The organism is Terrabacter aerolatus, assembly GCF_007991735.1.
GTDB lineage: Bacteria > Actinomycetota > Actinomycetes > Actinomycetales > Dermatophilaceae > Terrabacter > Terrabacter aerolatus.
The window spans coordinates 57,672-113,564 of the sequence record NZ_BJYX01000002.1 but is presented as its reverse complement, the minus strand read 5'-3'; the positions used below and the strand labels follow the sequence as shown (position 1 = coordinate 113,564).

The following is a 55,893-nucleotide window of genomic DNA, read 5'->3' as shown; positions in this document are numbered from 1 at the left end:
GAAGCCGACGCTCTGCAGGATGTGGTTGACCGAGAGCGGCACGAGGATGTCGAGGTCGGCGTTCGGGGTGATGACGTGCTCGGCGCTCACGACGAGGCTCTCCTGGACGAGCGAGAGCTTGACGATGTTGAGCTGCATCGTCAGGTCGTTGCAGCGGGCGAGGCGCTCGTTGCGCTCGGGCGACACGGGGTCGGCGAGCTGCCACTGTCCGAAGAAGCGCACGAGGGCCAGGTCGCCCTCGGCCACCCGGGCGAAGAGGGTCGTGCTCGTGCCCTGGTCGTCGACGATGGCGAACTCGAGGTCGCCGTCCCCGTCGATGCTCGCCTCGATGCCGAGGCCCTTCAGCACCTCGAGGATGCGGTCGCGCACCGGGGCGTCGCTCGCGGCAGCGCCGTTGGGGGTGGGGCCGGCATCGGGCGTGCTCGGCATGAAGTTGGGCAGCGAAGTCGGATCGGTCATGCGTCCAACCGTAACGAGCCCACGCGGCGAGGTCGATCCGGCCCGGGAGTGGGGTCGGCCACCCCCTACGCTCTGACACATGTGCCCGCCTCCGCCCGCGACGCCCGACCTGCCTCCGGAGCTCGGGGTCCGGCTGACAGCCGACGGGGCCCAGTTCTGCGTCTACGCCGGACACGCGCGCTCGGTGGACGTCTGCCTCTTCGACGAGGCCGCCGACGGGACGACGACCGAGCGCCGGGTCAGGCTCCGGCACCGGGCCCACGGCACGTGGTTCGACACCGTTCCCGGCGTCGCGGCGGGCCAGCGCTACGCCTTCCGCGTCGACGGTGACTGGGACCCCGACCGGTCCCTGCTGCACAACCCCGCCAAGCTGCTCCTCGACCCGTACGCCCGGGCCATCGAGGGCGGGGTGCGCCTCGATCCCGCCGTCTACGGGCACCGCGTCGGGCCCGACCTGCGCGGAGACCTCTGGGTCCGCGACGACCGCGACTCGGCTCCCCACATGCCGCGCTGCGTCATCGTCGAGGACGAGTTCGACTGGGATTCGGACGACTTCCCCCGACGCTCGCTCACCGAGTCGCTCATCTACGAGGTCCACGTCAAGAACGCGACGAAGCTGCACCCCGGCGTTCCCGAGCACCTCCGGGGGACGTATGCCGGCCTGGCCCACCCGGCGTTCGTCGAGCACCTGCTGGGGCTCGGTGTCACGGCGGTCGAGCTGCTGCCGGTCCACACCTTCACCCACGAGCCCGACCTCGTGCTGCGTGGGCTGACCAACCACTGGGGCTACAACACCCTCGGGTTCTTCGCGCCCCACGCGGCGTACGCGTCGACGAGCGACCCGCAGGGTGCCCTCGACGAGTTCAAGACGATGGTCAAGGACCTCCACGCCGCCGGCATCGAGGTGCTGCTCGACGTCGTCTACAACCACACCGCGGAGAACTCCCGCGACGGCATGACCCTCTCGTGGCGCGGCCTCGACCAGCGCGCCTACTACCGCGTCGACGGCCGCGGGCGGGACATCGACGTCACCGGGTGCGGCAACACCCTGGACCTGACGCATCCCGTCGTCGCCCGGATGGTCCTCGACTCGCTGCGCTACTGGGTGCAGGAGTGCCACGTCGACGGCTTCCGCTTCGACCTGGCCGTCGCCCTCGGCCGGGGCAAGGACGACGGCTACGACCGCGACCACCCGTTCCTCGTCGCGCTGCGTACCGACCCGGCGCTCTCCCGCGCCAAGCTCGTCGCCGAGCCGTGGGACCTCGGCCTGCACGGCTGGCGCACGGGCCAGTTCCCACCCCCCTTCTCGGAGTGGAACGACCGCTACCGCGACGCGACACGCACCTTCTGGCTGCGCGACCTCGCCGCCTCGGCGGCGGGTGGGATCGGCCACGGCGTGCGTGAGCTCGCCACCCGGCTCGCGGGCTCGCAGGACCTCTTCGACCGGCACGACCGCGGGACCATCGCGTCGGTCAACTTCGTCACCGCGCACGACGGCTTCACCCTCGCGGACCTCACGGCATACGACACCAAGCACAACGGGGCCAACGGTCACAGCGGGACCGACGGCTCCAACGACAACCGGTCGTGGAACCACGGGGTCGAGGGACGCACCACCGACCCTGACGTCGCCGCGGCCCGACGACGGTCGATGCGCAACCTGCTCGGCACGTTGCTGCTCTCGACCGGTGTCCCGATGCTCAACGCCGGCGACGAGCTCGGGCGCAGCCAGCGGGGCAACAACAACCCGTACTCGCAGGACAACGAGATCAGCTGGGCCTCGTGGGAGCTCGAGCCCTGGCAGGAGGACCTGCTCGAGACGACTCGGCACCTCGTGCGTCTGCGGCACGAGCACCCGGTGCTGCGGCAGCGGGCCTTCTTCTCCGGCAGGAGCATCCACGCCGACGGCTCGACCGACCTGGCCTGGTTCGGAGCCGACGGTGAGCCGATGGGCGAGCGCTGGGACGGACCCGCGGTCGCCGTGCTGCAGGGGCTCTACAACGGCGCGGCGATCTCGGAGCGGTCGGTGCTCATCGTCGTCAACGGCTCGGCCGGCGGCGCCGACGTCACGCTGCCCTCGGCACCCGGCGCCACGGCCTACGAGCTGCTCTGGGACAGCACGCACGAGCGGCCAGCGCCTCCGTCCGGCTCCGTCCCGGCAGGGCACTTCGTCGCGATGGGCCCGTCGTCGATGCAGCTCTGGCGCTCGGTGGCGACCCACCGCCCCTGACCGCTGCGCCGGCGCTCACGGCAGACGGAGAGCCCGGACCCGTGCGGGTCCGGGCTCTCCGGCGTCGTCGACGGTCAGGCGTTGCGGGCCAGACCGAGCTCGGCCGGTCCGGCGAGACCGGTGTGCTTCGGCACGACCCGGACGCTGTAGCCGAACGAGCCGGTGCGACGCAGCGGCTGCGACCCGGCGAACTGGTGCCGTCCGTCCTCGTAGGACTCGACGAGCGCGAGCGGTGCGACCTCCATGCCCCACAGCTCGTCGACATCGTTGACGTGACCGTGCACGAGCTGCACCTCGACGTCGTCGGGCGTCAGGCCGTCGAGGGCGACGTAGGCGCGCAGGTCGAGGACGTCGCCGATCTGCGGCGAGTCCGACAGGCCCGAGGGCTCGACGTGCTCGACGCGGACCTTCGGCCAGGCCGCACGGATCCTGGACTTGTAGGCCGCCAGGTCCTTGGCCCCGGCGAAGTCCGACCCCCCGACCGAGCGCCCCGCCCCGGCAGCCGGGCTGTAGAGCTGCTCGGTGTAGTCCTGCACCATGCGGCTGGCCAGCACCTTCGGGCCGAGCGTCTTGAGGGTGTGGGTCATCATGTCGATCCAGCCCTGCGGCAGGCCGGCGGCGTCACGGTCGTAGAACTTGGCGGCGACGTCGTTCTCGATGAGGTCGTAGAGCGCCGAGGCCTCGATGTCGTCACGCCGGTCGGCGTCCTCGACACCGTCGGCCGTCGGGATGGCCCAGCCGTTGCGACCGTCGAACCACTCGTCCCACCAGCCGTCGAGGATCGAGAGGTTGAGGCCGCCGTTGAGGGCCGCCTTCATGCCTGACGTGCCGCACGCCTCGAACGGGCGCAGCGGGTTGTTGAGCCAGACGTCGCAGCCCGGGTAGAGGTGCTGGGCCATCGCGATGTCGTAGTTGGGCAGGAAGACGATGCGGTGACGCACCTCGGGGTCGTCGGCGAAGCGGACCATCTCCTGGATGAGGCGCTTGCCGGTCTCGTCGGCGGGGTGCGACTTGCCGGCGATGACGAGCTGGACGGGGCGCTCCGGGTGCAGCAGGAGGCGCTTGAGCCGCTCGGGGTCGCGCAGCATCAGGGTGAGGCGCTTGTAGGTCGGCACGCGCCGGGCGAAGCCGATGGTCAGCACGTCGGGGTCGAGGATGTCCTCGACCCAGCCGAGCTCGGCGTCGCTCGCCCCGCGCTTCTGCCACGAGGAGCGCACGCGGCGGCGCACGTCGGCGACGAGCTTCTCGCGCATCTCGCGCTTCGTCGACCAGACGGCCTCGGCGGGCACCTCGTCGATGCGGCCCCAGGCGTCCTCGCCGGCGATGTCGGCCGTTCCGAGGTACGTGCGGGCCACGTCGTAGACGGCGCGGTCGACCCACGTCGGGGCGTGGACACCGTTGGTGATGCTGGAGATCGGGACCTCGACGTCGTCGAAGCCCGGCCACAGCCCGTCGAACATCTCACGGCTGACGACGCCGTGCAGCTGGGAGACGCCGTTGGCGCGCTGGGCGAGCCGCAGCCCCATGACGGCCATGTTGAAGATGCCCGGCTGGCCACCGTCGTAGTCCTCGGCACCGAGGGCGAGCAGCCGCTCGACCGGCACACCGGGGATGGCGTTGGCGCCACCGAAGAAGAGGTTGATCTTCGCGGCGTCGAAGCGGTCGATGCCGGCGGGGACGGGCGTGTGGGTCGTGAAGACGGTCGCCGCCCGGACGGCCTCGAGGGCGTCGTCGAAGGTCAGGCCGTGGTCGCGGACGAGCTCGGTGATGCGCTCGACGCCGAGGAAGCCGGCGTGGCCCTCGTTGGTGTGGTACACCTCCGGCGTCGGGGCGCCGGAGAGGCGCGACCACAGGCGCAGGGCGCGCACACCACCGATGCCGAGGAGCAGCTCCTGCTCCAGGCGGGTGTCGCCGCCGCCGCCGTAGAGCGACTCGGTGACCTTGCGGGTCTGCTCGTCGTTGCCGGCGACGTCGGAGTCGAGGAGCAGCAGGGGCACGCGGCCGACCTGCGCCTTCCAGACGTGCGCGTGCAGCTCGCGACCGGCGGGCAGGCTGACGGTGACGACGGCGGGCGTGCCGTCCTCCTCGCGCAGCAGCGACAGCGGCAGTCCGTCGGGGTCGAGCACGGGGTAGGTCTCGACCTGCCAGCCGTCGCGGTTCAGGGACTGCTTGAAGTAGCCGGTCTTGTAGAAGAGGCCGACGCCGACGATCGGCACGCCGAGGTCGGACGCCGACTTGAGGTGGTCACCGGCGAGGATGCCGAGGCCACCGGAGTACTGGGGCAGCACCGAGGTGATGCCGAACTCGGGGCTGAAGTAGGCGACGGCCGCGGGGGCAGCCTTGCCGGCGGCCTCCTGCTCACGGCTCCACGACTGGTACCACCGCTCGTCGGTGAGGTAGTGGTGCAGGTCCTCGTTGGCGGCCACGACGCGCCCGACGAAGTCGTCGTCGGCGGCGAGCGACGCGAGCTCGTCGGCCGACAGGCGCGAGAGGAGCTTGACGGGGTCCTCCCCCGCCTGGGCCCACTTGCGGGGGCTGATGCTCTCGAACAGGTCGCGGGTCGGCGGGTGCCAGGACCAACGCAGGTTGCTCGCGAGGACGCCGAGGCCCTCGATGCGGCTCGGCAGGACGGTGCGGACGCTGAAGCGACGGATGGCCTTCACAAGGGGACAGCATAGGGGGCGCGATGACGGGTTCTTGCAACCCTTGCAGCGGGGTTTCACCCACCGGACGGACCCGCTCCGCCTCATGGGCCAAACGCTGCAACTTCGATACGGTCGATCCCGTGACTGGCTCAGCGAAGAAGCATCGTTCCAGCAAGCCGACCCGCGTGCGCAGCGCCGCACCCCAAGCACCACGACGCGCTGACGCCACCCCGACCGCAGACACCGCCTTCGTCGACGACACCGCGGCGGGAGCCGTCCACCTCGCGCCCGACCACCCCGTCAGCACGCCGCCGACCGTCGAAGGTATGCCGGGTGCCGCGCTCCCGATGGGCCGCATCCCCGTGAGCGACGTCCGTCCCCTCGTCGACGGTGGGACCCGTCCCGCGAAGTCGGTCGTCGGTGAGGAGTTCACCGTCCGGGCCAAGGTCTTCCGCGAGGGCCACGACGCCGTCAACGCGACCGCGGTCCTGACCGACCCGGACGGCACCGACCACTACTTCGCGATGCACAGCGACAACCCGGGCCTGTCCGAGTGGTCCACCTCGGTCGTCGCCGACCGCGAGGGCTGGTGGACCTACCGCGTCGAGGGCTGGTCCGACCCCTACGCGACGTGGGTGCACGACGCCGGCATCAAGATCGCCGCGGGGGTCGACGAGGACCTCATGTGCGCCGAGGGCGTGCGCGTGCTCGAGCGCTTCGCCGAGTCGGTGCGCGGCCTCGGGGTCGACGCGTCCGAGATCGACAAGGGCGTGCTGGCGCTCGGGGACACCCGCTCCCCCGCCGCCCACCGCTTCGGTGCCGCGACCTCGCCCGAGATCACGGGCCTCGCCGCGCTCGTGCCGCTGCGCGAGTTCGTGTCGGCCTCACCGGCATACTCCCTGCTCGTCGAGCGCGAGCGCGCGCTCTTCGGCGCGTGGTACGAGATCTTCCCCCGGTCCGAGGGCGCGCACCGTGACGAGACGACCGGCGAGTGGGTCTCGGGCACCTTCCGCTCCGCGGCCGAGCGCCTGCCCGCCATCGCCGCCATGGGCTTCGACGTCGTCTACCTCACGCCGATCCACCCCATCGGCACGACGGCGCGCAAGGGCCGCAACAACTCGCTGAGCGCCGAGCCGGGCGACCCCGGATCCCCCTACGCCATCGGCTCGCCCGACGGCGGCCACGACGCGATCCACCCCGACCTCGGCACCTTCGAGGACTTCGACCACTTCGTCGCAGAGGCGAAGAGCGCCGGGCTCGAGGTCGCCCTCGACATCGCCCTCCAGGCCTCCCCGGACCACCCGTGGGTCCAGACGCACCCGTCGCTGTTCACGACGCGCGCCGACGGAACCATCGCCTACGCCGAGAACCCGCCCAAGAAGTACCAGGACATCTTCCCGCTCAACTTCGACAACGACCCGGCCGAGGCCTACGCCGAGGTGCGCCGCGTCATCCAGGTGTGGCTCGACCACGGCGTGCGCATCTTCCGAGTCGACAACCCCCACACGAAGCCGGTCGCCTTCTGGCAGTGGCTGATCGCCGACGTCGCCCTGACCCACCCCGACACGATCTGGCTGTCCGAGGCGTTCACGAAGCCGGCGATGATGCACCACCTCGCCAAGGCCGGCTTCCAGCAGAGCTACACGTACTACGCGTGGCGCAACGCGAAGTGGGAGCTCGAGGAGTACGGCCGCGAGCTCGCCGGGGACGACACCGGCGCCGCCTACATGCGCCCGTCGTTCTGGCCCACCACCCACGACATCCTCACCCCCTACATGCAGTACGGCGGGCCCACGGCGTGGAAGCTGCGCGCCGCCGTCGCGGCGACGATGTCACCGACCTACGGCATCTACGCCGGCTACGAGCTCATGGAGCACCTGGCCCGCCCCGGCGCCGAGGAGCAGCTCGACAACGAGAAGTACGAGTACAAGGACCGCCAGTGGTACCTCTACGAGCCGGGCGGCCCGCTCGAGAGCCGCTCGCTCGCCTGGTACCTCAAGCGGCTCAACGACATCCGCGGCTGGCACCCGGCGCTGCGCTGGCTGCGCAACCTGCGCTTCCACGCGGCCGACGACGAGAACGTCCTCGTCTTCAGCAAGTCCCGCGTCGTCGACCCGGCCACGGGTGAGCGCGACACCGTCCTCGTCATCGCCAACCTCGACCCGCACGCGACGCGTGAGACGTGGGTGCACCTCGACATGGAGGCTCTGGGTATGGCCACGTGGTCGACCTTCGAGGCGCACGACCACATCACGAACCAGACGTGGGAGTGGCGCCAGGACAACTTCGTCCGACTGGGGCCCGACTCCGAGCCCGTCCACATCATCCACGTTAGGAGCCACTGACAGATGCAGGGCCTCAACCTGTCCCAGCCCGGCCTGAAGCACGACCCCCAGTGGTTCAAGAAGGCGGTCTTCTACGAGGTGCTCGTCCGCGCCTTCGCCGACTCCAAGGGCTCCGGCGCCGGTGACTTCACCGGCCTCATCAACCGGCTCGACTACCTCCAGTGGCTCGGGGTCGACTGCCTCTGGCTGCCGCCCTTCTACGCCTCGCCGCTGCGCGACGGTGGCTACGACATCGCGGACTACAAGGCGGTGCTGCCCGAGTTCGGCACGCTGCCCGAGTTCACCGAGCTCGTCTCGCAGGCCCACGCGCGCGGCATCCGCATCGTCACCGACTTCGTCATGAACCACACGAGCGACCAGCACCCGTGGTTCCAGGCGAGCCGCGCCGAGCCGGACGGGCCCTACGGCGACTTCTACGTCTGGTCCGACACCGACGACGGCTACGACGACGCGCGCATCATCTTCGTCGACACCGAGGTGTCCAACTGGACCTTCGACCCGGTGCGCCGGCAGTTCTTCTGGCACCGCTTCTTCAGCCACCAGCCCGACCTCAACTTCGAGAACGAGGCCGTGCAGGAGGCGATGTTCGACATCGTGCGCTTCTGGATGGACCTCGGCATCGACGGCTTCCGCCTCGACGCGGTCCCCTACCTCTTCGAGGAGGAGGGAACCAACTGCGAGAACCTGCCGAGGACCCACGAGTTCCTCGCCAAGCTGCGCGCCATGGTCGACACGGAGTACCCCGGCCGGATCCTGCTCGCCGAGGCCAACCAGCCGCCGGCCGAGGTCGTCGACTACTTCGGCACCGAGGAGGCGCCGGAGTGCCAGATGTGCTTCCACTTCCCCGTCATGCCGCGCCTCTACTACTCGCTCCGCGAGGAGAAGGCCGCGCCGATCATCGACGTGCTCGCCGACACCCCGGCCATCCCGAACGGCACCCAGTGGGGCACCTTCCTGCGCAACCACGACGAGCTGACCCTCGAGATGGTCACGCCCGAGGAGCGCGCCGCGATGTACGGCTGGTATGCGCCCGACCCGCGCATGCGCGCCAACGTCGGCATCCGCCGCCGGCTGGCTCCCCTGCTCGACAACTCACGGCCCGAGATCGAGCTCATCCACGCGCTCATCCTGTCGCTGCCGGGGTCACCGTGCCTCTACTACGGCGACGAGATCGGGATGGGCGACAACATCTGGCTCACCGACCGCGACGCGGTGCGCACGCCGATGCAGTGGACGCCCGACCGCAACGCCGGCTTCTCGAGCGTCGACCCGGGCAAGCTCTACCTGCCCGTCATCAGCAGCCTCGTCTACCACTACAACAACATCAACGTCGAGGCGCAGATGGCCTCGTCGGCCTCGCTCCTGCACTGGGTGCGCGGCATGCTCCAGGTCCGCGGTCGCCACCCCGTCTTCGGGCTCGGTGACTTCACGGTCGTCGAGGCCGACAACGAGGCGATCCTCGCGTTCACGCGCACGATGGAGCCGGACGGCAACGAGCCCGGCGAGGCGGTGCTCTGCGTCAACAACCTCTCGAGCCGTCCCCAGGCCGCGACGATCCAGCTGCCCGAGCACCTCGCGGGACGTGAGCTCATCGACCTGTTCGGCGGTAGCGGCTTCCCGTGGGTCGCCGACGACGGCCGGGTCACCCTGACGCTCGGCTCGCGCGACTTCTTCTGGCTCCGCGTGCGGGGCGGGGATGACCGCTGATGGCGATCGTGCACAAGGGCGCGTCCATCGTGCCGACCAAGACGGAGATGGTGACCGAGTGGATGCCGCGCCAGCGCTGGTACCACGGCAAGGGACACGTCCCGGTGCTGCGCCGCGTCGGCGGCTTCCGCTTCGAGGACCCCGAGGGTGAGGTCGGCTGCGAGACGCTGCTGCTCGCCGACGAGGCCGTGAGCCCCGCGGTCGTCTACCAGGTCCCGCTCACGTACCGCGCCGCGCCGCTGGAGGGTGCCGAGCACGCCCTGCTCGGCACCATGGAGCACAGCGTCCTCGGCACGCGCTGGGTCTACGACGGCCCGCACGACCCCGTCTACGTCGACCAGCTCGTGGCGACGATCCTCGGCGCCGGCGTGTCCGACGAGGCGCAGGCCTCCGTCGGCAGCAACGCGCTCGCCACCGGGTCGTCCACGGGCCACGCGGACGGCTCGGTCTCGTCGTCGTCGGTGCTCAGCGGCGAGCAGTCCAACACCTCGATCATCTGCCGCACGACCGCGCCGGAGGGCGGCCCCGGCGAGCCGCTCATCGTCAAGGTCTTCCGCACCCTCCAGGACGGCGACAACCCCGACGTCGTCGTCCAGTCGGCCCTGACGGCCGAGGGCTCCGACCGCGTCCCGATGGCGATCGGCCACCTCTCCGGCGCCTGGGACGCACCCGAGGGTGGCCCACCGATGCACGGTCACCTCGCCTTCGCGCAGGAGTTCATCCCCGGCGTCGAGGACGCCTGGCGGGTGGCCCTCGTCGCTGCCGCGTCGGGCACGGACTTCACGTCCAGGGCCCGCGACCTCGGCGTCGTCACCGCGCAGATCCACGGCGCGCTCGCGCACTCCCTCGGCACCCACGAGGTCACGCCCGAGGCCCGCGAGGCCGTCGTCACCTCGATGCGGCAGAGGTACGCCGCAGCCGTGGCCCTCGTGCCCGACCTCGCCTCCCGCTCGGCCGCGGTCGAGCGCGTCGTCGCGTCGGTGCGTGACGTGCACTGGCCCCCGCTGCAACGCATCCACGGTGACTACCACCTGGGCCAGGTGCTCGACGTTCCCGAGCGGGGCTGGGTGGCGCTCGACTTCGAGGGCGAGCCGCTGCGCCCGCTCGCCGAACGCGTGCGCCCGGACCTCACGGCCCGTGACGTCGCGGGCATGCTCCGGTCGTTCGACTACGCCGCGGGCTCCGTGGCGCTCGCCGAGGTGCCGGTCGACGCCACCGCCTGGGCCGCGAGCTGCCGGGCCGCCTTCCTCGACGGGTACGCCTCCGTCGCCGGCACGCCCGATGCGGACGCGCAGGTCCTCACCCGTGCGCTCGAGCTCGACAAGGCGCTCTACGAGGTGGTCTACGAGGCGCGCAACCGGCCCACGTGGCTGCCGATCCCGCTCGGCGCCGTCGAGCGGCTCACCACCCCGGAAGGCACGCCATGACCCCCGAGACCACCCATGGTCCCTCCCTCGACGACGCCGCCATCACGGCCTTCCTCCAGGGCCGCAACGGCCAGCCGCACGACCTGCTCGGCCACCACGTCGGCCCGGGCGGCCTGACGATCACGGCCTACCGCCCGTTCGCGACGCGCGTCGGCGCCCGCCTCGACTCGGGCGAACGCGTCGAGCTGCAGCACGTGCGCGACGGCATCTGGTCGATGACCTCGCCGGACTTCGGCACGACGCACGACTACCGCCTGCTCGTCGAGTACGGCGACGGCGTCGAGCACGAGCAGGACGACCCCTACCGCTTCGCCCCGACGCTCGGCGAGATCGACCGGCACCTCATCAACGAGGGCCGTCACGAGCAGCTGTGGACCGTCCTCGGTGCGCACGTGCGCCACTACCCCGGTCCCCTCGGCGACGTGTGGGGCGTGTCGTTCGCCGTCTGGGCCCCGCGGGCCAAGGCCGTGCACGTCATCGGCGACTTCAACGACTGGGACCGCCGTTCGCACCCGATGCGGGCCCTCGGCGAGAGCGGCATCTGGGAGCTGTTCCTGCCCGGCGCCCAGGAGGGCATGAACTACCAGTTCGCCGTCCGCGGGCCCGACGAGCTCGTCCGGCTCAAGAGCGACCCCATGGCGCGCATGACCGAGGTCGCCCCCAAGCAGGCCGCGATCGTCACCGAGACGCACTACGACTGGCGCGACGACGACTGGATGGAGCGTCGCCGCACGAGCAACGCCCACCAGGGCCCGATGAGCATCTACGAGGTCCACCTCGGCTCGTGGCGCCAGGAGCTCGGCTACCGCGGCCTCGCCGAGCACCTCGTCAACTACGTCCGTGACCTCGGCTTCACCCACGTGGAGTTCCTGCCCGTCATGGAGCACCCCTACGTGCCGTCGTGGGGCTACCACGTCACCGGCTACTACGCCCCGAGCTCGCGGTGGGGCCGGCCCGACGACTTCCGCTTCCTCGTCGACGAGCTGCACCGGGCCGGCATCGGGGTGCTGCTCGACTGGGTGCCCGGTCACTTCGCCACCGACGAGTGGGCCCTGGCCCGGTTCGACGGGCTGCCCCTCTACGAGCACCCGGACCCCCGAAAGGGGTGGCACCCCGAGTGGGGCTCCAACATCTTCGACTACGGCCGTCCCGAGGTGCGCAACTTCCTCGTCGCCAACGCGATCTACTGGCTCGAGGAGTTCCACCTCGACGGCCTGCGGGTCGACGGCGTCGCCTCGATGCTCTACCTCGACTACGCCCGTGACCCGGGCGCCTGGGTGCCCAACAAGGACGGCGGCCGCGAGAACCTCGAGGCGGTCGAGCTGCTGAAGGAGACCAACGGCACCGCCTACAAGCGCGTCGGCGGCATCGTCACGATCGCCGAGGAGTCGACGACGTGGCCGGGCGTCACCAAGCCGACCAACGAGGGCGGTCTGGGCTTCGGCTTCAAGTGGAACATGGGCTGGATGAACGACTCGCTCAAGTACCTCGGCGAGGAGCCCATCTACCGCAAGTACCACCACGGCAAGCTGACCTTCTCGCTCATGTACGCGTTCGACGAGAACTTCGTGCTGCCGATCAGTCACGACGAGGTCGTCCACGGCAAGGGCTCCCTGCTGCGCAAGTCGCGCGGCTCGCGCGAGGAGCAGGTGGCGACGCTGCGCGCGTTCCTCGCCTACCTCTGGTGCCACCCCGGCAAGCAGCTGCTCTTCATGGGCTGCGAGTTCGGCCAGGAGTCCGAGTGGTCCGAGGGTCGCAGCCTCGACTGGTGGCTGCTGGAGCAGCCGCTGCACTACCGCGTGCACAACCTCGTCAAGGACCTCAACGGCATCTACCGCAGCCGCCGCGCCCTGTGGGAGCTGGACGCCGACCGCTCGGGCTTCGAGTGGCTCGAGGCCGACGACGCCGCCCACAACACCTTCTCGTGGCTGCGCTTCGGCACGGGTGACCGCGCGACCGACGCCCCGGTCGTCGCCTGCGTCATGAACTTCAGCGGCGAGACCCAGCAGTCGTACCGGATCGGGCTGCCGAGGGGCGGCCGGTGGACCGTCGTCCTCGACACCGCCGGCTACCACCCCGACGCCCCGAGCAGCACCGGGCTCGTCGTCGAGGCCCGCCCGGAGCCCTGGCACGACCAGCCGTATGCCGTCGACCTCACCGTGCCGCGCCTGTCGACCGTCTGGCTCGTGCCCGTCGACGAGCCCGGGGCTCCCGCTGTCGCGGCCACGGCCCACGCCTCGGCCGCCGGCGCCACCGTGCCGGGCACCGCCGTCGACTCCGCACCCGCCACGACCACGAACGGAGACCCCTCATGACCCACCCGCGCGCCGGTCAGCCCGCCCAGCCCGAGGACCTCGTCGACGTCGACGCCCTCGTCGGCGCCTACTACGACCGGCACCCCGACGTCGACGACCCCGACCAGCAGGTCGCGTTCGGCACGTCCGGCCACCGCGGGTCGAGCCTGCGCACCGCCTTCAACGAGCACCACATCCTCGCCACGACCCAGGCGATCGTCGACTACCGCACCTCGCAGGGCTTCGACGGCCCGCTCTTCATCGGCCGCGACACCCACGGGCTCTCCGAGCCGGCCTGGCGCTCCGCGCTGGAGGTCCTCGTCGCGAACGGTGTGCAGGTCCTCGTCGACGACCGCGACGGGTTCACCCCGACACCGGCCGTCTCGCACGCGATCCTGCGCGCCAACCACGGGAAGCACTCCGGCTCCAGCGGTCTCGCCGACGGCATCGTCGTCACGCCCTCCCACAACCCACCCGCCGACGGCGGCTTCAAGTACAACCCGCCGCACGGCGGCCCGGCCGACACCGACGCGACGTCCGTCATCGCCCGGCGAGCCAACGACCTCATCCGGGGCGGGCTCAAGGACGTCCGGCGCGTGCCGTTCGAGCAGGCCCGCGGCGAGGCCGGCTCCTACGACTTCATGGGCACCTACATCGACGACCTGCCCAACGTCCTCGACCTGGCCAGGATCCGCGATGCCGGGGTGCGCATCGGGGCCGACCCGCTCGGTGGCGCCTCGGTGGCCTACTGGGGCGAGATCGGCGAGCGTCACGGGCTCGACCTCACGGTGGTCAACCCGCGCGTCGACCCGCAGTGGGCCTTCATGACGCTCGACTGGGACGGCAAGATCCGCATGGACTGCAGCTCCCCGTCGGCGATGGCCTCGCTCATCCACGCCAAGGACGCCTACGACATCTCGACCGGCAACGACGCCGACGCCGACCGGCACGGCATCGTCACCCCGGACGCCGGGCTGATGAACCCCAACCACTACCTCGCCGTCGCGATCCAGTACCTCTACGGCGGCGCCCGCCCCGACTGGCCGGCGACGACCGCCATCGGCAAGACGCTCGTCTCCTCCTCGATGATCGACCGCGTGGCGGGCGATCTCGGGCGAACGCTCCTCGAGGTGCCCGTCGGCTTCAAGTGGTTCGTGCCGGGCCTGCTCGACGGCTCGGTCGGGTTCGGGGGCGAGGAGTCCGCCGGCGCGAGCTTCCTGCGCACGGACGGCACCGTCTGGTCCACCGACAAGGACGGCATCCTGCTGGCCCTGCTCGCCTCCGAGATCCTCGCGGCCACCGGCCGGACACCCAGCCAGCACTACGCCGAGCTGACCGCCCGACACGGCGACCCGGCATACGCCCGCATCGACGCAGCGGCGTCCCGGGAGGAGAAGGCCAAGCTGGGCGCCCTCTCCCCCGAGGACGTGACGGCCGAGACGCTGGCCGGGGAGCCGATCACCGGCAAGCTCACGGAGGCTCCCGGCAACGGCGCCAAGATCGGGGGGCTCAAGGTGACGACGGAGAGCGCCTGGTTCGCGGCCCGCCCCTCGGGCACCGAAGACGTCTACAAGATCTACGCCGAGTCCTTCCAGGGCGCGGACCACCTCGCCCGCGTGCAGGCCGAGGCCAAGGACGTCGTGTCGGCGGCCCTCGGCGGATGAGCGCGACGGACGAGTCCGGCCCGCGAGGTCGGCTCCTGCTCGTGACGGCCGCCCGGGCTCCGGTCCGGGCGGCCCTCGCCGCGGCGGTGGCCGGCCGCCTCGACCGCGCGGTCCTCGTCGACGGGGCCGCGCTCGAGCAGGCCCTCTGCTCAGGAGCGGCGCCGGGCTGGGACGACCCGCCGACGTCGGAGCAGCTGAGGCTGCGGCTGCTGCGCTGGTCGGCCGCGTTGGCCGTCGCCGAGACCTACCAGCTCGAGGGTTTCGACGCGATCGTCTCCGAGGACGCCCTCGGAGACCGACTCGAGGACTTCCTCGACCTCGTCGAGCCGGAGCCGGTGCACGTCGTCGTCGTGCGCGACGACGCGGACCCGGCGACCCCGCACTGGGGTCTGTGGGTCGGCACGGACGGTACCGACGACGCAGCAGACACCGACGCCACCGCCGACGACGTGGTGGAGCGCCTCGCGGACGCCCTCGTGCTGACCGCGGAGACCGACTGACGGCGCACGGTCGGCACCCGAACCACCCTGTGCGCAGCGAGCCACCCTGTCGGTGGCGAGGTCGCACGACAGCGCCGAGCCACCCGCACGCGGGTGGCTCGGCGCTGCGAGCGTGGCTCGGACTCTAGAAGAGGGCGCTCATGAGGGACTTGCGCGCCCTGGCGACGCGCTCGTCCGTGACACCGATGACCTCGAAGAGCTCCACGAGGTGCTCGCGCGCCTTGTTGCGGTCGGCGTCGGCCGTGACCCGCACGGTGTCGATGAGGCGCATGAACGCGTCCTCGACGTGACCGCCGAGCAGGTCGAGGTCGGCGACGAGGATCTGGGCGTCGACGTCCGTCGGCGCTGCCGCGGCGGCGGCCCGCGCGGCCTGGAGGTCCGCGCCCTGCGTGCGCTGCATGAGCCCGACCTGGGCGAGGCCCAGCTTGGCATCCGTGTCGGCGGGGCTCTGCGCGAGCGCCTCACGGTAGGCAGCGGCAGCACCGTCGAGGTCACCCGACTCGATGGCGTCGAACGCCTTCTGGTGCAGCGGCGGGAGGGGCTGCTCCTGCTCCGCCTCACCTGCCGCGGGGGCGGCGTCTCCCGCCGGAACGGTACCGGTGACCCCGTGCTGCGCGGCGAGCTGGAGCACCTGGTCGATGACCGCGGTGATCTGGGCCTCGGGCTGCACCCCCTCGAAGAGCGGCACGGGCTGGCTCTGCACGAACGCGAAGCTCACCGGGACGGCCTGCACCTGGAAGGCCTGCAGGATCGTGGGGTTGGCGTCGACGTCGACGCTGACCAGCTGGAAGCGGCCGCCGTAGCGCCGGGCGACCGAGCCGAACGTCGTCACGAAGTCGGCGGACTCCTGCAGACGCGCGGACCACAGCACCATGACGACCGGGTGCCGGTCGGATGCCGCGATGACGTCACGGATCGTGGCGTCAGTGCCCTCGATGACGAGGCCAGCACCGTCCCCGAAGGTGGAGACCGCGCCGGAGGCGGGGCCAGCCGGCTGGGCCGGACGCTTGAGCGATGACAGGTCGACGGCACCGCGAAGTGCTGCTGCGGTGAATGGCTGGTGACTCATAGATCAATCCTGCCTCACCGACCCGAGCCGGCGACGAGCTGGTCGGATGCGGCGACGATGCGCGCCTGTCCCGACGCAGGGATGACGATGGCGATGATCTCGTTGGAGGTCAGGTTGGCCTCCGTGGTGATCTGCTTGATGCCGGTCAGGAGCGTCAGGTCCTTGGCCGGGGTGAGCTTGACCGGGGTCCGCATCGCGATGGCGTCGTTGCGCACGAGGTGGGCGAAGACGATGGCGCCCTTGCCGTCCTTGAGACGCAGGCCGCCGATGACGCCCTTGGGCTGGTGCTCCTGGGTGAACGCGCCCTGGTTGTTGAGCGCCTTGGACTGGGCGATCGCGGACTGGCGCAGCTGCTCCGACAGCGGGTCGTCCGCGAGCACCTTCGTGCTCGTCGGGTCCGGGTACTTCACCGAGGCGGCGAACGCGGCGACGACGTCGTCGGGCTTGGCGCTGAGGCCTGAGCCGTCGCCGAGGGCGGCTGACCCGTCGGACGTGGGGTCGAGCGCGTCGAGCTTGGCGTCGGGAAGCATCGGCGTGACCGCGGCGGCCTTGAACGAGGCGCCGTCCTGTCCTCCGACGAGGAGCACGAGGACCGCGGCCCCGGTCTTCTTCAGCGTCGTCTGCGCCAGCACCTGCTGCGGGTTGTCGCCGCCGCGCGAGATCGCGAGGACCTTGACGCCAGTGGTGGCGAGCTCCGCGTCGGCCTTCTCGGCCGTGGTGCGGCCCGGCAGGCTCTTGGCGTAGGCGTTGGCCGACTGCAGGGCGGCACCGACGAAGGCCTTGTCACGGGCAGCGGCGCCGCCGGCCGAGGCGTCGAGGGACGACGTCGCGGCGGCGCTCACCGCCGAGGTGGCCGTCGTCTGCGCGGCGTCCGGGGCGACGGCGGGGGTCCCGGGGGCACCGCTGTCGTCCGAGTTGCCGGTGCAGGCGGAGAGCATGGCAGCACAGGCGAGCGCGGCGGCAAGAGCACGTCGACGGGTCGCGGTGCGGGGCATGGAAAAGCCTTTCGGTGACGCAGGAGGACAGGCCGAGCACGCTCGACCGCGACCCACGATACGCACGGACCGTGCTGGTTCCCCAATCCGCGGGAGCGGCTCGCCGAGGACATTTCCGGACGGTCCGGGCGCACTTCGTGCAGCAGGGGCTCGTCGATGTCAGACGGGTCACGCTGGAGCATCGAGACGGATGCCCGTTATGCGCAGTTCGTCCCGCTCTGTTCAAGCGCGTCGGATCATCCGCATCTCTGGTGTCCCCGTCGCCGGGTGCACGTCCCGACCACCCTCGTCGACGAAACCCCGACGCCGGTAGAACGCCTGCGCGCGGGCATTGCCCTCGACGACCCACAGGGTCGCCGCCCGGGCGCCGACGAGGTCGTCGAACAGGCGGTCCGCGACACCCGTGCCACGGACGCGCGACGTGAGGTTGACGGCATACAGCTCCCACGCCGTGGGGGCGTCCTCGTCGCGGCTCGGGCCGGCACTGCCGAAGCCGGCGAGGTCGCCCTCCCCGTCGACGACGACGAGGGTTCGGGCACCGCCGGACCCCGTCACGTCGCGCCGCGCGACGACCTCACGCCAGGTGTCTGCGCACCGCTCGTCGCTGAGGCCGGCCAGGTAGTCCGCAGGCATGAGGCCGGCGTACGTCTCGCGCCACACGGCCATGTGGACGCGCCCCAGCTCGTCACAGTCCTCGGCCGCGAGCGGCCTGAGGTGCCAAGCGTGCTCAGTCATCCTGCTGACGGCCCAAGGCGTCCTCGAGTCGCTCGAGCTTGCCGTCGAGCTCACCGGTCCACCCGGGGCGGATGTCCGCCTTGAGCACGAGGCCGACCCGCGGCGAGGTCTGGGCCAGGACGTCGCAGCACTGCTTGACGACGGCCATGCACTCGTCCCACTCCCCCTCGATGGTCGTGAACATCGCGTCGGTGCGGTGCGGCAGACCGGAGTCACGCACGACGCGGATGGCTCGGGCGACGGCGTCGGACACCGATCCGGTGTCGTCGGCCGCGACGGTGGGAGCGACGGAGAAGGCGATCAGCATGCCCTCACCGTATGCCGCCCCGGCACCCGTCGCGAGACCGCCCTCGCCGACCGCGCCGACCCGGCTCCGCGGGTCACGGAGCTACACGGCCTTGCGCATCGTCAGGGCCTCCTCGATGATCTCGAAGCCCAGGTCGACGTTGATCCGGACCATCCACGGGTTCTGCTCGTCGTTCATCGTGCGCACCGAGCGCCTCTGTGGCGCAAGGCGACCCAGCCCCTCGAGGTTGGCGACCTTGACCGCCATGCCGAGGCGGTGGCCACGGTGCTCCGGCAGGACGAGCGTGCCCCACTGGAACACGACGTCGGGCTCCGTCGAGGGCACGCAGAGGTCCGAGTAGGCGGCGACGACACCGCTCGCGTGGTGCACGGCCACGGCCGTGACGAGGGTTCGTCCCGTGTCGCGCTGGTGGTCGAGCATCGTCTGGTAGTCCTCGACGGTCAGCGACTCGGGCTCGAACTCGACCTCGCCGGTCGGGGCGTCGAGGATGAGCCGGTTCGACGCGTCGCAGACACCCTGGCGCAACTCGTCGGGGACACCGTCGACGTGGACGCTGATGTCGTACGCACCCGCCGTGGCCTCACCCGTCCGGGCGCACTGTCGCGCCATGACGTCGGCGGCGACGGGCAGCCGCAGCGAGCGCACGATCTCGACGCTCGACACGGAATACCCTCGCTTCAGGGCGAACTCGCGGTCGGAGTGCGACTCGCGGCTGCCGACCGGGACGAAGACCTCGCTGAGCAGCAGGTCTCGCCCGGCGTCCCTCGCCTGCTGCTCCGTCCAGTCGAGCAGGGCCGTCCCGACACCGGCCCGCCGGTGCTCGGGGTCGACCTGCAGCTCGAACCAGCACTTGTCGAGGTTGTCGCGCTCCGGGAAGGACAGGCGGCTCCAGCCGGCCGGTGACCCGTCGACGAGTGCGACAGCTCCCTGGTCACGCTCGCCCGGGAACGTGAAACGCACCGTCTTGACGAACTCCTCCTCGGTGCGTCGGATCGGCTGGACGCGTGAGACCGCCTCACTGCGCGTGACCACGCCGTGGAGCGCCTTGAGCATGACGTCGTCGTCATGGTCGAGCGGGATGATCTCCATCTGTCGACGGTGGCACCGAGGGCCGCCACCGCGCCAACGAATTACGGATGCCGTGTGCCTCCGACGCGCGCCCCGCCGGTCCGTCGTGACACAGCAGGTACCGGCGCTCGGTCGCACGAGCTTCACCGCTGCCGACCTCCGGTGTCCCGGTCGCCACTCAACCGGCGGCGGCGGGCTCAGGTACCGAGCTGCTCCACGAGACGGTCGGCGGCGGCATACGGGTCGGTGCGACCGGCGATGACGTCGCGGGCCAGGGCGGTGACGCCGTCATGCCCCCCGAGGTGACCGAGCCGGGCCCGCAGCGCCGCGAGGGCGATGGTCTCGATCTCGTCGACGACGCGACGCTCGCGACGCTGGACGAGATCGCCGTTCTCCTCGATGTGGGCGCGGTGCTTGTCGAGCGCCTCCATGACCTCGTCGATGCCGACCTTCTGTGCCGCAACGGTCTTCACGACCGGCGGTCTCCAGAGGCCGGGCTCGGTGCGGTCGCCGAGGGAGATCATGTGGCGCAGGTCGCGGACCGTGGCGTCGGCGCCGTCACGGTCGGCCTTGTTGACGACGAAGACGTCGCCGATCTCGAGGATGCCGGCCTTGGCGGCCTGGATGCCGTCGCCCATCCCCGGCGCGAGGAGCACGACCGAGGTGTCGGCCAGGCCTGCGATCTCGACCTCCGACTGCCCCACACCGACCGTCTCGACGAGCACGACGTCGCACCCTGCTGCGTCGAGCACGCGGATGGCCTGCGGCGTCGTGAAGGACAGTCCGCCGAGGTGCCCGCGGGAGGCCATGGACCGGATGTAGACCTCCGGGTCGAGCGCGTGGTCCTGCATGCGGATGCGGTCCCCGAGCAGCGCGCCGCCGGAGAAGGGCGAGCTGGGGTCGACCGCGAGCACGCCGACCCGCAGGCCCCGCTCACGGAAGGCGCCGACGAGGGCGGTGGTCGTCGTCGACTTGCCGACCCCGGGCGAGCCGGTGATCCCGATGACCCAGGCGTTGCCGGCATGGGGCGCGAGGGCCGCCATGACCTGACGGAGGGACTCGTGCCCGTCCTCGACGAGGGAGATGAGGCGTGCGACGGCGCGCGGCGAACCCGCCCCGGCCGACTCGACCAGGGCGGGGACGTCGACGGATCGCCGTGCCACGTGGGGGAACTCGCTCGTCAGGCGCTCTTGGGCACGCGGACGACGAGGGCGTCGCCCTGCCCGCCACCACCGCAGAGGGCCGCGGCCCCAACGCCACCGCCGCGGCGCTTGAGCTCGAGGGCCAGGTGCAGCGCGATGCGGGCACCCGACATGCCGATGGGGTGGCCGAGGGCGATGGCGCCGCCGTTGACGTTGACCTTGTCGACGTCGATGCCGAGCTCCTTGGCGGAGGCGAGGCCGACCGCGGCGAAGGCCTCGTTGATCTCGACGAGGTCGAGGTCGGCGGGCGTGATGCCCTCCTTCTCGCAGGCCCGGGCGATGGCACGCGCCGGCTGCTGCTGCAGCGTCGAGTCGGGCCCGGCGACCATGCCGTGCGCGCCGATCTCGGCGAGCCACGTGATGCCCAGCTCCTCGGCCTTGGCCTTGCTCATGACGACGACCGCGGCGGCGCCGTCGGAGATCTGCGAGGCCGAGCCGGCCGTGATGGTGCCGTCCTTGCTGAAGGCGGGACGCAGGCCACCGAGCGAGGCGGTCGTCGTGTCGGCACGGATGCCCTCGTCGCTCTTGAAGACGACCGGGTCGCCCTTGCGCTGCGGAATGCTCACGGGGACGACCTCGTCGTCGAAGAGCCCGTCCTTCCACGCCTTGGCGGCCAGCTGGTGGCTGCGGGCGGAGAACTCGTCCTGCTCCTCACGGGTGAACGCCTGCTCGCCGGTGTTGGCCTGCTCGGTGAGCAGCCCCATGGCCTGGTCGGTGAAGGCGTCCCACAGGCCGTCGAAGGCCATGTGGTCGCGCATCGTCACGTCGCCGTACTTGTAGCCCTCACGCGACTTCGTCATGAGGTGCGGCGCGTTGGTCATGGACTCCTGGCCGCCCGCCACGACGACGTCGACCTCGCCGGCACGGATCAGCTGGTCGGCCATCGCGATGGCGTTGATGCCGGAGAGGCAGACCTTGTTGATCGTCAGGGCGGGCACCGTCATGGGGATGCCCGCGGCGTGCGCGGCCTGGCGGGCCGGGATCTGTCCGGCACCGGCCTGCAGGACCTGGCCCATGATGACGTACTCGACCTGCTCCGGGGCCACGCCCGCCTTCTCGAGAGCGCCCTTGATGGCGACGCCACCGAGGTCCGAACCGGAGAAGTCCTTGAGCGAGCCGAGCAGGCGACCCATGGGGGTCCGGGCACCGGCGACGATCACGGAGGTGGGACGGTCAGCAGTCATGGGTGAAGCCTCTTCCGACGTCATGGGGGATGTCGCCGTCAACTCTAGTCGCGGGCGTCCGGGAGCCCCCTCCGAGCATGACCAAGCGCACACGGCATACGCGGGTCGTATGCCGTCACGCCCCCTACGTTGGGAGCATGAGTGCGACTCCCGACCCCCTCTTCACCCACATCGACCACGTCGGCATCGCCGTGCCGGACCTCGACGCGGCGATCGCGTTCTACGAGGAGAAGTACGGCATGACGATGCTGCACGAGGAGACGAACGCCGAGCAGGGCGTGCGTGAGGCGATGATGGGCGTCGGGGAGTCCGGCTCGTGCATCCAGCTGCTCGCGCCGCTGTCCCCCGAGTCGACGATCGCGAAGTTCCTCGACCGCAGCGGGCCGGGCATCCAGCAGCTCGCCTACCGGGTCGGTGACATCGACGCCGTGTGCGCCACCCTGCGCGAGCGCGGGCTGCGCCTGCTCTACGACACCCCCAAGCGCGGTACGAGCGACAGCCGCGTCAACTTCATCCACCCCAAGGACGCCGGCGGAGTCCTCGTCGAGCTCGTCGAGCCGGCGGCCTCAGCCGCTCACTGACGACGCGAGCGGCCCGGCGACGCCGGACCGGTGCGACGCGAGCTCGCTCTCGGTCAGCACGACGAGGGCCGCGGTCCAGGCGAGGGGTGCCGGGCCGGCGGGGCTCCCGTCCGGGAGGACCTTCTCGGGAAGGCTGCCCCAGGTGGTGCAGTGGTGGCTCAGCCACGTCATCCAGTGCTCGGCGACGAGAGGGTGCCCGGACGCGGCGGCGGAGTAGGCGACCATCGCCGTCTCGGGGGTCCAGGACACGCCGTCGCTCTTCCAGGCCACCCCCGGCGCCAGGCCGCCCGCGCTGCGCAGGGCCAGGACGGGGTACCGGGCCCAGGCCCGCTCGGCCGCGACGTCGTCGGTCTCGGCGAAGGGCGGCATGAGCATGGCCACGGCCGCGTCGAGGCCTCCGGAGTGACCGTGCCGCTCGTAGTCCGGCCCGAACTGGGTGCGGATCAGGGCCCGGAGGCGGTGAGCGGCCCGCGCCACGTGCTCGGCCCGGCGGCTGTCGCCCTCCGCGGCATACGTCCTGGACGCGCCCTCGAGTCCGGCGGCGAGGGGCGCTGCGGTGCCGAGGGTGACCCGGCGTTCGGACACCTCCCAGTAGTCGGGCGAGGCCTCGGGCAGGCGCGCGCCACCGTCCGTCTGTGCCAGGGCGAAGCCGACGGCGCGGTCGCGCAGGCCGCGCAGCGCCGGAGACAGGACCCGGTCCGGACTCGCGGCCCGGACCCGGTCGAGCGACCACAGGACCCAACCGGCGCCGTCCGTCTGGCGGGGACGGCCGTCGGGCGGCCCCGAACCGTCGAGCCGGTAGCGGGCCTCGAACCCGCCGTCCGGCAGCTGCACCCTGCCCATGAAGCCCAGCACCCGCCGGGCGTCCGCGAGGTGTCCGGTCTCGGCGAACGCGACGGCGACGAAGGCGGAGTCCCTCGGCCAGGCGTACGCCCACGGCCCGTCGGGCCCGGCTGCCACCGCACCGTTCGCGAGGGTGAGCGCATGGAGGTCGCGGAGCGCCTGGGCTGCGACGCGGGAGCGGGCGCCGGCCGCCGGCACCGTCCCGTCGGCGAGCCAGACCCCCTCGACCACCGGGCCGACCAACCGGTCGCCGAGGGACGTCGGAGCCAGGAGCGACCCCGACCGCCAGCCGGCGTCGTTGCGCAGGACCGGGAGCGGGTCGTTGCCCATGAGCTGAGGGACCAGCACCCAGCCGGCCACGACGACGGAGGCCACGGCAGCCAGCACGAACCGACGCACGCGCACCTCCTCGACCTCGCGGCGACCTGCCCCTCGACCTGCCCCTGGACCTGCCTGGACCTGCCCCTGGGCCCTGCCCCTCGACGCGCCCTGACCCTGCCCGTCGACCGGGGCCAGTGTGGCACGACCCCGGACCTCCCGACCGGGGATCGGGACCACCGCCCCGTAGCATCGGCTGCCATGGAGGTGACACGCCGTCAGGCCCTGACAGCGGCAGCGGGCGCAGCCGTCGGCGCGGCCGGGGCGGTCGGTGGCGTCCGCCTCAAGGAGCACCTCGACGAGTCGACGCCGCTGCCCTTCTACGGCAGCCCCGTGAGCGCGGTGCGGCCGGACCGCACGCCGCCGTCCGCAGCGAGCGCGTCGGTCGTCTGGGGTGGCGCGGGTGGCGCGGGTGGCGCGGGTGGCGCGGGTGGCGCGGGTGGCGCGGGTGGCGGCGCCGACCAGCGGCGGGTGGCGTTGACCTTCGACGACGGCCCCCACCCGGACTGGACCCCGCGCGTGCTCGCGGCGCTCGCGGCGCAGGACGTGCCGGCCACCTTCTTCTGCCTCGGCCGCAACGTGCGTGACCACGGCGGGCTGCATCGTGAGAGCGTCGGACGCCACGAGCTGGCCAACCACACCTTCGAGCACCCCGATCTCGGCCGGCTCGACTGGTCGCAGTGCCGCGACGAGATCGCACGCACGACGCGGCTCATGGAGGACACCTACGGCGCCACCCCGACGCTGTTCCGTCCGCCGTACGGCCACCTCGGCGGGGCGTCGCTCCTCGCGGCCGCCGAGGCGGGCCTCACCACGGTGCTGTGGTCTGCCCAAGCCCGCGAGGACCTCGTGTCCGGGCGCCCGGACGGCATCGTCGACGACATCGCCTCGCAGGTCCGGCCGGGCTCGATCGTGCTCATGCACGACACGGGCTCGCAGGACCGGCTCGTCACCATCGACCGCCTGCCCGCGATCATCCGCCGGCTTCGCGACGACGGCTACGGCTTCGTCACCGTCTCGGACCTGCTGGCCGGTACGAGGGCCAGCGCGACCACCCCGAGCCACGGGTAGGCGGGCCAGAGGGCCAGTCGCTCGAGGCCGCCGACCCAGCTCACGGCCCCGAGCCGCAGCGCGAAGGCCGCAGCAGCCAGGAGCGTGAGCACACCGACCACGAGGCCGGACCGGGCGACAGTTCGAGACACGGCGCCGGAGCGCCGCAGCGCCTCGGCGGTGACGAGCACGGCGAGCGGCTGGAGCACGAAGACCGGCAGCGCCGCTACGACGTGCCACGAGGGCTGCTGGTCGACGGGCACGAGCCCGACGGCCGCGGCCGCGATCGCCGAGACGACCCAGAGCGCCACGGCGGCCCCACCCCAGGCGCCGGCACCGAACCGTGGCCGGAGGAGCACGGCGCCGGCCGCTCGGAGCACGCCGAAGACGATGAAGGCGGCGTCCATCCCGACGTGCCACGGCGAGCAGATGTCGACGGGCGAGCCGCCGTGCCCCGGGCCGCACGTCAGCATCCCGAGGGCGCTGATCGTGTCGTCCCGGAGGGAGTAGGTCGTCGACGCGCCGGCCGCCACGAGCAGCTCGACGAGCAGGTAGCCGGGCTGCGCGAGCCAGCAGCCGCGTCCCAGCGTCATCCGTCGCACGCGCCGACCGTACCCGCTCGGAGGCGTGGCCCCGCGCGACGTCACCTCTCCCGTCCCCGTGACCCAGGTCACCTGTGGTGGCCGTCTCAGATGGAGCTACCGGCGGGTCACGTCTCGCTACGTTCGGGGGCACACCGCACGGGTTCGACACCGTCTGGACCCACCAATGACGCTGCGACGTAAGGACCTTCAATGCAGGCCATCCGCGACGCCATCCTCTCCGGCGACCGCACCCAGGAGACCTACGCGAACATCGAGATCCCCGCGACCTACCGCGGGGCGACCGTCCACAAGGACGAGGTCGGCATGTTCGAGGGACTCGCCACGCGCGACAAGGACCCGCGCAAGTCGTTGCACATCGACGAGGTCCCCGTGCCCGAGCTCGCGCCCGGTGAGGCGCTCGTGGCCGTCATGGCCAGCGCGATCAACTACAACACCGTGTGGACCTCGATCTTCGAGCCCGTCTCGACGTTCGGCTTCCTCGAGCGCTACGGCCGCATGTCGGAGTTCTCCAAGCGTCACGACCTGCCCTACCACGTCGTCGGGTCCGACCTCGCCGGCGTCATCCTGCGCACCGGGCCCGGCGTGACCAAGTGGAAGCCGGGCACCGAGGTCGTCGCGCACTGCCTGTCCGTCGAGCTCGAGGACGCCGAGGGCCACGACGACACGATGCTCGACCCGCAGCAGCGCATCTGGGGCTTCGAGACGAACTTCGGCGGCCTCGCCGAGCTCGCGATCGTCAAGGCGAACCAGCTGATGCCCAAGCCCGGTCACCTCACCTGGGAGGAGGCGGCCTCCCCCGGCCTCGTCAACAGCACCGCCTACCGACAGCTGGTCTCCAAGAACGGCGCCGCCATGAAGCTCGGCGACCGCGTGCTCATCTGGGGCGCGTCAGGTGGCCTCGGCTCCTACGCCACGCAGATGGCCCTCGCCGGCGGCGCGACCCCGATCTGCGTCGTCTCCTCCCCCGAGAAGGCCGACATCTGCCGCGCCATGGGTGCCGATCTCATCATCGACCGCAACGCGGAGGGCTACCGCTTCTGGAACGAGGAAGGCACGGTGCAGGACCCCCGCGAGTGGCAGCGGCTCGGCAAGAAGATCCGTGAGCTGACCGGAGGCCACGACGTCGACATCGTCTTCGAGCACCCCGGCCGGGAGACCTTCGGCGCGAGCGTCTACGTGGCGCGCAAGGGCGGCACCATCGTCACGTGCGCGTCGACGTCGGGCTACATGCACGAGTACGACAACCGCTACCTCTGGATGAACCTCAAGCGCATCGTCAGCTCGCACTTCGCCAACTACCGCGAGGCGTGGGAGGCCAACGAGCTGATCAACCGGGGTCTGATCCACCCGACGTTGAGCAAGACGTACACGCTCGACGAGGTCGGCCAGGCGGCGCTCGACGTCCACCAGAACGCGCACCAGGGCAAGGTCGGCGTGCTGACGCTCTCCCCCGAGCCGGGCCTCGGGGTGACCGACCCGGACAAGCGCGCCGGGTTCGCGTCGGCGATCAACCGTTTCGCCGACCAGTAGTCCCCCGCGTCACGCGCCGTGAGCACGAGGGCCGGCCCACCACCACGGTGGGCCGGCCCTCGTCGTGGCGGGTCAGCGGGACTCGAGCACCCTCGTCAGCTGCTCCTCGGTGTCGTCGGCGAGCTTCTCGAAGACGAGCTTCATCGCCGGCGCGGCGAGGTTGGCGAGGCCGTGCAGGCCGAGGTCGGCGTGGTAGGTGATCTCGCTGCCGTCGCCCGACGGCAGGACGGTGATCGTGTCGGTCGACGTCGCGCTGTCGTTGCGCCCGACGAGGACGATCCGGCTGTCGGTGAGCTCGACCAGCTCGTAGTCGAGCTCGGTCGTCACACCGGCGATCTTGGAGACGTTGTGCCAGTGCGCCCCGACGGCGACCGGGCCCTCTCCGACCCGCGTGCACGACTCGGTGCCGGGGTCCCACTCCTCGGCGTTGGCGAAGTCCTTGAGGTAGTCGATGACGGCGGCCGGGGCGGGGCGGACGGTGAAGCTGCGGGTGACGCTGGGCACGGGTGCTCCTCGTGGTGGTCGGGTGGGTGACGGTGCCGTCGGCGGCGCCGTCATGTCGTCGTTCCCCGTGGTCGTACCCGTATGCCGTCAGGCGTGGCCCCGAGGCCTGCCGTAGGCTCGCGACCGTGAGCATCTGGGGACGCTGGACGCGGTACCGACGCGCCCAGCGAGCCCGGATGGACGGCTTCCGGGCCCGCGACCTCGGCTTCGACGTCGAGGCCTCGCAGGCGGCCTGGGGCAGGTCCTCGCGGCCCTCCGGCGGCCCACCCGATGCACCCGACGCGCCCGACTCGCCGGCGACGCCGCAGCCGGCGGGCGCGCCCGGCCCGGGTCCCCTCGCCGACGCCCTGCCCCTCGAGCTCGCCGACGTCGACTCAGGCGCGGGGGACGACCGGGAGCCACCGTCACCACCCCGGTCCGGCGCCCCCCGGCCCTCGGCCGGCAGCAGGCCCGGCAAGGAGGGACGGAAGGACTTCGGGCAGAGCGGCACGCCCTTCAACAAGCAGTCGCCGTTCTACATCGGTTTCGTGGGCGCGCTCGGCGTGCTCACGGCATACGCCGTCGTGCAGGCCGTCGGGCGGCTCGGCACCGTCATCACGCTGCTCGTCATCTCGTTCTTCCTCACGTTGGCCCTCAACCCGCTCGTCGAGGCGCTGACCCGGCGCACCGTGCGACGAGGCTGGGCCGTGACGATCGTCTTCCTCGGCGTCATCGCGGTCTTCACCCTCGTCGGCTGGGTCGTCATCCCCCCGGTGGCACAGCAGGGCACCGACCTCGCCACGAACGTGCCACGGATGTTCGACAACCTCCTGGCCAACCCGTGGGTGCAGGACGTCGACCATCGCTACCAGCTCGTCCAGCGCGTCCAGGAGGAGGTCAACAAGCGCGTCGCCGACGGCAACCTGTGGGCGGGCGTCTTCGGCGGCGTCCTCGACGCGGGCAGGCTCATCGCGACGGGCGTCTTCAGCGGCCTCACGGTGCTCGTGCTCACCCTCTACTTCCTCGCGTCGCTCCCGGCGGTCAAGCAGGCGGCCTATGCCCTCGTCCCGGCCAGCCGCCGGCCGCGAGCCGTCTCCCTCGCCGAGGAGGTCATGCGCCGCGTGGGCTCGTATGCCATCGGCCAGGTCGCCGTCGCCGCCATCAACGCGTTCTTCGCCTGGATCATGATGAGCCTCCTCGGGCTGCAGTTCGCCGCGGTGCTGGCGGTGCTCGTGGGCTTCCTCGGGCTCGTGCCGATGGTCGGTGCGACCCTCGGCGCGTCCGTCGTCGCCGTCGTCGCCTTCTTCGACGAGCCCCGGAAGGCGCTCATCGTCATCATCTACTTCATCGTCTACCAGCAGATCGAGAACTACGCCGTCATGCCGCGCGTCATGCAGCGGACGGTGGCCGTCCCCGGCGCCGTGACGGTCGTCGCGGCGCTCGCGGGTGGCGCGCTGCTCGGCATCCTCGGCGCGCTCCTGGCGATCCCCTTCGCGGCGGGGGCGCTGCTGCTCTACGAGGAGGTCCTCGTCCCGAGGCAGCGCCGGCACTAGCCGGGGCCCCGGGTGGACCGGTCGGTCGCCGTCGTCAGTCAGCGTCGCCCGCACGGGCGACGTCTGGCAGGCTCAGCCCCATGTCGCACCCTCCACGGTCAGCCGAGGACGTCATCGCCGAGCCCGCGCGCGTGCAGCTCGAGGTCTTCGTCGACGAGCACCGGGCCGCCCTGACGGCCGTCCTCGACGGTCTGACGGAGGCCGAGGCCCGGCGGTCGCTCGTGCCCTCTGCCACGACGCTGCTCGGCCTCGTCAAGCACGTGACGTTCGTCGAGAAGGTGTGGTTCGACGAGGCGGTCACCGGACGGTCGCGGGTCGCGATCGGCATCCCGGCCACGCCGGACGAGTCGTTCGCGCTCGACGACGCCGACACGGTGGCCTCGGTGCGGCAGGCGCACCGGGAGGCCTGCGAGGCCTCACGCGCGGCGACGGCCGGGCTCGGGCTCGACGACCTGCTGCCGGGCAACCGCCGCGGTCCGTTGCCGCTCCGCTGGGTCTACCTCCACGTGCTGCGCGAGCTCGCCCAGCACTGCGGCCATGCCGACATCCTCCGCGAGCAAGTGCTCGCGGCCCGGACGCCGGCATAGGCCGTCTGGCACCGGTCAGCAGCGCGCGGCTGCGCGCCGGGTCGCCGTCCCGATGCCGTCCCGCCGCTCGAGGGCGGTGACCACGGCGGCCATGTCGAGGGCCCCGGAGCCGAGGTCCTCCGTCTCGCGGAAGAGCTCACGGGTCACGTCCAGCAGGGGGCTCACCGCGCCGACCGCCCGGGCCGCGTGGGCGACGAGCCGGGTGTTGCGGTGGACGTCGCGGATCGCCGCCTGCGTCTCGAAGTCCCGCTCGACGAGCATGGCGAGCTTCAGGGTCGAGACGGCGCTCGCCATCGGGCCGGCGTCCAGGGCCCGCTGGAAGGCGCCCGGATCGAGGCCGAGCGCGATGGCGAGATGGTAGGCCTCCGCGAGGCCGGCGACCATGGTGCAGAGGTAGAGGTTGACGGCGAGCTTGGTCCCGGTCCCGGACGGGACGGCGCCGCACCGCAGGACCTCCCGGCAGAAGGGGGCGAGCAGCGGCTCGACGCGGTCGAGGACCGCCGGCCGTCCTGCCGTCAGCGCGACGAGCTCCCCGCGCTCCGCCGGGACACGCGAGCCCGAGACCGGCGCTTCGACGTAGTCGCCACCCGCTGCCTCGACGTCGCCACCGAGCGCCGCCGAGTAGTCCGGTGAGGTCGTCCCGAGGTGCACGACGGTCCGGCCCGACACCATGTCGGCGAACTGCGCGGTCCCGCGCTGGAGGACCTCGTCGATCGCGGACTCGTGGGCCAGCATGAGGAGGACGACGTCACTGACCCCGAAGACGTCGGCGGGCGAGTCCGCGACGGTGGCACCGAGCGCCTGAAGCGCCCCGCTCGCACCGGCGGACCGGTTCCACACGGACAGAGGCACGCCCGACCGCAGCAGGTGCGATGCCATGGGCCGGCCCATGATGCCCAGACCGATGAACCCGACCCGTGTCTCCATGGCGACCTCCAACCGCGCCGGCAGGCTATGACGCTTGTCATAGTAGCCACACGTCATGACAGATGTCATAGTCAAGACCACCACTCGAGGACCGGAGGCGACATGCAGGAGGGCTCACGCGGGCACCGCGAGCGCATCGTCTACGAGGCCGCCCAGCACCTGCGCAGGGCGGGGGTCGGTGGCACGGGCCTGCGACAGGTCGTGGCCGACGCCGCCGCTCCGAGGGGCTCGCTCCAGCACTACTTCCCCGGCGGCAAGGACCAGCTCGTGACCGAGGCCCTCGACTGGGCCGGAACGTGGGCCGCCGAGCGTGTCGCCCAGCACGTCTCAGGCATGCGCCGGCCCTCCCCCGGCCGGCTCTTCACGGCCATGCTCGACGACTGGGCGGCGGAGCTGCAGGCCCGCGACTTCGAGCGCGGCTGCCCGGTCGCCGGCGCCGTCGTCGACTGCGCCGACACCAACCCGGCGATCCGACAGGCGGCCTCGGCCGCCCTGGACACGTGGCGCCGGCCGATCACCGAGGCACTCGTGACGATGGGCCGGAGTCGACGGCGCGCCGAGACCCTCTCGACCCTCATGCTGTGCACGCTCGAAGGAGCCCTCGTCCTCGCCAGGGCGCAGCGCGACACCGCTCCCCTGCGGCTCGTGGCCCGCGAGCTCGCTCCGCTCCTCGACGCCTGACCACCCGTTCGATGTGTCCCCGCGGCTCGGGACCGCGCAGACACGTCTCGGACCGAGGAGGCAGCGTCCGGGTCAGCGGTAGGAGTTGCCGCTCGGGCGGGCGTCCCTCCTCTGCCAGCACCCCGTGTGCCAGTGTCGCCGGTCGCCGAGACCACCCACGCCCTCGGCCGGCCACACGACGACGTGGGGCACCCCGGGCGGGATGTCCTGCTGGCAGCCCGGGCACAGGTAGTCACGGGTGGCGGTCGCACCGCTCACGGAGCGCACCGTCCAGCGCGTGCCGGCATACGACTCCTCACGGGTGGCGCCACCCTGGATCCGCGTCACGTCAAGGGGCACGTGCTCCCGCGCGTGCTTGCTGGGACGACGACGCGAGGGCATGGTCCCAGCGTAGGTGTCAGGCGTAGGTGCGGAAGCCGCGCCCGGTCTTGCGCCCGAGGTAGCCGGCCGTGACGAGGTGCTCGAGCAGCGGGGCCGGAGCGTAGCCGCGCTCGCGGAACTCGAGGTAGAGCTCGCGCTCGATGGCCAGCGAGACGTCGAGGCCGACGACGTCGAGCAGCTCGAACGGGCCCATCGGAAGGCCGCAGCCCGTCTTCATCGCGGTGTCGATGTCGTCGGCCGTCGAGTAGTTGGCCTCGAGCATCTTCACGGCGTCGTTGAGGTAGGGGAAGAGCAGGGCGTTGACGATGAAGCCGGCACGGTCGCCGCACGTCACGGGGTGCTTGCCCACCGCCACGCAGAGCGCCTGCACGGTGGCGACGACATCGGCGGCGGTCGAGACGGTGTGCACGACCTCGACGAGCCTCATGACCTGGGCCGGGTTGAAGAAGTGCATGCCGATGACGTCCTGGGGGCGCTTCGTCGCGGCCGCGCACTCGACGACCGGCAGCGAGCTCGTCGTCGTCGCGAGGATGGCGCCCGGTCGGCAGATCTCGTCGAGGTTCTCGAACAGGGCGCGCTTGACGGTGAGGTCCTCGACGACGGCCTCGACGACGAGGTCGACCTGCGCGAGGTCCTCAAGACGCACCGAGCCGCGGACGAGCCCCAGGGCCGAGTCGCGCTCGTCCTCGGTCAGCTTGCCGCGCTGGACACCCTTCTCGAGGCTGCGCTCGACCGCCGCGCGGACGGCCTCGACCTTGGCCTCGGACCGGGCCACGAAGGTGACGTCGAGGCCGGCCTTGGCGAAGACCTCGACCATGCCCGTAGCCATGGTGCCCGAGCCGACCACGCCGACCGTCCGGATCGGCCGCGTGCCCGACGTGGTGGCGTCCGCGCCCTTCGGCGTCAGGGCGTCGTCGACGACCGCCGAGCTGCCCGGCGCCGCATACGTGTAGAACCCGCGGCCGCTCTTGCGACCCTTGAGACCGGCGCTGACCATCTGCTTGATGATGGGGCTCGGCGCGTGGAGCCGGTCACGCCCCTGCTTGTACATCGTGTCGAGGATCTCGTAGGCCGTGTCGAGACCGATGAGGTCCATGAGCGCGAGCGGGCCCATGGGATAGCCACAGCCGAGCTTCATGGCCGCGTCGATGTCCTCGCGGGTCGCGTACCTGCTCTCGTACATCGCCACGGCGTGGTTGAGGTAGCCGAAGAGCAGGGCGTTGGCGATGAACCCGGCCTTGTCGCCGACGATGACGGGCTTCTTGCCCAGCCGCTCGGCGAGGGCCTTGACCTCCTCGAAGATCTCGTCGCTCGTGATGACGGTCTTGATGACCTCGACGAACTGCAGGACCGGCGCGGGGTTGAAGAAGTGCATGCCCACGACACGCTTGGGGTTGATCGTGGCGACGGCGATCTCGGTGACGGGCAGCGAGCTCGTGTTGGTCGCGAGGATCGCGTCGTCGGCGACGATCGCGTCGAGCCTGGCGAAGATCTCCTTCTTGAGGTCGAGGTGCTCGGGCACGGCCTCGACGACGAGCTGGCACTCCTTGAGGTCGGCCATGTCGCTCGTGAACTGCACCCGGGAGTGGAGCGCGGCCTGGTCCTCGGTGGTGAGCTTGCCGCGGGTGACGGCGCGGTCGGTCGAGTGCTGGAGCACCCCCTTGCCCTTCTCGACGGCCTCCTCGGTGACCTCGACCGCGACGACGTCGATGCCGTTGCGGGCGAAGACCTCCACGATGCCGGCACCCATGGTGCCGAGTCCGATGACGCCGACCTTGGTGAACTCACGAGACATGGGCGAAAGTCTCGCAGAGCGGCCGCGCCGACCACACCCGCCGCGGGCGTGACGCTCCCCACGCGACCTCCTCTAGGGTGGTCCGGTGCGTCTCGTCATAGCCCGGTGCAGCGTCGACTACGACGGTCGTCTCACCGCCCACCTCCCACTCGCGACCCGGCTGCTCGTCGTCAAGGCCGACGGCTCGGTCCTCGTCCACAGCGACGGGGGCTCGTACAAGCCGCTCAACTGGATGTCACCGCCGTGCACCATGGCCGAGGTCGACCCCGACGAGAGCCAGACGGACGAGGGCGTCGTCGCCGTCTGGCGCGTGCAGCACGCCAAGAGCGAGGACCGCCTGACCGTGCTCATCCACGAGGTCCTGCACGACTCGGACCACGAGCTCGGCATCGACCCCGGCCTCGTCAAGGACGGCGTCGAGGCCCACCTCCAGCGGCTGCTCGCCGAGCACATCCACACGCTCGGGCACGGCTGGTCGCTCGTGCGCCGCGAGTACATGACGGCCATCGGACCGGTCGACATCCTGGCCAGGGACTCGTCGGGCACGAGCGTCGCGGTCGAGATCAAGCGCCGTGGCGAGATCGACGGCGTCGAGCAGCTGACCCGCTACCTCGAGCTGATGAACCGCGACCCGCACCTCGCGCCCGTCACGGGCGTCTTCGCGGCCCAGCAGATCAAGCCGCAGGCCCGCACCCTCGCCGAGGACCGCGGCATCCGTTGCGTCGTGCTCGACTACGACGCCCTCAAGGGCATCGACGACGCGGAGTCGCGCCTCTTCTGAGGTTCAGCGTCCGACCCATCGCGCTCGCAGCTCCGGCGGCAGCTTCTCGACGGCCAGGCGGACGGCGGGCCGCGGCAGGTCGGAGGCGTGCTCCTCCAGGAAGCCCACGAGCCGGTCCTGGTCACGGCTGCCGGCATGCTTGAGGAAGATGCCGACCGGCTTGTGCACCAGTGGGTCCCGGTCGGTGGCGAGCTGCGCGGCAAGCTCCCAGCCGACCTCGACGTCGGGGGTGTCGAGCAGGCCCAGTGGTGCCGTCATGGCGGTCCGTCGGCGGAGCGGGTCGGGCGACCCCGCGAGGTCCCGCAGGACCTGCTTGTCGCGACCCACGAGCCACAGCCCGATCACACGGGGCGCGGCACGATCGACCATGTCCCACGTCGTGATCCGGTCGTGATGGCCCAGGTAGGTCCGAGCGAGCGTGCCGCGGCCGTGGCCGTCGATGCGCTTGCGCCGCGCCTTGAAGTCGAGGACGCACAGGGCGGCGAGCCGCGGCTCGTAGGCCGGGTGGGCGAGGAGTCGCTCGACCTCCGTCAGCGGAAGTCCCGTGTGGCGCTTGGCGATGGCGAAGAGCGTGCCCATCCGCACGCCGAGGGCCTCCTCGTCCGGGTCCAGGCGCCGGCGCACCGAGGCGAGGGCCTCGTCGCTGTGCTCCGCCTCCAGCTCGGCGAGCACCGTGTCGGCGGAGGCCGCGGGACTCAGGACAGGCCCTCGAGCGACCGACGCGTCGTGCCGTCGGCGTCGACGAGCAGCAGCACCGGCTCGGCGGAGTCGCCGCCACGCACGACGACGACGCTCTCACCCCGGTGCCGGTCGACGAGCTCCTCCAGCCCGGACGACCCGTCGTGCAGGTCACCGTGACCGAGGTGGGAGGGGACCCCGAGGTCGTCGGCCAGGGACTCGACCGGCCCGGTGTCCGGGACGTCGTCGGCGGCATACACCGCCTGGATCTTCTCGAGGTGGATGGCCGACGCGAGCCACGCGACGTCCGCGAGTCCCGGCGGGTTGACGACGATGATGCGCGCGGCACACTGCAGGTCGCTCATACCCGCGACGCTACGCCTGCTCAGGCCGGGGCGGACTCGAGCGGCGCGAGCCCGCGTGCGGCCCGGATCACACCGACCATCTCGCCCATGATGTCGTTGAGCCCGAAGTCCTTCGGCGTGAAGACCATGGCGACCCCGGCCGCCCGCAGGGCCGCGGCGTCGGACTCGGGGATGATGCCACCGACGATGACCGGCACGTCACCCGCGCCTGCCTCGCGCAGCCCGCGGAGCACCTCGGGCACGAGCTCCATGTGCGAGCCGCTGAGGATCGAGATCCCGACGAGGTGGACGTCCTCGGCCACGGCTGCGGCGACGATCTGCTCCGGCGTCAGGCGGATGCCCTGGTAGACGACCTCGAAGCCGGCGTCGCGAGCCCGCACGGCCACCTGCTCGGCGCCGTTGCTGTGCCCGTCGAGGCCGGGCTTGCCGACGAGGATGCGCAGCTTCTCACCCAGCTCCTCACCGGTACCGGCGACCAGCTCGCGCACCCGCGACAGGGCGTCACCCGGCTCGCTCGAGGCCACCCCCACCGAGCCGGACACGCCTGTGGGAGCGCGGTACTCGCCGAACTGCTCACGCAGGGCGGCGGTCCACTCCCCCGTCGTCACGCCCGCGCGGGCGCACTCGAGCGACGCGGCCATGAGGTTGGCGCCCGACGCGGCGTCGGAACGGAGGCGCTCCGTCGCGGCTCGCGCCCGCTCGCGGCGCTCGGGGTCGGCGTCACGCGCCTGGCGCCATCCGCGTACGGACTCGGAGGCGTGCCGCTCGACGTCGGCGTCGACGGCCTGGATCGCCGTGTCGAGGTCGGCGGTCAGCGGGTTGGGCTCGGTCGTCTCGAACCGGTTGAGACCCACGACGACGGCCTCGCCGGCCTCGATGCGGCGGCGACGTTCCGCGTGCGAGGCGACGAGTGCGGACTTCATGTAGCCCGACTCGACCGCCGCGACCGCCCCACCCAGCTCCTCGATGCGCGCCATCTCGGCCCGGGCGCCCGCGACGAGCTCGGCGACCTTGGCCTCGACGACGACCGACCCGGTGAACAGGTCGTCGTACTCGAGCAGGTCGGACTCGTAGGCGAGCACCTGCTGCATGCGCAGGCTCCACTGCTGGTCCCACGGTCGCGGGAGGCCGAGGGCCTCGTTCCAGGCCGGCAGCTGGACCGCGCGCGCCCTCGCGTCCTTGGACAGCGTCACGCCGAGCATCTCGAGGACGATGCGCTGGACGTTGTTCTCGGGCTGGGCCTCGGTCAGGCCGAGGCTGTTGACCTGGACGCCGTAGCGGAAGCGTCGGGCCTTGGCGTCCGTGACGCCGTAGCGCTCGCGGGTCAGCTCGTCCCACAGCTGCACGAAGGCGCGCATCTTGCACATCTCCTCGACGAAGCGGACGCCGGCGTTGACGAAGAAGGAGATCCGGGCCACCACGCTCGAGAACTCCTCGGCCGGAACCTGCCCCGAGTCGCGCACCGCGTCGAGCACCGCGACGGCCGTCGACATGGCGTAGGCGATCTCCTGCACGGGCGTGGCGCCGGCCTCCTGCAGGTGGTAGCTGCAGATGTTGACGGGGTTCCACTTCGGGATCTCGCGCACCGTGTAGGCGACGAGGTCGGTGATGAGCCGCAGCGACGGACCGGGCGGGAAGACGTAGGTCCCCCGCGAGAGGTACTCCTTGATGATGTCGTTCTGCGTCGTCCCCGCGAGGGCGTGCACCCAGTCCGCCGGGTCGTCTCCGGCCGCCTCGGCCTGCTGCTCGGCGGCGACCTGGTAGAGGGCGAGCAGCCACATGGCCGTCGCGTTGATCGTCATCGATGTGTTCATCTCGCGCAGCGGGATGTCGGCGAAGAGTGCGGCCATGTCACCGATGTGGCTGATCGGGACGCCGACCTTGCCGACCTCGCCGCGCGAGAGCACGTGGTCGGGGTCATAGCCGGTCTGGGTCGGCAGGTCGAAGGCGACCGACAGGCCGGTCTGCCCCTTGTCGAGGTTCCGACGGTAGAGCGCGTTGCTCGCGGCGGCACTCGAGTGGCCGGCATACGTGCGCATGACCCAGGGCCGGTCGGGCGTCACCCGGGCAGCCGCGGGCGGTGTGCTCTCCGTCGAAGACATGGCTCGACGGTAGCGGCGGCGTCTCGCCGTGGGCAGGCGCTCAGGCGGTGAGAGGCGCCACAGTCACGCCGTCGGACACCGGGTGCCGTGGCGCGAGGATGCGTTCGAGCCGGCAGCCACGCAGCAGCCGCGTCGTGCGGTCGCTCGCGTCGACGAGCAGCAGGCGACGCTCCGCCCGGGTGGCACGCCGGTGGAGGTGGACGATGACCCCGAGACCCGTGGCGTCGCCGATCTCGGCGTCCCCGAGGTGCAGGCGCAGCTCGCCCGGCCCCTCGTTGATGACCGCGTGGATCGCGTCGCGGATGTCCGGCACCGTGTGGACGTCGAGACGACCCTCGATGATGACATCGTGGCCGTCGGGCGCGTCGAGCACTCGGACCGGACCCCTGCGGTGGGTGTTCAGCGTCATGCAGACCCCTCTCAACGCTGTGCCGTCACCATGATGACGCCTCAGCCGACGAAAACGTTGCCCCTCGGAGTCAAGAAGTGGTCAAGAAATACGACCTTCGCGCGAACAACGTGACGCGGCACCATGACCCGATCGGAGCACATCCGGCAAAGGTGGACGATCCGTCCCCCGACCTGCCGCCGACCTGCCGCCGACCCGCTGCCGACCGACCAGGACGGGCTAGGCGAACGGCGGCTCGTCGTCGGGCTCGCGGGTGACCTCGGCCCCCATCGCCCGCAGCGCCTCCTCGAAACGCGGGTAGCCGCGGTCGATGTGGTGGACGCCGCTGACCAGGGTCTCGCCCTCCGCCACGAGTCCGGCGATGACGAGCGCCGCGCCCGAGCGGATGTCGCTGCTCTCGACCGGGGCACCGGACAGGATCGGCACGCCGTGCGTCATGACGTGGTGACCGTCGACCTGCGCGTCGGCGCCGAGGCGGGCCAGCTCCTGGACGGTGCGGAACCGCGCCTCGAACAGGTTCTCGGTGACCATCGCCGACCCGTCGGCGACGGCGTTGTAGGACAGGGCGAAGGGCTGCAGGTCGGTCGGGAAGCCCGGGTAGGGCAGGGTCGCGACGTCGAAGGCGCGGGGACGCCGGTCGACGGCGGACACCCGGAACCCACGGTCGGTGACCTCGACGTGGCAGCCGGCCGACTCGAGGGCCCCCAGAGGGGCTCGGAGGTGGTCGGCCACACCACCGACGATCTCGATGTCGCCGCGGGTCGTCGCTGCCGCGAACGCCCAGGTACCGGCCGCGATGCGGTCCGAGACGACGGCGTGCTCCGTCGGGGCCAGCGCCTCGACCCCGTGGACGGTGATGCGGGACGTGCCGGCGCCCTCGACGCGGGCGCCCATCGAGATGAGCATCTGCGCAATGTCGACGATCTCGGGCTCCTTGGCGACGTTGTCGATCGTCGTCGTGCCGCGGGCCAGGACCGCGGCCGTCAGGATGTTCTCGGTCGCCCCCACGCTCGGGAAGTCCAGGCGGATCTCGGCGCCCGTCAGCCCACGCGGCGCCGTGGCGACGAGGTAGCCGTGGGTCACGTGGACCTCGGCCCCCAGCGCCTCGAGCCCTGCCGCGTGCAGGTCGAGACCACGCGAGCCGATGGCGTCCCCGCCGGGCACGGCGACGTCCGCCTCCCCCACGCGGGCCACGAGCGGGCCGAGCACCGAGATCGAGGCCCGCAGCGCCCGGACGAGCTCATAGTCGGCGCGGTGGCCGATGCGCTCGGGCACGTCGAGGACCACGACGCCGGCCGCAGCGTCGTAGTCGACGCCGACCCCGAGCCGCCGCAGGAGCTCGGCCATGATCGTCACGTCGGCGATGGCCGGGACGTTGGTCAAGGTCGTGCGACCCACGGCCAGCAGGGCCACGGCCATCAGCTTGAGCGCACTGTTCTTGGCGCCCACCACGCGCACCTCGCCCACGAGGTGTGCCCCACCGACGACCCGGAATCGCTCTCTCACCCACCGAACCCTAGCGGGGACGTGGGCGGCCACCGGACCGGCCGACGCGGGTGAGAGAGTGGGCCCATGGTCAACCTGACGCGGATCTACACGCGCACCGGCGACGACGGCACGACGAGCCTCGGCGACTTCTCGCGGGTCAGCAAGAACGACGCGCGGCTGCACGCCTACGCCGACTCCAACGAGGCCAACGCCGCGATCGGCATCGCCGTCGCGTGCGGCGGCCTCACCGACGAGGTCACGGCGACGCTGCAGCGGGTGCAGAACGAGCTCTTCGACGTCGGCGCCGACCTGTCGACGCCGCTGCGCGAGCGCTACGACTACCCCCCGCTGCGCGTCGAGCAGCCCTGGGTCGACGACCTCGAGAAGGACTGCGACCACTACCTCGAGCAGGTCGAGAAGCTGCGGTCGTTCATCCTTCCCGGTGGCACCCCCGGGTCGGCCCACCTGCACCTCGCGACGACCATCGTGCGACGGGCCGAGCGGTCCGCCTGGGCCGCCGTCGACGAGCACGGTACCGAGCCGGCTCCCGAGGGCACGGACGCCCGCGGGGTCGGTGGCGTCAACGTCCTCACGGCGAAGTACCTCAACCGCCTCTCGGACCTGCTCTTCATCCTGGCCCGTATCGCCAACAAGCCGATCGGCGGCGACGTGCTGTGGCAGCCCGGCGGTGGACGCGTCGAGAAGCCTGAGCGATCCACGAAAGCCTGACCCGGCCACCCGGCATACGCCCGGCGAAGCCCGTGGGGGCCTCCCGTCAGGCGACGTTGACGTTGTAGCCGGGAGGCGCGGCCTCCTGCCACGACCGCAGCGCGGTGTAGGCGGGTCCTTGCAGGGCCAGCTCGAAGTCGCGGTCGCCGTCGCTGCACGGCACCCGGCTCGCTCCGGGCAGGAGCGGGAGCGACTCGCTCCCGCTGAGCGGCTCGGGCACGTCGAGCAGCAGGCGCTGGCGCAGCCAACGGTGCCGCGGCCGGACGGAGACGCCCCCGAGGGTGTACCACTCGAGGGCGTTGTCGCCGAACCTGATGAGGCCCAGGCGCCAGCGGTCGGACGGGGACCGGCGCAGGCCGCACAGCGTCAGCGGGAGCCCCTTGGCGATGTAGCGGCGACGCAGGAAGGTCGTCGCGAGGACGACCACCGCGACCACCAGCAGGGTGCCGATCACGATCTCGGTCGAGACGAGAACGGTCGGCACGCGCGACCTCAGTTCGTCTGCAGTGACGAGGCGTCGACGTGCTCGGCGACGATGGTCACCACGTCGGAGTCGACGGAGAGGAACCCACCGTCGACCGTCACGGTGCGACGCTCGCCCTCGAGGGACTCGATGGACACCTCGCCCTCGACGAGGACACCGAGCAACGGTGCGTGGCCCGGCAGGATGCCCAGCTCGCCCGAGATGGACCGAGCGCGTACGAACTTGGCCTCGCCCTCCCAGACCTTCCGGTCGGCGGCAACCATCTCTACCTTGAGCGAACTCACGTTTCCTCCGGATCGTGGGGGTGTCCTCAGCAGTTTAGTGCCTCTGCAAGGATGCTCCGTACGCGAGGTGGCGCAGGCCGCCCGCTCCGATCCCCGACCCTCTACAGGAGTCTTCCCCATGAGCACCGCCGTGTCCGACGCCCTCCTCGAGCCCACCCGCAGGCCCGTCGCCGTCGCCACCCTCACCGACGTCATCGACGCCGAGGTCTCCGAGAAGTCCGGTCTCGGCGGCGCCGCCGTCAAGGCCGGCTACGCCGCCGCGAAGAAGCTCGGCGGGAACTTCGTCACGAGTGCCACCGACCGCCTGCTCCCCCAGTTCGCCAGTGCCCTCGACCCGTTCTGGGCCACCAAGGGTGAGCAGCCCTTCGGCGCCCACCTCGCGGCCCAGCCCGAGGCGGCCGCGGACGCCCTGCTCGCCGTGACGGACGCCAAGGCGGCCAACACGTCGCACGGCTCGGCGGCCAAGGTCTACGGCTCGCTGCGCGGCAAGGCCAAGGATCACGTCGTCGCGGCGCTGCCCCGCCTCGGCGCAGCCGTGGAGCGCCTCGTCCCCTGAGGCGCCACCACCGACCACGTATGCCGCCGGGCCGGCTCCCTGAGGGAGCCGGCCCGGTCGTGTGCCTGGATGGTGGCGGTCGAGCGTCACTCGATCCGCGAGGCGTCCGACTCCTGCTCGGCTCGCGTCGCGGGCGCACCATCCGTTGCTGCTGATGCCGGTTCGGCCGGTTCTGACGGCGCGGCCGCGTGCGACCGGTCCCCGGCGACGCGTGGCAGCTCCGGGCTGAACTCGGAGCCGAGGTCGGAGATGGCCTGCCTCGCGAAGACCTGCTGCTCGGTCACCACCCGCTCGGAGCGGCCACGACCGATGAAGGTGACGACCCAGTGCAGGAGCGTCGTGAGCCGGCTCTTGAAGCCGATGATGTAGACGAGGTGGACGGCGAGCCACAGCACCCAGGCGAAGAAACCGCTGAACTGCGCCTTGCCCACCGACGCGACCGCGGAGAACCGGGAGATCGTGGCCATCGACCCCTTGTCGAAGTACGAGAACGGGCCCTTGGGCTCTCGTCCCTCGAGCCGGCGGGTGATCTGCTCCGCCGCGTAGCGACCGCCCTGGATCGCCACCTGGGCCACCCCGGGCAGCCCCCCGAGGGCCATCATGTCGCCGACGACGAAGACCTCCGGGTGTCCGGGCAGGGTCAGGTCGTCGTTGACCTCGATGCGCCCGGCCCGGTCGAGACCGGCCCCGGACTGCTCGGCGAGCCGCCGCCCGAGCGGGGAGGCGCTGACGCCCGCGGCCCAGACCTTGCACACCGACTCGATGCGCTCGCGGCTGCCGTCGCCGTGCTCGACCTCGATGCCGGTGGAGTCGACGTCGACGACCTTGGCGCCGAGCCGCACCTCGACGCCCATCTCGGTGAGGCGCTTGACGGCGCGGTCACCGAGCTTCTCGCCGAACGAGCCGAGGACCGCGGGAGCGGCGTCGAGCAGGATGACCCGCGCCTTGGTCGGGTCGATGCGCCGGAAGTCGCGCTTGAGCGTGCGGCGGGCCAGCTCGGAGATCTGGCCGGCCATCTCCACGCCCGTCGGACCCGCACCGACGACGACGAACGTCATGAGGCGGTCGACCTCGGCCTGGGTCGTGGCGAGCTCGGCGAGCTCGAAGGACCCGAAGATGCGCCCGCGCAGCTCGAGGGCGTCGTCGATCGACTTCATGCCGGGGGCGTGCCGCGCGAACTGGTCGTTGCCGAACCAGGACTGGCCCGCACCGGCGGCCACGATGAGCGAGTCGTAGGGGGTGACCGTCTCACGGCCCACCGCCGAGTGGGTCACCGTGCGCGCCGCGAGGTCGATCTCCGTCACCTCACCGAGGAGCACCTTGGCGTTGCGCTGACGGTGGAGCACCTCCCGGGTGGAGGGGGCGATCTCGCCCTCGGAGAGGATGCCGGTCGCCACCTGGTAGAGCAACGGCTGGAAGAGGTGGTGGGTGGTGCGCGCGACGAGCGTGACGTCGACGTCGGCGCCCTTGAGCTTCTGCGTGCTGAACAAGCCGCCGAAACCCGATCCGACGACCACGACCCGGTGCCGCGTGGCGTGCTGGGTGGTGCTGCTCACGATTCTCCTCGTCCTGCTGTGGGTGCTGGCTCGTCGGCGCTGACGTCTGGTCCATCCGTGTCAACACCGTGCGACGTACCCGCATGCCCGCAGGCCGACGCGAGGGTGGCCACATGACGAACGGGGAGGTGCCCAGTGGGCACCTCCCCGTCGTCGGGTGGAACGGACTGCTCGGGTCAGAGGTTCTTCTGGATCTCCGCCCACTGGCGCTCGACGTCATCGAGGCCACCGCACATGAAGAAGGCCTGCTCGGCGACGTGGTCGTACTCGCCGTCCGCGATCTTCGTGAAGCCCTCGATCGAGTCGGCGAGCGACACGGTCGAGCCCTCGATGCCGGTGAACTGCTTGGCGACGTAGGTGTTCTGCGACAGGAAGCGCTGGATGCGACGGGCGCGGTTGACGAGGATCTTGTCCTCTTCGGAGAGCTCGTCGATACCGAGGATCGCGATGATGTCCTGCAGCTCCTTGTTGCGCTGGAGGATCGACTTGATGCGAACGGCCGTGTTGTAGTGGTCGCTCGAGATGTAGCGCGGGTCGAGGATCCGCGAGGTCGAGGACAGCGGGTCGACGGCGGGGTAGATACCCATCGACGCGATGTCACGCGAGAGCTCGGTCGTCGCGTCGAGGTGCGCGAACGTCGTGGCCGGGGCCGGGTCGGTGTAGTCGTCGGCCGGCACGTAGATCGCCTGCATCGAGGTGATCGAGTGGCCACGCGTCGAGGTGATGCGCTCCTGGAGCGTGCCCATCTCGTCGGCGAGGTTGGGCTGGTAGCCCACGGCGGACGGCATACGGCCGAGGAGGGTCGAGACCTCCGAACCGGCCTGCGTGAAGCGGAAGATGTTGTCGATGAAGAGGAGCACGTCCTGCTTCTGGACGTCGCGGAAGTACTCCGCCATCGTCAGCGCCGACAGGGCCACGCGAAGACGCGTGCCCGGCGGCTCGTCCATCTGGCCGAACACGAGGGCGGTCTGTCCGAGGACGCCCGCCTCCTCCATCTCGACCATGAGGTCGTTGCCCTCACGGGTGCGCTCGCCGACACCGGCGAACACCGACACACCACCGTGGTCGCGAGCGACTCGGGCGATCATCTCCTGGATGAGCACCGTCTTGCCGACACCGGCGCCGCCGAAGAGGCCGATCTTGCCACCCTGCACGTACGGGGTCAGCAGGTCGATGACCTTGATGCCCGTCTCGAACATCGTCGTCTTGGACTCGAGCTGGTCGAAGGCCGGCGCCTTGCGGTGGATGCCCCAGCGCTCCTTGACCTCGAGGGTCTCGCCCTCGGCGAGGTTCATGCACTCGCCGGTCGTGTTGAACACGTGGCCGAGCGTCACGTCACCGACGGGGACGGTGATGGGTCCCCCGGTGTCCTGCACGGCCGAGCCGCGCACGAGACCGTCGGTCGGCTGGAGCGAGATCGCCCGGACCATGTTGTCGCCGATGTGCTGGGCGACCTCGAGGTTGAGGTTCTTCGTCTCGCCGGCGAGGGTGACCTCGGTCGTGAGCAGGTTGTACTGCTCCGGCATGGCGTCGACGGGGAACTCCACGTCGACGACCGGGCCGATGATGCGGGAGATGCGTCCGACGCCGCCCGCGGGCGGGGCCGTCCACGTGGTGTCGCTGACAGTTGCAGTCATGGTGGTCTGCTTCCTTACCTGTGGGCGTTACTTCTTGGCGTCGGCGAGGGCGTTGGCGCCGCCCACGATTTCGCTGATCTCTTGGGTGATGCCGGCCTGGCGGGCCTGGTTGGCGAGGCGCTGGTAGGTCTTGATCAGCTCCGTCGCGTTGTCGGTGGCCGACTTCATCGCCCGCTGGCGGGCGGCGAGTTCGGAGGCCGCCGAGCTGAGCAGCGCGGTGAAGATGCGGTTGCGCACGTACTTCGGCAGCAGCAGGTCGAGGACCTCGGACGCGCTCGGCTCGAAGGAGTACTCGGGCGGGATCTGGCCCTCCTCGTAGCGGTTCACGCTGAGGTCCAGGCTGTCGTCGTCGCCCGCGTCGTCCGCGTCGACGACCTCGAGGGGCAGCAGGCGCAGGACGAAGGGGTCCTGGCGGACCATCGAGCGGAAGCGGGTGAACACGACGTGGATCTCGTCGTGACCGCCCTCCTCCGTGGGCTTGAGGAAGTCGGCCGAGATGCGGTCGGCGATCTCCTTGGCGTTCTCGAACGTCGGGGCGTCGGAGAAGCCGGTCCACTCGGCGGCGTAGTCGCGCTTGCGGAACTTGTAGTAGCTCACGGCCTTGCGACCGACGAGGTAGGGCACGACCTCCTTGCCCTCGCCGGTCAGCTTGGAGATGAGCTCCGCGCTCTCCTTGATCGCCGCGACGGAGTAGGCACCGGCAAGTCCGCGGTCCGCCGTGATGATGACGACGCCGGCCCGCTTGGCGGTCTCCTTCGCCGTCGTCAACGGGTGGTCCTCGTTCGTGTTGGTCGCCACCGCGGACACGGCACGCGTCAGTGCGGTCGTGTACGGCATCGCCTCGGTGGCCCGCTGGCGGGCCTTGACGACGCGTGCGGCAGCGATCAGCTCCATCGCGTTGGTGATCTTCTTGATGGAGTTGACGGACTTGATGCGCTGGCGGTAGATCCGCATCTGCGCTCCCATGTGCTCCGCCTCTCTTGGTCTGTGAAGTCTGTGGTTGCCTGCAGGGTGGGCTCACGCCCGCTTCCGTATGCCGCCCGGCTGGCCGGGCGGCATACGGAAGGTGGTCACTTCTGCTTGACGATCTTCGCCTGGGTGATCTGGTCGTCGGCGATCTCGTCGAACTCCTCGCTGCCGGCCTCGAGGCCGTCCCTGCCGGTGCCCCGGAAGGTGAACTTGACCTCGTCGACGACCTTGGACAGGGCCGTCTCGGTGTCCTCGTCGAGCTTGAGGGTCTCGCGGATCGTCTGGAGGATCTTGCCGTCGCGACGCAGCGCCTCGAGCAGCTCGGACTCGAAGGTCCGCACGTCCTCGACGGCGATGTCGTCGAGCTTGCCGGTCGTGCCGGTCCAGATCGAGACGACCTGCTCCTCGACGGGGTACGGCGAGCTCTGCGGCTGCTTGAGCAGCTCGACGAGGCGCGCACCACGGGCGAGCTGGGCACGCGAGGCCGGGTCGAGGTCGGAGGCGAACATGGCGAACGCCTCCATGGCGCGGAACTGCGCGAGGTCGAGCTTGAGTCGACCGGCGACCGACTTCATCGCCTTGATCTGCGCGGCACCACCGACTCGGGAGACCGAGACACCCACGTCGATGGCCGGACGCACGTTGGCGTTGAACAGGTCGGCCTGCAGGTAGATCTGGCCGTCCGTGATCGAGATGACGTTGGTCGGGATGTACGCCGAGACGTCGCCCGCCTTGGTCTCGATGATCGGCAGACCCGTCATCGAGCCGTGGCCGAGGTCGTCGGAGAGCTTCGCGCAACGCTCGAGCAGCCGCGAGTGCAGGTAGAAGACGTCGCCCGGGTAGGCCTCGCGGCCCGGCGGGCGGCGCAGCAGCAGCGACACGGCGCGGTAGGCCTCGGCCTGCTTGGACAGGTCGTCGAAGACGATGAGGACGTGCTTGCCCTGGTACATCCAGTGCTGGCCGATGGCCGAACCGGTGTAGGGCGCGAGGTACTTGAAGCCGGCCGAGTCGGACGCGGGGGCCGCGACGATCGTCGTGTACTCCAGGGCGCCGGCCTCTTCGAGCGTGCCGCGGACCGACGCGATGGTCGAGCCCTTCTGGCCGATGGCGACGTAGATGCAGCGAACCTGGGCGTCGGGGTCGCCGGACTCCCAGTTGCGCTTCTGGTTGATGATCGTGTCGATCGCGACCGTGGTCTTGCCGGTCTGGCGGTCGCCGATGATGAGCTGGCGCTGGCCGCGGCCGATCGGCGTCATGGCGTCGATCGACTTGATGCCGGTCTGGAGCGGCTCGTGCACCGACTTGCGCTGGACGACGTTGGGCGCCTGCAGCTCGAGGGCGCGACGCTCGTCGGTCTTGATCTCGCCGAGGCCGTCGATCGGGTTGCCGAGCGGGTCCACGACGCGGCCGAGGAAGTCGTCGCCCACCGGGACGGAGAGGACCTCGCCCGTGCGCTTGACGGTCTGGCCCTCCTCGATGCCGGCGAAGTCACCGAGGACGACGACACCGATCTCGTGGACGTCGAGGTTCAGCGCGAGGCCGAGCGTGCCGTCCTCGAACTGGAGCAGCTCGTTGGTCATGGCCGAGGGAAGACCCTCGACGTGAGCGATGCCGTCACCGGCGTCGGTGACGCGGCCGACCTCTTCGCGGGAGGCCGCGCCGGGCTCGTAGGACTGGACGAACGAGTCCAGTGCGTCCCGGATCTCCTCCGGACGGATCGAAAGCTCCGTCATGTCAGATCTTCTCCTCGGTCTCGACCCGCAGGACGGGCCAATGGTTGATCACAGCTGGTGGTGGGTGCCTCAGGCACCCATGGCCCGGCGGGCCGCGTCGAGCTTGCGGATGACGGTGCCGTCGATGAGCTCGTCACCGATCTCGACCTTGACCCCGCCCATGACCCGGGGGTCCACGACGGTGTTGACGTGGACCGTGCCGCCGTAGATGGCAGCCAGGCCCGCCGCGAGGCGGGCACGGTCGTCGTCGGTGAGCGGGACGGCCGAGGTGACGACGGCCGTCTGCTGCTCGCGGCGGCTCGAGGCCGTCTCGAGGTACTTCTCGAGGACCCGGTCGAAGCGCAGGCCGCGGGGGGCGACCACGGCCTGACGGGCCAGCACGAGCGTCTCCGGGGCGACCTTGCCGAGCAGGAGCGAGGACACGAGGTCCGCGCGCTTCTCGGCAGGCGCCTGGGTGTCGGCCAGCGCCGAACGCAGCGCCGCGTCGGCCGCGACGATCCGCTCGAAGCGGAAGAGCTCGTCCTCGACCCGGTCGGCACGGCCGTCGGCCTCGGCCTGGGCGATGACGGCCTCGACGGCATACGACTCGAGCGTGTCGGTCAGGTCACGCTCGGAGCTCCAGCGGTGCCCGAAGGCGCCCTTGAGCACGACGAGCGCCTCGGCGCTGACCTTGCCGGCGAAGAGACGCTCGGCGAGCTGCGCCTTGTCGGCCCCCTCGCGGGAGGGGTCGGCGACGGCGCGACGCAGGGTCGCGCTGCCGTCGATGACGCCGACGACGGCGAAGAGCTCCTCGGCCAACCGCGAGCGGTCGGCGCCGGCAGCAAGGACGCCGGTGAACGCCTCGCGGCTCGCCGCCGCTGCTGCGCGTGAGGGTCCCTGCATCAGGCGTCTCCGCCCTGGCTGCCGGCGGGGCCGCCGACCTTCTCGCGCACGACGTCGCCCGACTCGAGCTCGGCGAGGAAGCGCTCGACGATGCCCTTCTGACGGGTCTCCTCGTGGAGGGACTCGCCGACGATGCGGCTCGCGAGGTCGGTCGAGATCCGGCCGAGGTCGCCGCGGAGCGAGACGACCGCCTGCTGGCGCTCGGCCTCGATCTGCTTGTGGGCCGTCTCGGTGATCCGCGACGCCTCGGAGGCGGCGTGCTCGCGCATCTCGGCGATGATCTGCGCGCCCTGGGCCTTCGCGTCCTCACGGATGCGGGCGGCCTCGGAGCGAGCCTCGACGAGCTGCGCCTGGTACTGCTCGAGCGCGGCCTGGGCCTGGGCCTGGGCCTCCTCCGCCTTGTTCATGCCGCCCTCGATGGCAGCCGTGCGCTCGGCGTAGATCTGCTCCAGCCGCGGCACGACCTTCTTGGACACCACGACGTAGAGGATCGCGAAGCACACCAGGCCGAAGAAGAACTCCAGCGGGTGCGGGATGATCGGTGCCGCGGTGGCCCAGAAGCCCTCGCCGCCTGAGGCGGTCACGGTCACTGCTTGCATGAGCTTCTCCTAGAGAGAAATGACGGTCGGTGCTTCGAGCTGCCCCCGTGGGGGCGTCAGCCCTTGAAGACGAACGCGAGCGCGATACCGAAGATGGCGAGCGCCTCGGTGATGGCCATGCCGAGGAAGGCGATGGGCTGGAGCATGCCGCGGGCCTCGGGCTGACGGGCGACGCCGTTGATGTAGGCGGCGAAGATCAGACCGACACCGATACCGGGGCCGATGGCGGAGAGGCCGTAACCGAGGATGGCGATGTTGCCAGTCATGTTTGTTCCGTTCCTTCTTGTCTTGTCCGGCTGGCGGTTACCAGACGGGCTTGGGCGAAGCTGGTTCGTGGTGCTCGTGCGGTGGTGCGGGGTGAAGCTGCGCGACGGGCGCGCGGTGGACGCTCAGTGCTCGTCGGCGACGGCACCCGCGATGTAGAGCGCGGCGAGCAGGGTGAAGACGTAGGCCTGCAGGAACTCCACCAGCAGCTCGAAGAGCGTCATGACGAAGGCGAAGACCCACGTCACTCCACCGGCGACGACGAGGATGCCGCCGGAGGTCAGCATGTACCAGCCACCCGTGATGAACAGGACCATGAGGATGTGGCCGGCGAACATGTTGCCGAAGAGTCGCAGGGCGAGCGTGACCGGACGGGTGAAGAGGTCCGTGATCAGCTCGAGGATGAAGATCGGGACGATCATGCCCTTGGGCAGGCCCGAGGGGACGAGCGACTTCCAGTAGCCGAAGAAGCCGTGCTTCTTCATGCCGACGACGTGGAAGACGATCCAGACGATGAGGGCCAGGGCGATGGGGAAGCCGATGCGGCTCATCGTCGGGTAGCTCATCGGCGGGATGACGCCGAAGAGGTTGTTGACGAGGATGAGCACGAACATCGTGAAGAGCAGCGGCACGAAGCGCATGAACTCGTGGCTGCCGATGAGGTCCTTGGCCACCCCGTTGCGGACGAGGCCGTAGACGGCCTCGGTGCCCATCTGGCCCTTGCTCGGGACGAGGGCCTTCTTGCGGGTCGTGACGAGCAGCCAGATGCTGATGGCCAGGACCGACAGGGCCATGAGGAACATGGGGCGCGTGATCGCCCATGCGCCGTCACCGATGAGGGGCTGCCAGAACTCCTCGACACCGGGGGCGGTGTAGTCCGTCGGGGCGGCGGCCACGATGCTCACGGGTTACTCCTTCGTAGGTTCTGGGCGCTTCGACTGACGGCGGGCGTCAGGGGTGCAGGGGCGGTGCTCGGGTGCGTGCTCCCGACGAGGCCCCGGGTCTGCGGGCCGGCAGGCGACGCGCTGGCGGGCGGCGCGGTGGCCGTCGGGCTGGTCTGCGGGCTCACTGGGTACCGTATCGGAACCAGATGAGGTAGAGCGACAGGGCCATTCCACCCACGATCCCCGCTCCGACGAGCCAGCCCGTGCCGAGCCAGTGGTCGGCGAGGGCACCGAGGCCGCCGTAGATGAGGGGCCCGGTGAGCAGGTAGGCCACGGCCCTCCAGGCCGAGTCCTGCTCGCGGATGTTGAAGGCGCGCAGCTCCTCGTCCCGCTCGGCCTCCGTGGGCTCCGTGGGCTCGATCGTGGGCTCGGTCGTGGGCTCCGTCGGGCCCGTCGACCCCGCGGATGGCTCGGGGGTGCCGGGAGTGGGTGGCGTCGTCATCTCGACCTCCGGTGTCACGGCTCATCACGCGGCTCGCGCTCGTCCTGGTCACGGTCAGCGGAGTCGAGGGACGCGGCACCGTCGGGGTCGTAGGCGAAGATGCGCAGGTGCTTGTAGGCGCGCATCTCGAAGAAGAGCCACACGACGGCGCAGATGGTGACGGACAGCCCGATGGCGTAGCCGGAGGCCCACGTGACGTCGCGCAGGGCGAACATGACGACGCCGAGGACCAGCACCTTGAAGGTGTAGGTGGCCATGACGATCATCATCGTCGTGGTGGGCGGCAGGTCGGCCGTGCGCTTCATGACGAGCAGCGTCAGGCTGAAGAAGAAGATGACGAGGGCCGCTCCCAGAGCGGCCGACCACGCGGCCTTGGGGCTGGAGAACAGCCCGACGACGACGCACAGGAGACCGGTGAGCGCGGTCGGCAGCAGCGAGCCCCGGAGGAGCTGGGCGAACGCATCGGACTGTGATGCGCTCGGTGCCGGTGTGGCGCTCAAGAAAACCTGCCTGGGTGCGTCGTGGAGGCGTAGTGCGGGCGGGGTTCGGGCCCGTCCGGGACAGGCCCGGAACGGGGGTGAGAAGAGGTGGATCGGCTCCCGCAGCGGCCTTGTCAGACTGCCCTCAGGTGCTTGTGAATGCTATCACAAGCGCTCCGAGGGCCTCCACCGCGGAAGCCACACGGTGAGCACGACACCCATGGCCGCGGTCGCGCCCACGACCGCCAGGGGGCGCAGGCCGTCCCAGATGACGAAGGACACCGACCCCAGGGCCACGATGGCCGCCCACAGGTAGAGGATCAGCACGGCTCGGCGGTGGCCGTGCCCGATGCGCAGCATGCGGTGGTGCAGGTGCATCGCGTCCGGCTGCCACGGCCGCTGGCCCGCACGGGTGCGACGTACGACGGCGAGGAGCATGTCGAGGAACGGCAGCAGCAGCACGGCCAGCGGTACGAGGATCGGCAGGAACGCAGCCGAGACCTCGTTGGCGCTGACCTGGCCGGGGTCGACGTTGCCGGTCAGGGTGATCGTCGCGGCCGAGAGCAGCAGGCCCAGGGTCAGCGCCCCCGAGTCACCCATGAACAGCCGTGCGGGATGGAAGTTGTGGGGCAGGAAGCCGGCACAGCACCCGACGAGGGCCGCGCAGATGAAGGTGGCGGTGGAGAAGACGTTGGCCGGCACGAACGACCTCGACACGAGGTAGCTGTAGATGAAGAAGGCGAACGCCGCGATGCCGACGACCCCGGCCGCGAGCCCGTCGAGGCCGTCGATGAAGTTGACGGCGTTGGTCGAGGCGATGACGACGAGCACCGTGAAGAGCACGAGCACCGGTGTCGGCAGGATCGTCGTCCCGAAGATCGGGAGCGAGAGCAGCTGCACCCCCGTGTAGGCCATCAGCCCCGCGGCGAGCATCTGCCCGGCCAGCTTGGTCAGCCAGTCGAGCTCCCGGATGTCGTCGAAGGCCCCGACGAGGCAGACGATCCCACCGGCCACGACGACGCCGATGATCTGCTTCGTGGAGAAGAGCGAGCCGAGGTACGGCAGCGCTCGCGCCACGAGGGCGGCCGCGACGAACCCGATGTAGATCCCCACTCCCCCGAGCCGCGGGATCGGCGTCTTGTGGACGTCGCGCTCGCGGACGGGGGTGAAGGCACCCGTCGCCACGGCCAGGCTCCGGACGAAGGGTGTGGCGAGGTACGTGACCGCTGCGGCCACGATGAGGACGAGGACGTACTCGTGCACCTACCGACCTTCGCTCGACGCCGACGTCGTGACGTGGGATGACTCAGCGAGGGTATGCCGGGAAGCGCGTCACGAGGTCGGTGACCTCCGCGCGGACCTGCTTGCTGACGGCGTGGTCGGGGTCGGCGTCACCCTGCGTGACGGCCTGGTGGATGAGCGTGGCGATCTGCTTCATCTCCTCCAGGCCCATGCCCTGCGTCGTCACGGACGGCGTGCCCACGCGGATGCCGGAGGCGATGTTGGGCTTCTGCGGGTCGAAGGGGATCGCGTTCTTGTTGAGCACGATGCCGGCAGCGTCGGCGCGCTCCTCGGCCTCCTTGCCCGTGACCCCGACACCCTGCAGGTCCAGGAGCGAGAGGTGCGTGTCGGTGCCGCCCGTCGTCGGGCGGATGCCGAGCTCGAGCAGGCTCGAGGCGAGCTGCTGGCTGTTGGCGATGACGTCCTTCGCGTACTGGGCGTACTCGGGGGTCGCGGCCTCCTTGAAGTTGACCGCCTTGGCCGCGATGGTGTGCATCTGGGGACCGCCCTGCATCATCGGGAAGATCGCCTTGTCCATGGCGGCCGCGTGCTCGGCCTTGCAGACGAGCGCGCCGGAGCGCGGGCCGCGGAGCACCTTGTGCGTCGTGAAGGTGACGACGTCGGCATACGGCACGGGCGAGGGGATGGCCTTGCCGGCGACGAGACCGATGAAGTGGGCGGCGTCGACCCAGAGGATCGCGCCGACCTCGTCGGCGATGGCGCGGAAGCGCTCGAAGTCGATGAGCCGCGGGATCGCGGAACCGCCGGCGCAGATGACCTTGGGGCGGTGCTCCTTGGCGAGCGCCTCCACCTGGTCGTAGTCGATGTCCTCGGAGGTGGCGTCGACGCCGTAGTGCACGGCGTTGAACCACTTGCCGGAGAAGGAGACCTTGGTGCCGTGGGTCAGGTGACCACCCATGGGCAGCGCCATGGCGAGGATCGTGTCTCCGGGAGACATGAACGCCCCGTAGACGGCCTGGTTGGCGCTCGCACCGGAGTGCGCCTGGACGTTGGCGTGGTCGGCGCCGAAGAGGGCCTTGGCACGCTCGATGGCGATGGTCTCGGCCTTGTCGACCTCGGAGCACCCGCCGTAGTAGCGACGCCCGGGGTAGCCCTCGGCGTACTTGTTCGACAGCGTCGAGCCCAGGGCGGTCAGCACGGCGGGCGAGCTGATGTTCTCGCTCGCGATCAGCTGCAGTCCGCCGCGGATGCGGTCGAGCTCGGACAGGAGCACGCCGGCGATGTCGGGGTCGAAGGACTTCAGGGCGCCGAAGTCGGAGCCGTAGAACGTGTCGTCAGCCATGTGGGTTCTCCGGGTGGGTCGGGAGTGGGGCGCGAGCGCGAGCCAACTCTAGGGGGTGGGGCTGGGACCGTCGGACGGCTGCTCGGGGGTGGAGACGTCGCGCCACTCCCCCACGGTGTCGGGGTCGTCTGCGACCGGGTCGGGTGCCGGCGCCTCGAGCTCGGGTTCCGGCTCGAGGGCCGCGTCGATGTCGTGCTGCGAGAGGGCGCCGACCCGCAGGGTCACGGGCGCCTCGCCCGTGCAGTCGACGATCGTCGAGGGCAGGCCCTCTCCGGCGGGGCCTGCGTCGAGATAGACCCCGACCGACTCGCCCAGCATGCCCTGCGCCTCGTCGACGGTGCGCGCCGCCGGGTCACCGGTGGTGTTGGCGCTCGTCACGGCCATCGGGCCGATGTCCCCGAGCAGCTCGAGGGTGATCTCGTGGTCGGGCACGCGCAGCGCGACCGTGCCGTTGGTCTCGCCGAGGTCCCAGTGCAGGGAGGTCTGCGCCTTGAGCACGAGGGTCAGCGGGCCGGGCCAGAACTTCTCCATGAGCCGCTGCGCGTAGTCGGGCACCGCGGTGGCGAGGCCCTGCGCCGTGCGCGCCGTCGGGATGAGGACCGGGGGCGGCATGTCACGCCCACGACCCTTGGCCGCCAGGACGGACGCGACGGCAGTGGCGTCGAAGGCGTCGCAGCCGATGCCGTAGACCGTGTCGGTCGGCAGGACGACGATCTCGCCGCGGCGGACGGCGGAGGCCGCGGCCGGGATGCCCTCGGCGCGGCCCTCGGGGTCGGTGCAGTCGTAGCGCTCGCTCACGGGGCCGAGCCTACTGGGCCACCAAGGCGGTGCCGCTGCCAGCCGGGACCTACGGCGCGTACCGCCGTCGTGGAGCTGGTCCCCTCGCCACTGCCCTCGCCGTGGTCATCGACATGGCCCTCGCCGTGTCGTCCAGCGCGCTCACAGGCACGGCCGGTAGGAATCGGCCCCACATCGCAGCAGAGTCGCACCGGATACGAGGAGGAACGAGATGGGTCCCATCAAGTCGTTGTGGGCCAGCGTGCAGGGCGACCCCGTCTTCATGCGCAAGGTCAACGGCTGGCTCGCCGTCTTCTGGATCGCCATGATCCCGATCTCGATGGTCTTCGGGTGGCTCAACTCCGTCGTGTACGTCTCCGCGCTCTCGCTGTGGGCCCTCGTGTCGGGCCACTGGTCGGCATGGCAGGCCGCCCGGGTGGAGGTCAAGCAGCAGGAGGAGGCCCAGCAGGCCCGGCAGCACGACGTGCCCGAGCAGGTCGTGGACCTGCTGATCCGCAAGACGGACATCGAGCCGGGCGCCGCGACCACGTAGGACACCCCGGCCAGAGCCAGGGCCGCCGCGAGGCGCTCGGCCCGCTGTGGTGCGGCCGACGCGTGTCCCGGGCGCCGCGGTGCGGGCGGCCATGACCGCCCGTCCCGCGGGCCCGGAGCCCTACGACGTCAGCGCACGATCTTGAAGTTGAAGGCCGACGTGCCGAGCGCGCCCATCAGCCGCAGCCACACCGGGAGCAGCATCTCGGTGCCGCGCGCCGTCGAGATGTCACCGAGGTCGATGACGTCCGTGTGCCCGAACGAGGTCAGCAGCTCGGTCACCGTCGCCTTGGCCGTCGCGTCGTTGCCCGAGACGAAGACGGTCGAGGCCTCGCCGAGGGTCGTCGGGTCGACCATGAGGTCGGCGTTGAGCGTGTTGAGAGCCTTGACGACGAGGGCGTCCGGGAACGCGCGCTGGACCTGCTCCCCCAGCGAGTCGGTGTCCTTGACGAACAGGGTGGGCGGGAAGCCGTTCGAGAAGTCGAGCGGGTTGGCGATGTCGATGACGACCTTGCCGGCGAGGTTCTCGGCGCCGGCCGCCTGCAGGGCCGGGAGGGCGCCGTGGCCGCTCGTGGCGTTGACGACGAGCTCGGCGCCGGCCGCGGCGTCGGCGAACGTGGTGAGGCGCACCGAGTCGTGCCCCGAGGCCCACGCGGCGAAGGGCGCGTTGCCCATGCCGTCCCGCTCGGTGCGCGAGATGGTGCCCTGCGGGTCGCGCGTGCCGAGCGTGACGTCGTGGCCGAGGGCGTCGAGCCGACCCGCGATGGCCTGACCGACCATGCCGGTGCCGAGGACTGCGATCTTCATGGTGTCTCCTGGTGCGGGCGAAGAGGTGGGGGCAGACAGATCTGTCTACCCCGTGGATCGGGACGCTAACAGACAGATCTGTCTATGTGCAAGGTATGCTCGACCCGAGCCGACACAGCCCCCGGCCGAGGCCGCGAGAGTCCCGAGGAGACGGATGTCCACCACCACGTCCACGCGCGCGAGCGCGGCGCGCGAGCGCATCGTCGAGACGGCCTTCTCCCTCTTCTACGCCCGCGGCATCCGCGCCGTGGGCGTCGACCTGATCATCGCCGAGTCGGGCGTGGCCAAGGCGACCTTCTACAAGCACTTCCCGTCCAAGGACGACCTCGTCGTGGCCTACCTCGACCGGGTCGACGACGTCTGGACGGCACAGCTGAAGCAGGCCGCCACGGCGGCGGGCGATGCACCGGCGGTCCAGCTCGTCGGCCTCTTCGACGCTCTCGGCACGGCGTGCCGACGCGACGGCTACCGCGGATGCGCGTTCATCAACGCTGCCGCCGAGTCGCAGCCGGGGACGCCGGTCCACGACCGCACCGTGGCGCACAAGACGGCAGTGCTGTCGTGGGT

General features: G+C 71.1%; 54 protein-coding genes (2 of these 54 running past the window's edge). 18 read left to right on the top strand and 36 right to left on the bottom strand.

The annotated features are described in order from the left end of the window. A protein-coding gene (locus tag TAE01_RS02885) for a YbjN domain-containing protein (protein WP_147063228.1) crosses the window boundary here: on the bottom strand, window positions 1-459 show its 5' portion. It extends 60 nt beyond the left edge of the window; the window shows 459 of its 519 coding nt (coding positions 1-459); its start codon is at window positions 457-459; its stop codon lies off the left edge, out of view. A gap of 79 nt (window positions 460-538) precedes the next feature. On the opposite strand from TAE01_RS02885, the gene glgX reads away from it, so the two are divergent. After that, window positions 539-2,689, top strand: coding sequence for a glycogen debranching protein GlgX (gene glgX, locus TAE01_RS02880; protein WP_147063226.1), 2,151 nt, complete (start codon window positions 539-541; stop codon window positions 2,687-2,689). Window positions 2,690-2,763: 74 nt separating this feature from the next. Here the strand turns inward: glgX and glgP are convergent, their stop codons facing one another. Further along, entirely contained in the window at window positions 2,764-5,352 is a 2,589-nt protein-coding gene (gene glgP, locus TAE01_RS02875; RefSeq protein WP_147063224.1) for an alpha-glucan family phosphorylase, read from the bottom strand. Between the two features lie 122 nt (window positions 5,353-5,474). Here glgP and TAE01_RS02870 point away from each other — a divergent pair, with 122 nt between their 5' ends. The 6 genes from TAE01_RS02870 to TAE01_RS02845 are packed head-to-tail and all read left to right on the top strand — an operon-like array spanning window position 5,475 to window position 15,271. After that, entirely contained in the window at window positions 5,475-7,679 is a 2,205-nt protein-coding gene (locus TAE01_RS02870; RefSeq protein ID WP_147063222.1) for an alpha-1,4-glucan--maltose-1-phosphate maltosyltransferase, read from the top strand. Window positions 7,680-7,682: 3 nt separating this feature from the next. After that, entirely contained in the window at window positions 7,683-9,386 is a 1,704-nt protein-coding gene (gene treS, locus TAE01_RS02865; RefSeq protein WP_147063220.1) for a maltose alpha-D-glucosyltransferase, read from the top strand. Then, window positions 9,386-10,813, top strand: coding sequence for a maltokinase N-terminal cap-like domain-containing protein (locus tag TAE01_RS02860; protein WP_147063218.1), 1,428 nt, complete (start codon window positions 9,386-9,388; stop codon window positions 10,811-10,813). Before treS ends, TAE01_RS02860 begins: the two co-directional genes overlap by 1 nt. Further along, window positions 10,810-13,128, top strand: coding sequence for a 1,4-alpha-glucan branching protein GlgB (gene glgB, locus TAE01_RS02855; protein WP_147063216.1), 2,319 nt, complete (start codon window positions 10,810-10,812; stop codon window positions 13,126-13,128). The genes TAE01_RS02860 and glgB overlap by 4 nt, the downstream gene beginning before the upstream one ends. Continuing rightward, the gene (pgm, locus tag TAE01_RS02850) at window positions 13,125-14,771 is read left to right on the top strand and encodes a phosphoglucomutase (alpha-D-glucose-1,6-bisphosphate-dependent) (protein ID WP_147063214.1); all 1,647 of its coding nucleotides are present in this window, start codon (window positions 13,125-13,127) and stop codon (window positions 14,769-14,771) included. Before glgB ends, pgm begins: the two co-directional genes overlap by 4 nt. Next, a complete protein-coding gene (locus TAE01_RS02845; RefSeq protein WP_147063211.1) occupies window positions 14,768-15,271 on the top strand; it encodes a hypothetical protein in 504 nt (167 codons plus the stop codon). The genes pgm and TAE01_RS02845 overlap by 4 nt, the downstream gene beginning before the upstream one ends. A 124-nt stretch (window positions 15,272-15,395) precedes the next feature. Here the strand turns inward: TAE01_RS02845 and TAE01_RS02840 are convergent, their stop codons facing one another. The 7 genes from TAE01_RS02840 to TAE01_RS02810 form a co-directional block, all read right to left on the bottom strand. After that, entirely contained in the window at window positions 15,396-16,340 is a 945-nt protein-coding gene (locus tag TAE01_RS02840; protein WP_147063209.1) for a tetratricopeptide repeat protein, read from the bottom strand. A 14-nt stretch (window positions 16,341-16,354) separates the two neighbouring features. Further along, window positions 16,355-17,335, bottom strand: a complete 981-nt coding sequence (locus TAE01_RS02835; protein ID WP_246111100.1) for a hypothetical protein — start codon at window positions 17,333-17,335, stop codon at window positions 16,355-16,357. Window positions 17,336-17,557: 222 nt separating this feature from the next. Continuing rightward, a complete protein-coding gene (locus TAE01_RS02830) occupies window positions 17,558-18,070 on the bottom strand; it encodes a GNAT family N-acetyltransferase (RefSeq protein WP_147063207.1) in 513 nt (170 codons plus the stop codon). Continuing rightward, entirely contained in the window at window positions 18,063-18,377 is a 315-nt protein-coding gene (locus tag TAE01_RS02825) for a thiamine-binding protein (RefSeq protein WP_147063205.1), read from the bottom strand. The genes TAE01_RS02830 and TAE01_RS02825 overlap by 8 nt, the downstream gene beginning before the upstream one ends. An 81-nt stretch (window positions 18,378-18,458) precedes the next feature. Next, window positions 18,459-19,466 carry a GNAT family N-acetyltransferase gene (locus TAE01_RS02820; protein ID WP_147063203.1) on the bottom strand — a complete coding sequence of 336 codons (1,008 nt, stop codon included), beginning with the start codon at window positions 19,464-19,466 and terminating at the stop codon, window positions 18,459-18,461. Window positions 19,467-19,642: 176 nt separating this feature from the next. Beyond that, entirely contained in the window at window positions 19,643-20,608 is a 966-nt protein-coding gene (meaB, locus tag TAE01_RS02815) for a methylmalonyl Co-A mutase-associated GTPase MeaB (RefSeq protein WP_147063201.1), read from the bottom strand. A gap of 17 nt (window positions 20,609-20,625) precedes the next feature. After that, complete coding sequence (locus TAE01_RS02810) at window positions 20,626-21,831, bottom strand: acetyl-CoA C-acetyltransferase (protein WP_147063198.1); 1,206 nt, start codon at window positions 21,829-21,831, stop codon at window positions 20,626-20,628. Between the two features lie 137 nt (window positions 21,832-21,968). Here TAE01_RS02810 and mce point away from each other — a divergent pair, with 137 nt between their 5' ends. Further along, on the top strand, window positions 21,969-22,412 hold the full coding sequence (mce, locus tag TAE01_RS02805; protein ID WP_147063196.1) for a methylmalonyl-CoA epimerase: 444 nt from the start codon (window positions 21,969-21,971) through the stop codon (window positions 22,410-22,412). On the opposite strand, the gene TAE01_RS02800 is transcribed toward mce, so the two are convergent. Next, complete coding sequence (locus tag TAE01_RS02800; RefSeq protein WP_246111099.1) at window positions 22,398-23,654, bottom strand: glycoside hydrolase family 15 protein; 1,257 nt, start codon at window positions 23,652-23,654, stop codon at window positions 22,398-22,400. The two genes, mce and TAE01_RS02800, sit on opposite strands and share 15 nt — an antisense overlap. Before the next feature lie 180 nt (window positions 23,655-23,834). Here TAE01_RS02800 and TAE01_RS02795 point away from each other — a divergent pair, with 180 nt between their 5' ends. Beyond that, window positions 23,835-24,704 carry a polysaccharide deacetylase family protein gene (locus TAE01_RS02795; protein ID WP_147063193.1) on the top strand — a complete coding sequence of 290 codons (870 nt, stop codon included), beginning with the start codon at window positions 23,835-23,837 and terminating at the stop codon, window positions 24,702-24,704. Here TAE01_RS02795 and TAE01_RS02790 read toward each other — a convergent pair. Further along, window positions 24,632-25,276, bottom strand: coding sequence for a DUF998 domain-containing protein (locus TAE01_RS02790; RefSeq protein ID WP_246111120.1), 645 nt, complete (start codon window positions 25,274-25,276; stop codon window positions 24,632-24,634). The two genes, TAE01_RS02795 and TAE01_RS02790, sit on opposite strands and share 73 nt — an antisense overlap. Before the next feature lie 201 nt (window positions 25,277-25,477). On the opposite strand from TAE01_RS02790, the gene ccrA reads away from it, so the two are divergent. Then, on the top strand, window positions 25,478-26,818 hold the full coding sequence (ccrA, locus tag TAE01_RS02785; protein WP_147063190.1) for a crotonyl-CoA carboxylase/reductase: 1,341 nt from the start codon (window positions 25,478-25,480) through the stop codon (window positions 26,816-26,818). 72 nt (window positions 26,819-26,890) lie between these two features. On the opposite strand, the gene TAE01_RS02780 is transcribed toward ccrA, so the two are convergent. Continuing rightward, window positions 26,891-27,322 (bottom strand): SRPBCC family protein, encoded by a 432-nt coding sequence (locus tag TAE01_RS02780; protein WP_147063189.1) that lies wholly within the window; start codon window positions 27,320-27,322, stop codon window positions 26,891-26,893. A gap of 125 nt (window positions 27,323-27,447) precedes the next feature. On the opposite strand from TAE01_RS02780, the gene TAE01_RS02775 reads away from it, so the two are divergent. Continuing rightward, a complete protein-coding gene (locus TAE01_RS02775; RefSeq protein WP_246111098.1) occupies window positions 27,448-28,854 on the top strand; it encodes an AI-2E family transporter in 1,407 nt (468 codons plus the stop codon). 80 nt (window positions 28,855-28,934) lie between these two features. Beyond that, a complete protein-coding gene (locus TAE01_RS02770) occupies window positions 28,935-29,441 on the top strand; it encodes a DinB family protein (protein WP_147063187.1) in 507 nt (168 codons plus the stop codon). 15 nt (window positions 29,442-29,456) lie between these two features. On the opposite strand, the gene TAE01_RS02765 is transcribed toward TAE01_RS02770, so the two are convergent. Further along, window positions 29,457-30,368, bottom strand: a complete 912-nt coding sequence (locus TAE01_RS02765) for an NAD(P)-dependent oxidoreductase (protein ID WP_147063185.1) — start codon at window positions 30,366-30,368, stop codon at window positions 29,457-29,459. A gap of 102 nt (window positions 30,369-30,470) precedes the next feature. Here TAE01_RS02765 and TAE01_RS02760 point away from each other — a divergent pair, with 102 nt between their 5' ends. Beyond that, entirely contained in the window at window positions 30,471-31,049 is a 579-nt protein-coding gene (locus tag TAE01_RS02760) for a TetR/AcrR family transcriptional regulator (protein WP_147063183.1), read from the top strand. Between the two features lie 72 nt (window positions 31,050-31,121). Here the strand turns inward: TAE01_RS02760 and TAE01_RS02755 are convergent, their stop codons facing one another. Together TAE01_RS02755 and TAE01_RS02750 are read right to left on the bottom strand one after the other, a co-directional pair. Continuing rightward, entirely contained in the window at window positions 31,122-31,430 is a 309-nt protein-coding gene (locus TAE01_RS02755; RefSeq protein ID WP_147063181.1) for an Rv1322 family protein, read from the bottom strand. A gap of 16 nt (window positions 31,431-31,446) precedes the next feature. Beyond that, window positions 31,447-33,225: a 3-hydroxyacyl-CoA dehydrogenase family protein gene (locus tag TAE01_RS02750; protein WP_147063179.1), complete on the bottom strand. Its 1,779-nt coding sequence runs from the start codon at window positions 33,223-33,225 to the stop codon at window positions 31,447-31,449. Window positions 33,226-33,310: 85 nt separating this feature from the next. Between TAE01_RS02750 and nucS the strand changes: the two genes are divergently transcribed. Beyond that, on the top strand, window positions 33,311-34,006 hold the full coding sequence (gene nucS / locus TAE01_RS02745; protein WP_147063177.1) for an endonuclease NucS: 696 nt from the start codon (window positions 33,311-33,313) through the stop codon (window positions 34,004-34,006). Between the two features lie 3 nt (window positions 34,007-34,009). Here nucS and TAE01_RS02740 read toward each other — a convergent pair whose 3' ends face one another. The 5 genes from TAE01_RS02740 to murA form a co-directional block, all read right to left on the bottom strand. After that, a complete protein-coding gene (locus TAE01_RS02740; RefSeq protein WP_246111097.1) occupies window positions 34,010-34,678 on the bottom strand; it encodes a DNA alkylation repair protein in 669 nt (222 codons plus the stop codon). A gap of 23 nt (window positions 34,679-34,701) precedes the next feature. Continuing rightward, the gene (locus TAE01_RS02735; RefSeq protein ID WP_147063173.1) at window positions 34,702-35,049 is read right to left on the bottom strand and encodes a hypothetical protein; all 348 of its coding nucleotides are present in this window, start codon (window positions 35,047-35,049) and stop codon (window positions 34,702-34,704) included. A gap of 20 nt (window positions 35,050-35,069) precedes the next feature. Next, window positions 35,070-37,151 carry an ethylmalonyl-CoA mutase gene (locus tag TAE01_RS02730; RefSeq protein WP_147063171.1) on the bottom strand — a complete coding sequence of 694 codons (2,082 nt, stop codon included), beginning with the start codon at window positions 37,149-37,151 and terminating at the stop codon, window positions 35,070-35,072. Between the two features lie 40 nt (window positions 37,152-37,191). Continuing rightward, window positions 37,192-37,560, bottom strand: coding sequence for an STAS domain-containing protein (locus tag TAE01_RS02725; RefSeq protein ID WP_147063169.1), 369 nt, complete (start codon window positions 37,558-37,560; stop codon window positions 37,192-37,194). 219 nt (window positions 37,561-37,779) lie between these two features. Beyond that, a complete protein-coding gene (gene murA, locus TAE01_RS02720; protein ID WP_147063168.1) occupies window positions 37,780-39,066 on the bottom strand; it encodes a UDP-N-acetylglucosamine 1-carboxyvinyltransferase in 1,287 nt (428 codons plus the stop codon). A 66-nt stretch (window positions 39,067-39,132) separates the two neighbouring features. On the opposite strand from murA, the gene TAE01_RS02715 reads away from it, so the two are divergent. Continuing rightward, window positions 39,133-39,777 (top strand): cob(I)yrinic acid a,c-diamide adenosyltransferase, encoded by a 645-nt coding sequence (locus TAE01_RS02715; RefSeq protein WP_147063166.1) that lies wholly within the window; start codon window positions 39,133-39,135, stop codon window positions 39,775-39,777. A 46-nt stretch (window positions 39,778-39,823) separates the two neighbouring features. Here the strand turns inward: TAE01_RS02715 and TAE01_RS02710 are convergent, their stop codons facing one another. Beyond that, a complete protein-coding gene (locus tag TAE01_RS02710; protein ID WP_147063164.1) occupies window positions 39,824-40,261 on the bottom strand; it encodes a DUF2550 domain-containing protein in 438 nt (145 codons plus the stop codon). A gap of 8 nt (window positions 40,262-40,269) precedes the next feature. Next, window positions 40,270-40,545: a F0F1 ATP synthase subunit epsilon gene (locus tag TAE01_RS02705; RefSeq protein ID WP_147063162.1), complete on the bottom strand. Its 276-nt coding sequence runs from the start codon at window positions 40,543-40,545 to the stop codon at window positions 40,270-40,272. A 118-nt stretch (window positions 40,546-40,663) separates the two neighbouring features. On the opposite strand from TAE01_RS02705, the gene TAE01_RS02700 reads away from it, so the two are divergent. After that, window positions 40,664-41,101 (top strand): DUF6918 family protein, encoded by a 438-nt coding sequence (locus TAE01_RS02700; protein WP_186815016.1) that lies wholly within the window; start codon window positions 40,664-40,666, stop codon window positions 41,099-41,101. An 86-nt stretch (window positions 41,102-41,187) separates the two neighbouring features. Here TAE01_RS02700 and TAE01_RS02695 read toward each other — a convergent pair whose 3' ends face one another. The 13 genes from TAE01_RS02695 to TAE01_RS02635 form a co-directional block, all read right to left on the bottom strand. Then, window positions 41,188-42,657, bottom strand: coding sequence for an NAD(P)/FAD-dependent oxidoreductase (locus TAE01_RS02695; RefSeq protein WP_147063160.1), 1,470 nt, complete (start codon window positions 42,655-42,657; stop codon window positions 41,188-41,190). A gap of 176 nt (window positions 42,658-42,833) precedes the next feature. Next, window positions 42,834-44,294, bottom strand: a complete 1,461-nt coding sequence (atpD, locus tag TAE01_RS02690; protein WP_147063158.1) for a F0F1 ATP synthase subunit beta — start codon at window positions 44,292-44,294, stop codon at window positions 42,834-42,836. Between the two features lie 27 nt (window positions 44,295-44,321). Continuing rightward, window positions 44,322-45,260 (bottom strand): F0F1 ATP synthase subunit gamma, encoded by a 939-nt coding sequence (locus TAE01_RS02685; protein WP_147063157.1) that lies wholly within the window; start codon window positions 45,258-45,260, stop codon window positions 44,322-44,324. Between the two features lie 104 nt (window positions 45,261-45,364). Further along, window positions 45,365-46,996 (bottom strand): F0F1 ATP synthase subunit alpha, encoded by a 1,632-nt coding sequence (gene atpA, locus TAE01_RS02680; protein ID WP_147063154.1) that lies wholly within the window; start codon window positions 46,994-46,996, stop codon window positions 45,365-45,367. 69 nt (window positions 46,997-47,065) lie between these two features. Next, complete coding sequence (locus tag TAE01_RS02675; protein ID WP_147063152.1) at window positions 47,066-47,878, bottom strand: F0F1 ATP synthase subunit delta; 813 nt, start codon at window positions 47,876-47,878, stop codon at window positions 47,066-47,068. After that, window positions 47,878-48,477: a F0F1 ATP synthase subunit B gene (locus TAE01_RS02670; protein WP_186815015.1), complete on the bottom strand. Its 600-nt coding sequence runs from the start codon at window positions 48,475-48,477 to the stop codon at window positions 47,878-47,880. The genes TAE01_RS02675 and TAE01_RS02670 overlap by 1 nt, the downstream gene beginning before the upstream one ends. Window positions 48,478-48,533: 56 nt before the next feature. Beyond that, window positions 48,534-48,743 carry an ATP synthase F0 subunit C gene (gene atpE / locus TAE01_RS02665; RefSeq protein ID WP_020142944.1) on the bottom strand — a complete coding sequence of 70 codons (210 nt, stop codon included), beginning with the start codon at window positions 48,741-48,743 and terminating at the stop codon, window positions 48,534-48,536. 123 nt (window positions 48,744-48,866) lie between these two features. Further along, a complete protein-coding gene (gene atpB, locus TAE01_RS02660; RefSeq protein WP_147063150.1) occupies window positions 48,867-49,646 on the bottom strand; it encodes a F0F1 ATP synthase subunit A in 780 nt (259 codons plus the stop codon). Between the two features lie 160 nt (window positions 49,647-49,806). Further along, entirely contained in the window at window positions 49,807-50,127 is a 321-nt protein-coding gene (locus TAE01_RS20645) for an AtpZ/AtpI family protein (protein ID WP_222594045.1), read from the bottom strand. A gap of 14 nt (window positions 50,128-50,141) precedes the next feature. Further along, window positions 50,142-50,627, bottom strand: coding sequence for a Cg1360 family ATP-synthase-associated protein (locus TAE01_RS02650; protein WP_147063148.1), 486 nt, complete (start codon window positions 50,625-50,627; stop codon window positions 50,142-50,144). 144 nt (window positions 50,628-50,771) lie between these two features. Further along, window positions 50,772-51,869 carry a glycosyltransferase family 4 protein gene (locus tag TAE01_RS02645; RefSeq protein WP_147063146.1) on the bottom strand — a complete coding sequence of 366 codons (1,098 nt, stop codon included), beginning with the start codon at window positions 51,867-51,869 and terminating at the stop codon, window positions 50,772-50,774. 43 nt (window positions 51,870-51,912) lie between these two features. After that, window positions 51,913-53,190 (bottom strand): serine hydroxymethyltransferase, encoded by a 1,278-nt coding sequence (gene glyA, locus TAE01_RS02640; protein ID WP_147063144.1) that lies wholly within the window; start codon window positions 53,188-53,190, stop codon window positions 51,913-51,915. 48 nt (window positions 53,191-53,238) lie between these two features. Further along, entirely contained in the window at window positions 53,239-53,988 is a 750-nt protein-coding gene (locus tag TAE01_RS02635; protein WP_147063142.1) for an L-threonylcarbamoyladenylate synthase, read from the bottom strand. 211 nt (window positions 53,989-54,199) lie between these two features. Between TAE01_RS02635 and TAE01_RS02630 the strand changes: the two genes are divergently transcribed. Next, a complete protein-coding gene (locus TAE01_RS02630) occupies window positions 54,200-54,520 on the top strand; it encodes a hypothetical protein (RefSeq protein WP_147063140.1) in 321 nt (106 codons plus the stop codon). A 128-nt stretch (window positions 54,521-54,648) separates the two neighbouring features. Here the strand turns inward: TAE01_RS02630 and TAE01_RS02625 are convergent, their stop codons facing one another. Further along, window positions 54,649-55,326, bottom strand: a complete 678-nt coding sequence (locus tag TAE01_RS02625) for an NADPH-dependent F420 reductase (RefSeq protein ID WP_147063138.1) — start codon at window positions 55,324-55,326, stop codon at window positions 54,649-54,651. Between the two features lie 154 nt (window positions 55,327-55,480). Here TAE01_RS02625 and TAE01_RS02620 point away from each other — a divergent pair, with 154 nt between their 5' ends. Beyond that, on the top strand, window positions 55,481-55,893 hold the 5' portion of the coding sequence (locus TAE01_RS02620) for a TetR/AcrR family transcriptional regulator (RefSeq protein WP_147063136.1). The gene runs 196 nt beyond the window's last position; the window shows 413 of its 609 coding nt (coding positions 1-413); the start codon lies at window positions 55,481-55,483; its stop codon lies beyond the right edge, outside the window.

Bases quoted from the DNA above. Each gene is read 5' to 3' on its own strand.
- glgX (WP_147063226.1), top strand. From the start codon at position 539: ATGTGCCCGCCTCCGCCCGCGACGCCCGACCTGCCTCCGGAGCTCGGG.
- treS (WP_147063220.1), top strand. From the start codon at position 7,683: ATGCAGGGCCTCAACCTGTCCCAGCCCGGCCTGAAGCACGACCCCCAG.
- TAE01_RS02860 (WP_147063218.1), top strand. From the start codon at position 9,386: ATGGCGATCGTGCACAAGGGCGCGTCCATCGTGCCGACCAAGACGGAG.
- glgB (WP_147063216.1), top strand. From the start codon at position 10,810: ATGACCCCCGAGACCACCCATGGTCCCTCCCTCGACGACGCCGCCATC.
- pgm (WP_147063214.1), top strand. From the start codon at position 13,125: ATGACCCACCCGCGCGCCGGTCAGCCCGCCCAGCCCGAGGACCTCGTC.
- TAE01_RS02845 (WP_147063211.1), top strand. From the start codon at position 14,768: ATGAGCGCGACGGACGAGTCCGGCCCGCGAGGTCGGCTCCTGCTCGTG.
- TAE01_RS02840 (WP_147063209.1), bottom strand. From the start codon at position 16,340: ATGAGTCACCAGCCATTCACCGCAGCAGCACTTCGCGGTGCCGTCGAC.
- TAE01_RS02835 (WP_246111100.1), bottom strand. From the start codon at position 17,335: ATGCCCCGCACCGCGACCCGTCGACGTGCTCTTGCCGCCGCGCTCGCC.
- TAE01_RS02830 (WP_147063207.1), bottom strand. From the start codon at position 18,070: ATGACTGAGCACGCTTGGCACCTCAGGCCGCTCGCGGCCGAGGACTGT.
- TAE01_RS02825 (WP_147063205.1), bottom strand. From the start codon at position 18,377: ATGCTGATCGCCTTCTCCGTCGCTCCCACCGTCGCGGCCGACGACACC.
- TAE01_RS02820 (WP_147063203.1), bottom strand. From the start codon at position 19,466: ATGGAGATCATCCCGCTCGACCATGACGACGACGTCATGCTCAAGGCG.
- TAE01_RS02810 (WP_147063198.1), bottom strand. From the start codon at position 21,831: ATGACTGCTGACCGTCCCACCTCCGTGATCGTCGCCGGTGCCCGGACC.
- mce (WP_147063196.1), top strand. From the start codon at position 21,969: ATGAGTGCGACTCCCGACCCCCTCTTCACCCACATCGACCACGTCGGC.
- TAE01_RS02795 (WP_147063193.1), top strand. From the start codon at position 23,835: ATGGAGGTGACACGCCGTCAGGCCCTGACAGCGGCAGCGGGCGCAGCC.
- TAE01_RS02790 (WP_246111120.1), bottom strand. From the start codon at position 25,276: ATGACGCTGGGACGCGGCTGCTGGCTCGCGCAGCCCGGCTACCTGCTC.
- ccrA (WP_147063190.1), top strand. From the start codon at position 25,478: ATGCAGGCCATCCGCGACGCCATCCTCTCCGGCGACCGCACCCAGGAG.
- TAE01_RS02770 (WP_147063187.1), top strand. From the start codon at position 28,935: ATGTCGCACCCTCCACGGTCAGCCGAGGACGTCATCGCCGAGCCCGCG.
- TAE01_RS02765 (WP_147063185.1), bottom strand. From the start codon at position 30,368: ATGGAGACACGGGTCGGGTTCATCGGTCTGGGCATCATGGGCCGGCCC.
- TAE01_RS02760 (WP_147063183.1), top strand. From the start codon at position 30,471: ATGCAGGAGGGCTCACGCGGGCACCGCGAGCGCATCGTCTACGAGGCC.
- TAE01_RS02755 (WP_147063181.1), bottom strand. From the start codon at position 31,430: ATGCCCTCGCGTCGTCGTCCCAGCAAGCACGCGCGGGAGCACGTGCCC.
- TAE01_RS02750 (WP_147063179.1), bottom strand. From the start codon at position 33,225: ATGTCTCGTGAGTTCACCAAGGTCGGCGTCATCGGACTCGGCACCATG.
- TAE01_RS02735 (WP_147063173.1), bottom strand. From the start codon at position 35,049: ATGAGCGACCTGCAGTGTGCCGCGCGCATCATCGTCGTCAACCCGCCG.
- TAE01_RS02730 (WP_147063171.1), bottom strand. From the start codon at position 37,151: ATGTCTTCGACGGAGAGCACACCGCCCGCGGCTGCCCGGGTGACGCCC.
- TAE01_RS02725 (WP_147063169.1), bottom strand. From the start codon at position 37,560: ATGACGCTGAACACCCACCGCAGGGGTCCGGTCCGAGTGCTCGACGCG.
- TAE01_RS02715 (WP_147063166.1), top strand. From the start codon at position 39,133: ATGGTCAACCTGACGCGGATCTACACGCGCACCGGCGACGACGGCACG.
- TAE01_RS02700 (WP_186815016.1), top strand. From the start codon at position 40,664: ATGAGCACCGCCGTGTCCGACGCCCTCCTCGAGCCCACCCGCAGGCCC.
- atpD (WP_147063158.1), bottom strand. From the start codon at position 44,294: ATGACTGCAACTGTCAGCGACACCACGTGGACGGCCCCGCCCGCGGGC.
- TAE01_RS02685 (WP_147063157.1), bottom strand. From the start codon at position 45,260: ATGGGAGCGCAGATGCGGATCTACCGCCAGCGCATCAAGTCCGTCAAC.
- atpA (WP_147063154.1), bottom strand. From the start codon at position 46,996: ATGACGGAGCTTTCGATCCGTCCGGAGGAGATCCGGGACGCACTGGAC.
- TAE01_RS02675 (WP_147063152.1), bottom strand. From the start codon at position 47,878: ATGCAGGGACCCTCACGCGCAGCAGCGGCGGCGAGCCGCGAGGCGTTC.
- TAE01_RS02670 (WP_186815015.1), bottom strand. From the start codon at position 48,477: ATGCAAGCAGTGACCGTGACCGCCTCAGGCGGCGAGGGCTTCTGGGCC.
- atpE (WP_020142944.1), bottom strand. From the start codon at position 48,743: ATGACTGGCAACATCGCCATCCTCGGTTACGGCCTCTCCGCCATCGGC.
- TAE01_RS20645 (WP_222594045.1), bottom strand. From the start codon at position 50,127: ATGACGACGCCACCCACTCCCGGCACCCCCGAGCCATCCGCGGGGTCG.
- glyA (WP_147063144.1), bottom strand. From the start codon at position 53,190: ATGGCTGACGACACGTTCTACGGCTCCGACTTCGGCGCCCTGAAGTCC.
- TAE01_RS02630 (WP_147063140.1), top strand. From the start codon at position 54,200: ATGGGTCCCATCAAGTCGTTGTGGGCCAGCGTGCAGGGCGACCCCGTC.
- TAE01_RS02625 (WP_147063138.1), bottom strand. From the start codon at position 55,326: ATGAAGATCGCAGTCCTCGGCACCGGCATGGTCGGTCAGGCCATCGCG.